Annotated in this window: 36 protein-coding genes; 18 read left to right on the top strand and 18 right to left on the bottom strand. The window is 70.0% G+C overall.

Annotation, left to right across the window (positions count from 1 at the left end; genetic code table 11):
* The coding region (locus tag CS062_RS16920) for a pyridoxamine 5'-phosphate oxidase family protein (protein ID WP_099862766.1) at nt 1-919 on the bottom strand (919 nt) is incomplete at its 3' end.
* A gap of 18 nt (nt 920-937) precedes the next feature.
* Nucleotides 938-1633 carry a glutathione S-transferase family protein gene (locus CS062_RS16915; protein ID WP_099862765.1) on the bottom strand — a complete coding sequence of 232 codons (696 nt, stop codon included), beginning with the start codon at nt 1631-1633 and terminating at the stop codon, nt 938-940.
* A gap of 122 nt (nt 1634-1755) precedes the next feature.
* Here CS062_RS16915 and CS062_RS16910 point away from each other — a divergent pair, with 122 nt between their 5' ends.
* Nucleotides 1756-2664, top strand: coding sequence for a LysR substrate-binding domain-containing protein (locus CS062_RS16910; protein WP_099862764.1), 909 nt, complete (start codon nt 1756-1758; stop codon nt 2662-2664).
* A 3-nt stretch (nt 2665-2667) separates the two neighbouring features.
* Here the strand turns inward: CS062_RS16910 and CS062_RS16905 are convergent, their stop codons facing one another.
* Entirely contained in the window at nt 2668-5298 is a 2631-nt protein-coding gene (locus tag CS062_RS16905; protein WP_099862763.1) for a DNA topoisomerase III, read from the bottom strand.
* A gap of 256 nt (nt 5299-5554) precedes the next feature.
* On the opposite strand from CS062_RS16905, the gene CS062_RS16895 reads away from it, so the two are divergent.
* The 3 genes from CS062_RS16895 (at nt 5555) to CS062_RS16885 (ending at nt 7848) form a co-directional block, all read left to right on the top strand.
* Entirely contained in the window at nt 5555-6103 is a 549-nt protein-coding gene (locus CS062_RS16895; RefSeq protein ID WP_099862761.1) for an SET domain-containing protein, read from the top strand.
* 179 nt (nt 6104-6282) lie between these two features.
* Nucleotides 6283-7149, top strand: a complete 867-nt coding sequence (locus tag CS062_RS16890) for a biotin--[acetyl-CoA-carboxylase] ligase (RefSeq protein WP_099862760.1) — start codon at nt 6283-6285, stop codon at nt 7147-7149.
* 6 nt (nt 7150-7155) lie between these two features.
* On the top strand, nt 7156-7848 hold the full coding sequence (locus tag CS062_RS16885) for a hypothetical protein (RefSeq protein WP_099862759.1): 693 nt from the start codon (nt 7156-7158) through the stop codon (nt 7846-7848).
* Nucleotides 7849-8007: 159 nt separating this feature from the next.
* Here the strand turns inward: CS062_RS16885 and CS062_RS16880 are convergent, their stop codons facing one another.
* The 4 genes from CS062_RS16880 to tkt all read right to left on the bottom strand — a co-directional run bounded on the left by CS062_RS16880 (nt 8008) and on the right by tkt (nt 14608).
* Nucleotides 8008-9813, bottom strand: coding sequence for a S8 family peptidase (locus tag CS062_RS16880; RefSeq protein WP_099862758.1), 1806 nt, complete (start codon nt 9811-9813; stop codon nt 8008-8010).
* Nucleotides 9814-10043: 230 nt separating this feature from the next.
* Entirely contained in the window at nt 10044-11042 is a 999-nt protein-coding gene (gene gap, locus CS062_RS16875; protein WP_099862757.1) for a type I glyceraldehyde-3-phosphate dehydrogenase, read from the bottom strand.
* Nucleotides 11043-11272: 230 nt separating this feature from the next.
* Nucleotides 11273-12331 carry an energy transducer TonB gene (locus tag CS062_RS16870; RefSeq protein WP_099862756.1) on the bottom strand — a complete coding sequence of 353 codons (1059 nt, stop codon included), beginning with the start codon at nt 12329-12331 and terminating at the stop codon, nt 11273-11275.
* Nucleotides 12332-12547: 216 nt separating this feature from the next.
* On the bottom strand, nt 12548-14608 hold the full coding sequence (gene tkt, locus CS062_RS16865; protein WP_099862755.1) for a transketolase: 2061 nt from the start codon (nt 14606-14608) through the stop codon (nt 12548-12550).
* 190 nt (nt 14609-14798) lie between these two features.
* Between tkt and murU the strand changes: the two genes are divergently transcribed.
* On the top strand, nt 14799-15491 hold the full coding sequence (gene murU / locus CS062_RS16860) for an N-acetylmuramate alpha-1-phosphate uridylyltransferase MurU (protein ID WP_099862754.1): 693 nt from the start codon (nt 14799-14801) through the stop codon (nt 15489-15491).
* Between the two features lie 21 nt (nt 15492-15512).
* Here murU and CS062_RS16855 read toward each other — a convergent pair whose 3' ends face one another.
* The 4 genes from CS062_RS16855 to CS062_RS16840 all read right to left on the bottom strand — a co-directional run bounded on the left by CS062_RS16855 (nt 15513) and on the right by CS062_RS16840 (nt 22655).
* Nucleotides 15513-16649 (bottom strand): YbdK family carboxylate-amine ligase, encoded by a 1137-nt coding sequence (locus CS062_RS16855; RefSeq protein WP_099862753.1) that lies wholly within the window; start codon nt 16647-16649, stop codon nt 15513-15515.
* Nucleotides 16646-17887, bottom strand: coding sequence for a cation:proton antiporter (locus CS062_RS16850; protein ID WP_233218104.1), 1242 nt, complete (start codon nt 17885-17887; stop codon nt 16646-16648). Before CS062_RS16850 ends, CS062_RS16855 begins: the two co-directional genes overlap by 4 nt.
* Nucleotides 17888-18139: 252 nt before the next feature.
* On the bottom strand, nt 18140-21538 hold the full coding sequence (locus CS062_RS16845) for a ligand-binding sensor domain-containing diguanylate cyclase (RefSeq protein ID WP_099862752.1): 3399 nt from the start codon (nt 21536-21538) through the stop codon (nt 18140-18142).
* A 136-nt stretch (nt 21539-21674) separates the two neighbouring features.
* Nucleotides 21675-22655 carry a potassium channel beta subunit family protein gene (locus tag CS062_RS16840; protein WP_099862751.1) on the bottom strand — a complete coding sequence of 327 codons (981 nt, stop codon included), beginning with the start codon at nt 22653-22655 and terminating at the stop codon, nt 21675-21677.
* Nucleotides 22656-22769: 114 nt separating this feature from the next.
* On the opposite strand from CS062_RS16840, the gene CS062_RS16835 reads away from it, so the two are divergent.
* From CS062_RS16835 to CS062_RS16800, 8 genes are all read left to right on the top strand, one after another.
* On the top strand, nt 22770-24551 hold the full coding sequence (locus tag CS062_RS16835; protein ID WP_099862768.1) for an alkaline phosphatase D family protein: 1782 nt from the start codon (nt 22770-22772) through the stop codon (nt 24549-24551).
* Between the two features lie 93 nt (nt 24552-24644).
* Nucleotides 24645-25925 carry an FAD-dependent monooxygenase gene (locus tag CS062_RS16830; RefSeq protein ID WP_099862750.1) on the top strand — a complete coding sequence of 427 codons (1281 nt, stop codon included), beginning with the start codon at nt 24645-24647 and terminating at the stop codon, nt 25923-25925.
* A 22-nt stretch (nt 25926-25947) separates the two neighbouring features.
* Nucleotides 25948-27186 carry an MFS transporter gene (locus CS062_RS16825; protein ID WP_099862749.1) on the top strand — a complete coding sequence of 413 codons (1239 nt, stop codon included), beginning with the start codon at nt 25948-25950 and terminating at the stop codon, nt 27184-27186.
* A gap of 241 nt (nt 27187-27427) precedes the next feature.
* Nucleotides 27428-28660, top strand: a complete 1233-nt coding sequence (locus CS062_RS16820) for an ABC transporter substrate-binding protein (protein WP_099862748.1) — start codon at nt 27428-27430, stop codon at nt 28658-28660.
* A gap of 130 nt (nt 28661-28790) precedes the next feature.
* Complete coding sequence (locus CS062_RS16815) at nt 28791-29666, top strand: branched-chain amino acid ABC transporter permease (protein WP_099862747.1); 876 nt, start codon at nt 28791-28793, stop codon at nt 29664-29666.
* 16 nt (nt 29667-29682) lie between these two features.
* The gene (locus tag CS062_RS16810; RefSeq protein WP_199174270.1) at nt 29683-31611 is read left to right on the top strand and encodes a branched-chain amino acid ABC transporter ATP-binding protein/permease; all 1929 of its coding nucleotides are present in this window, start codon (nt 29683-29685) and stop codon (nt 31609-31611) included.
* An 18-nt stretch (nt 31612-31629) separates the two neighbouring features.
* Nucleotides 31630-32352 (top strand): ABC transporter ATP-binding protein, encoded by a 723-nt coding sequence (locus tag CS062_RS16805; protein ID WP_099862745.1) that lies wholly within the window; start codon nt 31630-31632, stop codon nt 32350-32352.
* A gap of 179 nt (nt 32353-32531) precedes the next feature.
* On the top strand, nt 32532-33596 hold the full coding sequence (locus CS062_RS16800; RefSeq protein WP_099862744.1) for a histidine kinase: 1065 nt from the start codon (nt 32532-32534) through the stop codon (nt 33594-33596).
* Nucleotides 33597-33631: 35 nt separating this feature from the next.
* Here the strand turns inward: CS062_RS16800 and CS062_RS16795 are convergent, their stop codons facing one another.
* Nucleotides 33632-34417, bottom strand: a complete 786-nt coding sequence (locus CS062_RS16795; protein ID WP_099862743.1) for an SDR family NAD(P)-dependent oxidoreductase — start codon at nt 34415-34417, stop codon at nt 33632-33634.
* 107 nt (nt 34418-34524) lie between these two features.
* Between CS062_RS16795 and CS062_RS16790 the strand changes: the two genes are divergently transcribed.
* Both CS062_RS16790 and CS062_RS16785 read left to right on the top strand, forming a co-directional pair.
* Nucleotides 34525-35496 carry a LysR family transcriptional regulator gene (locus tag CS062_RS16790; protein WP_099862742.1) on the top strand — a complete coding sequence of 324 codons (972 nt, stop codon included), beginning with the start codon at nt 34525-34527 and terminating at the stop codon, nt 35494-35496.
* A 6-nt stretch (nt 35497-35502) separates the two neighbouring features.
* On the top strand, nt 35503-37125 hold the full coding sequence (locus tag CS062_RS16785) for a diguanylate cyclase (RefSeq protein ID WP_099862741.1): 1623 nt from the start codon (nt 35503-35505) through the stop codon (nt 37123-37125).
* Between the two features lie 244 nt (nt 37126-37369).
* On the opposite strand, the gene CS062_RS16780 is transcribed toward CS062_RS16785, so the two are convergent.
* The 3 genes from CS062_RS16780 to CS062_RS16770 form a co-directional block, all read right to left on the bottom strand.
* A complete protein-coding gene (locus tag CS062_RS16780) occupies nt 37370-38662 on the bottom strand; it encodes an RNA polymerase sigma factor (RefSeq protein WP_099862740.1) in 1293 nt (430 codons plus the stop codon).
* Nucleotides 38663-38740: 78 nt separating this feature from the next.
* Complete coding sequence (locus CS062_RS16775) at nt 38741-39151, bottom strand: VOC family protein (RefSeq protein WP_099862739.1); 411 nt, start codon at nt 39149-39151, stop codon at nt 38741-38743.
* Between the two features lie 208 nt (nt 39152-39359).
* Nucleotides 39360-39725: a YciI family protein gene (locus CS062_RS16770; protein ID WP_099862738.1), complete on the bottom strand. Its 366-nt coding sequence runs from the start codon at nt 39723-39725 to the stop codon at nt 39360-39362.
* 179 nt (nt 39726-39904) lie between these two features.
* Here CS062_RS16770 and CS062_RS16765 point away from each other — a divergent pair, with 179 nt between their 5' ends.
* The 3 genes from CS062_RS16765 (at nt 39905) to CS062_RS16755 (ending at nt 43163) form a co-directional block, all read left to right on the top strand.
* A complete protein-coding gene (locus tag CS062_RS16765; RefSeq protein WP_233218103.1) occupies nt 39905-41044 on the top strand; it encodes a sensor histidine kinase in 1140 nt (379 codons plus the stop codon).
* A 121-nt stretch (nt 41045-41165) separates the two neighbouring features.
* Nucleotides 41166-41951: a LytR/AlgR family response regulator transcription factor gene (locus CS062_RS16760; RefSeq protein WP_099862736.1), complete on the top strand. Its 786-nt coding sequence runs from the start codon at nt 41166-41168 to the stop codon at nt 41949-41951.
* 78 nt (nt 41952-42029) lie between these two features.
* Nucleotides 42030-43163 (top strand): GGDEF domain-containing protein, encoded by a 1134-nt coding sequence (locus CS062_RS16755; protein ID WP_099862767.1) that lies wholly within the window; start codon nt 42030-42032, stop codon nt 43161-43163.
* A gap of 46 nt (nt 43164-43209) precedes the next feature.
* Here the strand turns inward: CS062_RS16755 and CS062_RS16750 are convergent, their stop codons facing one another.
* The 3 genes from CS062_RS16750 to CS062_RS16740 all read right to left on the bottom strand — a co-directional run.
* Entirely contained in the window at nt 43210-44457 is a 1248-nt protein-coding gene (locus CS062_RS16750; protein ID WP_099862735.1) for a nucleoside recognition domain-containing protein, read from the bottom strand.
* 137 nt (nt 44458-44594) lie between these two features.
* Nucleotides 44595-45587 (bottom strand): HD-GYP domain-containing protein, encoded by a 993-nt coding sequence (locus CS062_RS16745; protein WP_099862734.1) that lies wholly within the window; start codon nt 45585-45587, stop codon nt 44595-44597.
* Nucleotides 45584-46283 (bottom strand): Hpt domain-containing protein (locus tag CS062_RS16740; RefSeq protein WP_143742382.1); only part of this gene is annotated, 700 nt, incomplete at its 5' end. The genes CS062_RS16740 and CS062_RS16745, both read right to left, overlap by 4 nt.

The raw sequence follows: 46283 nt of genomic DNA, 5'->3' as shown, positions 1-46283 counted from the left end.
CGTCCGGATGCACGCCGATGCCCAGCATCATCGCGTGGCGGCGGCGTGCCTGCGGACCGACCGGATGCAGGCCGGCGGATCCCACGAGGCGGTCTCCGTCGAAGGCCAGCAGCACCAGCTCGCCGCTCGCGTAGTCCGGCACCAGCAGTCCGGCGCGCGGATGCCGCAGCAGGTTGCCCAGCGTCATGAAGAAGCGGTTGCCGGGGAAGTCGGGGATCAGCAGCTCGACACCGCCGTCCAGCCGCCGCTGCACCGCCACGAAACCCGGCGGACCGCCGCGGTGCGACACGTCCACGCCCTCGGCGCGACCGTCGCCAGGCACCGGCGCCGAGGCGCTCGCGATGAACACCGTGTCGGCCGCCTCGATCGAGGCCAGCGCGCGGGCATCGAGGGCCGCGTCCAGCGGCTGTGCCAGGGCCGGCGGCGCGCCGTCCCAGCGCAGCGGTTCGCGCGCCTGGATGTACTTCGGGCAGTTGCCGAAGCTCTGCACGACGGTCACCTCGAGCCCGCCCTCCGACATCGCCGCGAGCCGCCCGTTCATCCGGTTGCGCCGGCGGGTGTGCGGCTCCAGGCCCAGCAAGCCGACCGGCGCGCCCGGTCCCTGCGCGCGCAGCGCGGCCAGCGCCGGATCCTGCCCGTCCAGCGTCGTCGAGATCGTCATCGTCCGCGGGTCCGGCGTGGCGACGAAACCGGGCGGGCCGGCCAGCATCGTCGCCCAGGCCTGCCCCGCGGCGTCGAGCGCGCCCAGCAGCATCGTCGGCAGCTTGCCGAACAGCTCGCGGTGCTGGTCCGGCATGTGGTCGCGGATGACCTGCGGGCCGATCTCGGCCATGCGCTCGCGCATGCCGCTGCGCGCCTGCAGCGCCTGCTCGCCGGGGTGCCAGGTCGTGTCCCCGGAACGGTCGAGGGTCAAGTCCATGGTGAAGCTCGGCGGGGCTCAGAGTTGATCGGTGAGCGGGACGAAGCCGGGCAGCGCCTCGATCCGCGCCAGCCAGCCGCGCAGCCGCGGATAGTCCGCCAGCGAGACGCCGCCGATCGGCGCCTGCGAGGTGTAGCCGTAGAAGGCGAGGTCGGCCAGCATCGGCCGGTCGCTCACGAGGAAGGCGCTGCGGGCGAGCCGGTCCTCGATCAGCGCGAACAGCCGATGTCCCAGCGCCAGCGAGGCCGGATCCACCGGCTGGCCGGTCAGCGCGCGGTAGCGCGGCGAGGCCGCGCCCGGGCCGAGCAGGCTGACCGACAGGCTGAACCAGCGCTGCTGCCAGGCGGCCTCGACCGCGTCCCGGGGGAGCCAGCCGGCCTCGGGGGCGTAGCGGGTTGTGAGGTAGACCAGGATCGCGTTGCTCTCCGGCAGCACGAGATCGCCGTCCTCCAGCACCGGCACCTGCGCCAGCGCGTTCAGCGCGAGGAAGGCTGGCTGATGCTGGTCGCCGCGGCGCAGGTCGAGGTCGACGACCTCATAGGGCAGACCCAGCAGCGACAACAACAGCTCGACGCGGTGGCAATGGCCCGACGCGGCCAGGCGGTGCAGGCGCAGCGGCGCGGCCGGGAAGGCCACAGGGGCCGCCGAAGGGACGGTCGCGGGGGCTGCGGCGGTGGATGGACCGGTGGCGGCGGGGAGGACGGGGGCGTTCATCGGGGGCGGCTCCAATCGGATGTCGTCAGCAAGGCCTCTACCGTAGCCATTGCAGCGGCTGGCCGGAATGGGCGCCGTGCATCATTCAGAATTGCAGCCACCGAAACAATGAGGGGGCCGCGATGGATCATCTCGAGCGTCTGCGCTGCTTCGTCGCGGTGGCGGACACGCAAAGCTTCGCGGGTGCCGCGCGACGGCTGGGCTGCTCGGCGCCGGCCGCCACCCGCGCGATCGCGACGCTGGAGCAGCGCCTGGGCGCGCAGCTGTTCCAGCGCAGCACGCGCTCGGTGCGGCTGACCGAGGCCGGCGAGCGCTTCCTGCTCGACTGCCGCCGCATCCTGGGTGACCTCGACGCGTCGGAAGCGGCCGTCGCCGGCGCGCAGGCGGAGCCGGCCGGGCTGCTGTCGCTGACCGCGCCGTCGATGTTCGGGCGCATGCATGTCGCGCCACTGGCGGCCGAGTTCCTGCAGCAGTACCCGCGGCTTCGGATGAAGCTGCTGCTGGTCGACCGCGTCGTGTCCTTGCTGGACGAGGCCCTGGACCTGGCCGTGCGGATCGCCCACCTGCCCGATTCAGGGCTGACGGCTGTGCCGGTGGGCGCCATGCGGCGGGTGATCGTGGCCTCGCCGGACTACCTCGCACGGGCCGGCGAGCCGCGGTCGCCGCGCGAGCTGGCAGGGCATCGCATCGTCGCCGGCTACTTCGACGGCCAGGGGATGACGCCCTGGCGCTTTCGCGATGGGTCGCAGGCCCTGACGCCGACGCTGATGGTCAACGACAGCGCGGCCGGCATCGCCGCGGCCGAGGCCGGCGTGGGGCTGGCCCGCTGCCAGATCTACCAGGCGGCCCAGGCGCTGCAGGCGGGGCGCCTGCGCATCGTGCTGGCCGACCATGAAATCCCCGCCGCGCCGGTGCACCTGGTGCATGCCGCCGGCCGGCGCGTGCCGGTGCCGCTGCGGCTGCTGATCGACCACATGGCCGCGCGGCTGCGCGACCAGCCGGTGCTGGCGGGGGAGGCCTTCCTGCGCTGAGGGTCAGCCCTTGGCGGTCGCCTTCTTGGCCGCGACCTTCTTGGCGGCCGGCTTGGCGCCGGTCTTGGCGGCGCGCGGCTCGAACTCGAAGACCACCTTGCCTTCCTTGCGGTCGTAGGTCAGGAAGGCCTTGAACTTGCGGCGCGTCTTGTTGGAGACGAAGTTCTCCAGCAGGTCGGTCTTGCCGGTGGCCAGCAGCTTGGTGACCTGCTCCGGCTCGATCGGCTGCTGCAGGATGATCTTGCCGCTCTTGAAGTCGCAGGTGACCTTGTCGCCGACCGCGTGCTCGCAGACGTAGTTGCTGCCGAAGTCGAAGACGCGACCGTTGCACTTGGGGCAATGGCCCAGCGAAGTCTGGCCGCTGAAGTCGACCGGCTCGCCGTTCTCCTCGGCCTTCTTCGCGTCCTCGCCGAAGTCGAACTCCAGCTTCCAGTTGTCGATCTCGGCATCGAACACCAGCGCCAGCTCGGCGGTGAACGGCCAGCCGGCCTTGGAACGGAAGCCCTCCAGCGGGCCGACCTTCTTGTCGCGCAGGAACGCCTCGACCTCATGCAGCTCGAAGCTGCGGCCGCCCGGGATCTTGGGGATCGAGAAACCGCAGCCCTCGCCGTCGCCGCCCCTGCCGGTGCAGGTGAAGCGGCGGTAGTTCTCCTTGACCACGCCGCCGCACTTCGGGCACGGCGTCTTGAGCGTCGCGTAGTCGCCGGGGATGGTGTCGCGGTCGTATTCCTTGGCCTTGCGCACGACCTTCTCGGTCATCGCGGCGATCTCGGCCATGAAGGCCTCGCGCTTGAGGCGGCCCTTCTCCATCTCGGACAGCTGGAACTCCCAGTTGCCGGTGAGTTCAGGCTTGGTCAGCTCCTCCACGCCCAGGCCACGCAGCAGCGTCATCAGCTGGAAGGCCTTCGCGGTCGGGATCAGCTCGCGGCCCTCGCGCAGCATGTACTTCTCGGCCAGCAGGCCTTCGATGATGGCGGCGCGCGTGGCCGGCGTGCCCAGGCCCTTCTCGGCCATGGCCTCGCGCAGTTCGTCGTCGTCGACCAGCTTGCCCGCGCCTTCCATCGCCGACAGCAGCGTCGCTTCGGTGTAGCGCGCCGGCGGCTTGGTCTGCAGCGCCTTGACGTCGGTGCCCTCGGTGCGGACTAGCTCGCCGACCTTGACCGGCACCAGCATCGCGCCGCTGGTGCCCGGCTCGGCGTTCTCGTCGGTGGCTTCCTTGCCGTAGACGGCCTGCCAGCCCGGCTTGACCAGCACCTTGCCGTTGGTCTGGAAGGCATAGGACTTGTCCGCGGTCTTGACCGTCGAGATGCGGGTCGTGACCTGGAACTCCGCCGGCGGGAAGAACACCGCCAGGAAGCGCTTGACCACCATGTCGTAGAGCTTGGCCTCGGCCTCGGTCAGGCTGCGCGGGGGCTGCAGCGTCGGGATGATCGCGAAGTGGTCCGACACCTTGCTGTTGTCGAAGACCTTCTTCGTCGGCTTGATGTAGCCGTTGTCCAGGGCAGTGCGCGCATGCGGCGCGAGCGCCTGCAGCGGGCCGGGCAGGTCCTCGCTGGCGATCATCCGCGCGGTGTCCTTGGCCACGTTGAGGTAGTCCTCGGGCAGGTAGCGCGAGTCCGTCCGCGGATAGGTCAGCACCTTGTGCTTCTCGTACAGCGCCTGCGCCAGGCCCAGCGTCGTCTTGGCCGAGAAGCCGAAGCGCGAGTTGGCCTCGCGCTGCAGCGTGGTCAGGTCGTACAGCCCCGGGCTGGCCTGGGTGCTGGGCTTGGATTCCTCGGTGACGGTGGCGGGCTGGCCCTTGGCCGCGGCGGCGATGGCCTCGGCCTCGGCCTGGGTCCAGACGCGGTCGGCGCGCTGCTCCGGATCCTCCGAGTTCTTCTTGAACCCGGGATCGAACCACTTGCCGTCGTACTGGCCGGCCTCGGCGTCGAAGGTGCCGCGGATCTCCCAGTAATCGCGGTAGACGTGCTTGCGGATCTTCTCCTCGCGCTCGACGACGATCGACAGTGTCGGCGTCTGCACCCGGCCGACGGTGGTCAGGAAGAAGCCGCCATCGCGCGAGTTGAATGCGGTCATCGCCCGCGTGCCGTTGATGCCCACCAGCCAGTCGGCCTCCGACCGGCAGCGCGCGGCGTCGGCCAGCGGCAGCATCTGCGCGTCGCTGCGCAGGCCCTCGAAGCCGTCGCGGATCGCCTGCGGCGTCATCGACTGCAGCCACAGCCGGCTCACCGGCTTGTTGATCGGCGTCTTGGCGCTGCCGGCGTACTGGACGATCAGGCGGAAGATCAGTTCCCCTTCGCGCCCCGCGTCACAGGCGTTGATCAGCGAGGTCACATCCTTGCGCTTGATCAGCTTGACCAGCGCATTGAGCCGGCCCTTGCTCTTGTCGATCGGGTTCAGGTCGAAGTGGGGCGGGATCACCGGCAGGTGGGCGAAGCTCCACTTGCCGCGCTTGACGTCGAATTCCTCCGGCGCCTTGATCTCCACCAGGTGGCCGACGGCCGAGCTCACGACGTACGCGTCGTTCTCGAAATACTCGTCGTGCTTCTCGAACTTGCCCGACAGCGGGGTCAGCGCCTTGACGATGTCCTGCGCCACCGACGGCTTCTCCGCGATCACCAATGCCTTGCTCATGCGCTTGTTTCTTTCGTCTTCGTTCAGGCGTCCGAAATCCTCGTGAACGCCTGCCTACAATCCGGCCTCGCGCGCGCCCACGCACCTACGTACGTGTGTGCACGCGCGCGCACCCATGAATTCAATGTACCGGACTCGCTCCATGCCGCAACAGCGTCCCGATTCGCAGCTCCCGCCCACCGCTCCGGAGACCGGCGCGGCCGTCCAGCCCGACGGGCCGGAGGCAAGACCCGGCAAGGGCGCCGGGTCGAAGCAGATGAAGAAGTCGGACGCGGCCGGCAAGGCCAAGAAAGCCAGGAAGGCCAAGAAGGCCGCGAAGGCGGACAAGGCCGGGAAAGCGGACAAGCCGGGCAAGCGCAGCGCCCGGATCGAGGTCCGGGCCTCCGGCGTGCATGGCCGCGGCGTCTACGCGGTCGAGCCGCTGAAGGCCGGCGAGAAGCTCATCGAGTACAAGGGCGAGCGCATCGACTGGGACGAGGCCCTGCGCCGCCATCCCCACGATCCGTCGCAGCCGGACCATACCTTCTACTTCCACCTCGAGACCGGTGGGGTCATCGATGCCGCCGTCGACGGCAACCGCGCGCGCTGGATCAACCACGCCTGCAGCCCCAACTGCGAGGCCCGGGAGAAGGACGGCCGGGTGTTCATCCACGCGCTGACCGACATTTCGCCGGGCGAGGAGCTGTTCTACGACTACGGCCTGGTGATCGAGGAACGCTATACGCCCAAGCTGAAGAAGCGTTTCGAGTGCCGCTGCGGCACGCCGGGCTGCCGCGGCACGATGCTCGCGCCCAAGCGGCGCTGAGCGTCCGGCCGGGAGGGCGCCAGGCCGGCGGGGGACCCTGTCAGGTCCTACAGCCACCGATTCGTGGTGCCGCTCCCCCGGACGGGGGGCATCTCCCTCTAGACTCCGGCCATTCACGACCACCGGACCGGCCGGCCCGGGAAGACCAAGACGGGAATCGCAGGATCACATTCGCGGTGATGCAAGAACATCAGAACTGGGGCGCAGAAGCCCTCTGGCAAGACCTGGAGCCGCTGCTGCCGGGGCTCAGCATCGAGGTGCTGGCGCGGGTCGAATCGACCAACGCCACCCTGGTCGAGCGCGTGCGGCGCGATGAAGGCGCCGCATCCGGCGGCGGCGGCGGTGGCCGGGCGGGCGATCGTCCCTACGGACGCCGCCAGCACGACCTGCATCCCTGCCTGCTGATCGCCGAGCACCAGACCCACGGCCGTGGCCGCCAGGGCCGCAGCTGGCACAGCACGGCCGGCGCGTCGCTGACCTTCTCGCTGTCGCTGCCGCTGGAGATCACCGACTGGTCCGGCCTGTCCCTGGTGGTCGGTGCGGCCATCGCCGAGGCGCTCGATCCGGACGGCCGCCGGCTCGGCCTGAAATGGCCCAATGACCTGTGGCTGGACGAGCGCAAGCTCGGCGGCATCCTGATCGAGACCGTGCCCGCCGGGTCGTCGCGCATGGCGGTGATCGGCGTGGGGCTGAATGTGTCGGACCGGGCGAAGGTGGCCGAGTCGCAGCTCAACACCGGCTTCGCCTGCCTGCAGGAGCTGCTGCCGGACATCACCCCGCCGCAGGCCCTGGCACGGCTGGCGCCGGTGCTGGTGAAGGCGCTGGCCGCCTTCCCGCGCGAGGGCTTCGGCGCCTGGCGCGAGCGCTTCGCCCGGCGCGACCTGCTGCAGGGCAAGGCGATCACCGCCGGCGTGCTGGAAGGCACCGGGGCCGGCGTCAATGAACGCGGCGAACTGCTGATCGACACCGCCCAGGGCCGCCAGACGGTCAGCGGCGGCGAGGTGAGCGTGCGGCTCGGCGGCGCGTCCGCCGGCGCCCAGGGGTAAGCCGCGATGCTGCGCGCCGCGGTCATCCTGCTGTTCGTCGCCAATGTGCTGGTCTTCGCATGGAACAAGGGCTGGGTCGGCGGCGCGGCTGCCACCGCGCCACGGCTGGAGCAGCAGATCAATCCCCAGCGCCTGACGTTGCTCAACCAGCAGGCGGTGACGCAGCTGGCGACGCGCACCTGCGTCGAGCTGGGACCGCTGATCGGCGATGAGCTGCTCAAGCGCGCGAATGCGGCGCTGGCGTCGGCCGGCGTGCCCGGCTCCGCGATCGAGTCGCGCGCGGTCGACACCGGCGGCGTGTGGGCGCTGGCCACGATCAAGATGCCCAGCAAGGACTTCCGCGAGCGCAAGGAAGAGACCTACCGCAATGCCCGGATCGCCTTCGAGCCGCTGCAGGGCTTCCCCGATGAGCAGCCGACGCTGGTGCTGAGCAAGCACGACAGCGAGGCGGCGGCGCAGGCGGCGCTCGACGCGATGACCCGGCGCAACTACAAGGGCCTGCGCGTCCTGCGGCTGCAGGAACCGCTGCAGCAGACGACGCTGCGTCTGGCGCGCCTGGACGGCGTGCAGATCGGCAAGCTGAATGCGCTCTCGAACCCACCCTGGGGCGAGAAGCGCAAGGACTGCGCGGCGGATGCGCCGTCCGCAGCCTCCGAGGCCAGCGCCGCCAACGGCGCGGGATCTGGCGCGAGCCGCTGACCAAGCGAGCCCCCTCTTCCGAACTCGCTCTCCCACTTGCGGGAGGGCAGGGTGAGGGTCAGCAGATTCCCGCCGGCCTGGGCTTCCTGCGACGGCCTTCGGCTCTCACCCTCTCTCCCGCAAGCGGGAGAAGGAGCAAATCTCCTCGCCCTGCGTTGGCTACGTTCGAGGCTTCGTGCCGGCGCGCTTCGCGGCAGGGGCCTGAGGGCTCGCCTTCGGCCAGCGCAGTGCCACGATCGCCAGGACCAGCGCGGCCAGCCAGAAGCCGCTCATCGCGCCGCCGCCACCACCACCGCCCGACGACGGTTCGGTCGGCGTGGTCGGCGTCGTGGGGGTGTTGGTCGTCGGCGCGACCGCCGCGACCGCGGCATTGGCGTCCAGCATGCCGGCGCCGCAGGTGCTGGTCGTGCAGTTGCACTCGAGCTGCGGCTGCGCGCTGTTGCCGGCCACGCATTGCGCGACGCCGGCCACCGTCGGGAAGGCACGGGCCGAGCTCTGCAGCGCCGCCTTGATCTGCGCCGGCGTCAGGGCCGGATTGCTCGACAGCATCAGCGCGATGGTGGCGCTGACCAGCGGTGTCGAGAAGCTGGTGCCGGTGCCGTTGTAGTTGAACGCGCTGCTGCCCACCACCGGCGTCGTCGTGCCGGCATTGCTGGTCGACAGGATCGGGTACAGGCAGCTGCCGCTGGTGTTGACGCAGTTGCCACCCGGCGCGCTGACCGTCACCTGCGGGCCGAGGTTGGAGAAGCCGACCTTGGTGCCCGCGTGCCGCAGGCCGGCGACCGCGATGACGTTGTTGCAGTTGGCCGGCGTGCCGACGGCGATGCCGCCTTCCTTGGTCGGGTCGTCGTTCTCGACCCCGTTGCCCGCCGCCACCACGACCGTCGCGCCCGCGTTGTAGGCGGCGTTGATCGCATCCTGGTAGGTCGAGACGCAGGTGCCGTCACCGCCCAGGCTCAGGTTGATCACCTTGGCCTTGTTGGGATTCGTCGGCAGGCCCGGCACGTCCACGCCGGCCGCCCACCGCATCCCCGCGGCGATGTCGGAAGCCCAGCCGCCGCACTTGCCCAGCACCCGCACCGGCAGGATCTTCGCGTTGTAGGCCAGGCCGGCCATGCCCTGGCCGTTGTTGGCGATCGCCGCGACCAGGCCGGACACGCGCGTGCCGTGCCAGGAACTGCTGCCGATGTCGTCGGACGTGCAGGTGTTGCCCAATGCGCCCGAATCGATGTCCGCCTGGCTGACCCAGTCGCCAGGGTCGCTCGCGTCGCTGTCGGCGCCGTTGCCGTCGTTGGCGGCGGCGATCTGGCTGGACGTCGCCGTGCCGCCCTGGTTGTAGCCGACCAGGTCGTAGCCGCTGACGAACTGGCCGCTCAGGTCCGGATGGTCGAAGCGCACGCCGGTGTCCAGCACCGCGACGACGACGCCGGTGCCGGTCGCCCGGTCCCAGGCCGCCGGCGCGTTGATCGACGAGACCACCGTCGCGTCGGGCGCCTTCAGGTACCACTGGCCGGCGGTGACGCCCGCCGAGGCGGCGGTGGCGTACAGCGGATCGTTGGGGACCGAGAAATGCCGCCACCAGCGGTCGACCTCGACCGACTCGACCTCGCTGTCCTGGGCCAGCCGGCGTGCCAGCTCGGCCGAGCTCATGCCGGTGGCGGTGTAGACATGGGTGCGACTGTCCAGGCTGATGCGGGCATGCAGCGACGCGGCATGGCGCAGGCCCAGCGTCGAGCCGCGGACCTGGGCGATGTCCCGGGCCTCGGTGGCCGTTGCCCGCGTCGCCAGCGGGCGGGCCTTCACCGCGTCCGCCTGGACCTTGAAGCGCACGATCACCCGGGCGAAGTCGGGTTGCTGGTCGGGGCGGATGGCGGTCCCGGCGATCGCGCCGGCCCCGCCGGCTCCGAACAGACCGAACACGACCACGGCGGCGGCCAGGCGCTTCGGCAAAGACAGCACGGACATGCGATGGCTCCACAAAACTGGGCTAACCAGTTTAGGGTGGGCACCATCAAGAAATCACTAATGCCCTGACACATTCGCAGCAGAGCATTACCGATGGGGGATTTCTCACACCGGATCGAATCCGCGGCCGGGCGTTGTTGTGACGACTCGTATCGGGCAGCCCCGCCGGAGCGGCCGGAAATGAAAAAGCCCCGCCGGGGGCGGGGCTTCGGGCACGGGTCGAGGGCCGCTTACTTGGCGACGACCTTGACCATCTCCAGCACCTTGTTCGAGTAGCCCCACTCGTTGTCGTACCAGGACACCAGCTTGACGAAGGTGCCGTCCAGGGCGATGCCGGCCTCGGCGTCGAAGATCGAAGTGCGGGGATCGCCGCGGAAGTCGGTGGCGACGACCTTGTCCTCGGTGTAGCCCAGCACGCCCTTCAGGGCGCCTTCGCTCTGGGCCTTCATCTCGGCGCAGATCTCCTTGTAGGAGGCCTCGTTGTTGAGCTCGACGGTCAGGTCGACGACCGAGACGTCGGAGGTCGGCACGCGGAAGGACATGCCGGTCAGCTTCTTGTTGAGCTCGGGGATCACCACGCCCACGGCCTTGGCGGCGCCGGTGGAGCTGGGGATGATGTTCTCGAGGATGCCGCGACCGCCGCGCCAGTCCTTGTTGGACGGGCCGTCGACGGTCTTCTGCGTGGCGGTGGTGGCGTGCACCGTGGTCATCAGGCCGCGCTTGATGCCCCACTTGTCGTTCAGCACCTTGGCCAGCGGCGCCAGGCAGTTGGTGGTGCAGCTGGCGTTGGAGATGATGGCCTGGCCGGCGTAGGTGGCGTGGTTGACGCCGTAGACGAACATCGGCGTGTCGTCCTTGGACGGGGCCGACATGATGACCTTCTTGGCGCCGGCGGCCAGGTGCTTCTCGCCGGTTTCCTTGGTCAGGAACAGGCCGGTGGCCTCGACGACGATGTCGGCGCCGACCTCGTTCCACTTCAGCTCGGCGGGGTCCTTGACCTGGGTCAGGCGGATGCGCTGGCCGTTGACGATCAGCGTGTTGCCGTCGACCGCCACGTCACCGTCGAAGCGGCCATGCACGCTGTCGTACTTCAGCATGTAGGCCAGGTAATCCGGCTCCAGCAGATCGTTGATGCCGACGATCTGGATGTCCTTGAAGTTCGCCACGGCGGCGCGGAACACCATGCGGCCGATGCGACCGAAGCCGTTGATACCGATCTTGATGGTCATGAGGAAAGTCTCCTGCGAGTGAAATGAATCGATGACGTCATGGGCGCGTCGCCCAGCCAGTGGACGTCGTGCCGCGGAGGTGTTCGGTCCGGCATGTCCGCGAGGCCCGGACGGAGGGCCGGGCGCAGGCGCCGGAAACGCACGATTTGAACAGATCGGCGCGCCCGCACGTTTCGAGCGGGTTACCGGGTTTCACCGCGCGGAACCGCGCGGTTACATCACGGCGGCGTTCAAGGCGCGGCGGCAGCGGTCGTGGCCGGCTGCAGGCGCAAGGTGCCGCAGGCGACCTTGATCTTGACCATGCGACCGAGCAGCCGCTCGAAGCGCTCCGGCGTCAGGTCCATTTCCAGACCGGCCAGCCAGGCCAGGAACTCGGCGCGGTTGCGGTCGCGCTCGCTGCCGACCTCGCCGACGCGGTTCGCCAATGCCGGCTTGCCCAGGGTCCAGGCGACGGTGAACGGGCAGTTCATCGTGTTGAAGTCGAACTCCACCTGCTGCTGGCGGATGTCCTTGATGTTGGACAGGAATTCGCCCAGCGTGACCTCGTCCTTGAAGTTCGCCCGGCCAGCGCCGCCGGCGTGGAAGATGAAGTGCTGGACGAAGCTCACCGGTCGCTCGCCGGCGGCCAGACAGGGCAGGCGATAGCTGCGGGTCCAATCGAGGATCGCCTCCTGGGTGCTGCCGCTGGTGGAGGCATACAAGGCCTGGACCTGCGGCGGCTCGTCCGGTGCGGTGAAGGTCATGCGGACCATGATGTTGCCGACGGTCTTCCGGTCGAAGCGGGACGCATGCACCAGGAGTTCCTCCGGCGGGGTGCGCAGGCAGGCGCTCATGGCGCGGGCGCGAGCCGGGTCGTCGATCTCGACCGGGGTGGTCCAACGCACCGGCACCGGCTCGCGCAGACGGAATACGAAGGTCTGCACCGCGCGCACCGTGCCCTGCCCCGCGGCCAGGCAGGGCAGTCGATAGGCGGCAATGCGCTCGCGCACCGCATTGACGAAACGATCGTCGGCGAAACGGGCCAACAGCTCGACCTCCGGCGGCCGGTCGGGCGCCGTGAAGGACAGGCCGACACGCACCATGCCGTCGATCTGCAGCCGCCGTGCCTCGGCCGGGTACTCGAGCGGGATGTCCGGCTGCTGGAGGCAGCGCAGCGGGCTGGTGGCCGGATCGGCGGGCGCGACGCTGATGGCGTCCTGCTGGGCGTGGGCGGGCTGGGCGCCGAGCAGGCCAGTGACCAGACCGAAGGCGAGCGCGAGCAGCGCGGCGGTGAAGGGATGCCGTTTCACGAGGTTCCTTGTGCTTGTCCTGTCCCTGCGTCCGGTCGACGGCGCGAAGCCGATCGCGGACGCTGCGCAGTCTATGCGCCGGAGCGTGAAGCGCAGGCGAGGAACGCAGCGATTTCCAGGGACGGCGCGCCGCTGCGCCGCGGGCAGCGATGGACCGTCCAGACGTGAAAAGAGGTGCGCGAGGCACCTCTTCCTTCGTTCCGCCGGGGAGGGCGATCAGCCCTTCAGGCGGGCCTTGCCGAGCACCACCTTGACGGTATCGGCCACGTTCTCCGGCGTGAAGCCGAAGTGCTTGAACAGCACGTTGGCCGGCGCCGATTCGCCGTAGGTGTCCAGGCCGACGACGGCCGAGACGCCGTACTTCCACCACAGGTCGGTCACGCCGGCCTCGATGGCCACGCGCGGCAGGCCTTCCGGCAGCACGCTCTTCTTGTACTTGGCGTCCTGGCGATCGAAGAGGCTGGTGCAGGGCATCGAGACCACGCGCACCGGGATGCCGGCCACGGCCAGCTGCTGCTGCGCCGCGATGGCCAGCTGCACTTCCGAGCCGGTGGCGATCAGCACCGCCTGGGCCTTCTTCTTCAGGCCGACATCGGCCGGCTCGCTCAGCACGTAGCCGCCGCTGGTGATCGCGTCGACGGCCTCACCCGACTTCTTCAGGTAGGCCAGGTTCTGGCGGCTCAGCGCCAGCACGCTCGGGCGCTGCGCGTTGGCCAGCGCCATCGTCCAGGCGACCGCGGTCTCGGCGGTGTCGGCCGGACGCCAGACATCCAGGCCGGGGATCAGGCGCAGGCTGGAGACATGCTCGACCGACTGGTGCGTCGGGCCGTCCTCGCCCAGGCCGATGGAGTCATGGGTGAACACATGGATCACGCGCTGCTTCATCAGCGCGGCCATGCGGATCGCATTGCGGCTGTAGTCGCTGAAGGTCAGGAAGGTGCCGCCGTACGGAATGAAGCCGCCGTGCAGCGCGACGCCGTTCATGATCGCGGCCATGCCGAACTCGCGCACGCCATAGTTGATGTGGCGGCCGCCGTTGCTGCTGCCGTCTTCCTCCAGGCGGAAGGCGGGCGTGCTCTTGGTGTTGGTCAGGTTGGAGCCGGTCAGGTCGGCCGAGCCGCCCAGCAGCTCGGGCAGCGCGGCGGTGAAGGCTTCCAGCGCGAGCTGGCTGGCCTTGCGGGAGGCGACGGTCTCGGCCTTGTCGTGCGCGCCGATGACGGCCTGCGCCGCGACGTCGGCGAAGTTGGGCGGCAGCACGCCGGCGATGCGGCGCGAGAACTCGGCGGCCAGCTCGGGGAAGGCGGTGGCATAGGCCTCGAACTTGTCGTCCCAGGCGGTCTCGACGGCGGTGCCGGCGGCCTTGGCGTCCCAGTCGGCGTAGACCTCGGCGGGCAGCACGAAGGGTTCGTGCGACCAGCCCAGCGCTTCACGGGTCAGCTTGATTTCCTCGGCGCCCAGCGGCTCGCCATGGGCCTTGGAGGTGTTGGCGCGGTTGGGGCTGCCCTTGCCGATGTGCGTCTTGGCAATGATCAGCGAGGGCTTGTCCTTGCTGGTCTTGGCCAGCGCGATGGCGGCGTCGACCGCGTCGACGTCATGGCCGTCGACCGGGCCGATCACGTTCCAGCCATAGGCTTCGAAGCGCTTGGCGGTGTCGTCGCCGAACCAGGGGCCGACCTGGCCGTCGATCGAGATGCCGTTGTCGTCGTAGATCGCGATCAGCTTGTTCAGCTTCCACGAGCCGGCCAGCGAGCAGGCCTCATGGCTGATGCCTTCCATCAGGCAGCCGTCGCCCATGAACACGTAGGTGTGGTGGTCGACGATGGCATGGCCGTCGCGGTTGAACTCCTTGGCCAGCTGCTTCTCCGCCAGCGCCAGGCCGACGGCATTGGTGATGCCCTGGCCGAGCGGGCCGGTGGTGGTCTCCACCCCCGGGGTGATGCCGACTTCCGGGTGGCCCGGCGTCTTGGAGTGCATCTGGCGGAAGGCCTTGAGTTCCGCGATCGGCAGGTCGTAGCCGGTCAGGTGCAGCAGCGCGTAGATCAGCATCGAGCCGTGGCCGTTGGACAGCACGAAGCGGTCACGGTCGGGCCACAGCGGGTTGGTCGGGTTGTGGCGCAGGTGGCGCTTCCACAGCGCGACGGCGATCTCGGCCATGCCCATGGGCGCGCCCGGGTGGCCGGAGTTGGCCTGCTGGACAGCGTCCATCGCCAGGGCGCGGATGGCGTTGGCCATCTGGGTGGTGTTCGGGGAGACGGCGGCAGCGGCGGAGTCGGCCATGGTGATCTGGGGCGGGAGTGGGGCAAACCGCGCATTCTAGTGATGCCGCGCGACAGCGGTTTTCCGGCGGGGTACGGAGGAGGCGGCGAGCCGGCGCGCCCGAGGCCCCGGCCGGGACGCCTACACTCCCGCTCCGCCGCCGGCGCCGCGGAGCGCGGGCGGCGGTCTTCAGACGTTTCAGGATTGATCGATGCGAGCCATGATCCTCGCGGCCGGGCGCGGCGAGCGCATGCGGCCGCTGACCGACCACACGCCCAAACCGCTGCTGAAGGTGCGCGGCAAACCGCTGATCGAGTGGCACATCGAGGCGTTCGCCCGCGCCGGCATCCGGGACATCGTCGTCAACACCGCCTGGCTGCATGAGCAGTTCGAGGCCACGCTGGGCGACGGCGCGCGCTGGGGCGTGCAGCTGCATTACAGCCACGAAGGCGCGCGCTACGGCCGCGCGCTGGAGACCGGGGGCGGCATCGCGACCGCGCTGGACCTGCTGTGCGCCGATGGCGACGAGGCCTTCTGGGCCGTGTCGGCGGACATCTTCATCCCCGACTTCGTCTTCGATCCGGCGCAGGCCGCCGCCTTCGCCGCGAGCCCGCTGCTGGCGCACCTGTGGTTCGTGCCCAAGCAGGCGCGGCATCCGACCGGCGACTTCGGCATCGACCCGCAAGGCTTCGCGACGATCACCGGCGACCTCGAGGTCTACAGCAACATCGGCCTCTACAAGCGCGCCTTCTTCGACGGCGTGAAGCCGGGCGAGCACCAACGCATCCGCGTCAGCCTGGACCGTGCGATCCAGGCCCGCGCGGTGACCGCGGAGCTCTACACCGGGCCGTGGGCCAACGTGGGATCGCCGGATCAGCTGGCGGAACTCAACGCCACCCGCTGAGCGGCGCGTCGGCGGGCGGACTCAGCGCGTGTTCGCCACCGGCCGACCGGCCCAGCGCTCGCATTGCTGGCGCACCAGCTCGTTCAGCAGCTGTTCCTTCTCGACCACGCCGCGCGCCCAGGTGGCGTCGTTGCCCTGCCAGCGCATCTCCTCACGCACATAGCGCAGCGCCGGCTCCGCCTTCAGCGCCACCGCATGCGGCTCCAGCGCATGCAGGGTGACATTCAGGTCCTCGCGCAGGCTGCGGTGCTCGCCGGTCTTCGGATCGACGAAGGTCCCGTCCAGCCCGAACCGGCACGCCTGGAAGCGGTTGAAGGTGTAGGGCAGGTAGTCGTCCTCGTGCAGCTCGAACGGGTGGTCATGCGAGATCCACCGCGCCAGGCACTGGATCAGCGCCGCCAGCGCCGAGGCCTTCTCGATCGTCAGCGGCGTGTCGAGCACCCGCACCTCGATCGTCCCGTACTCGGGCTTGGGACGGATGTCCCAGTAGAAGTCCTTCATGCTCTTCACGACGCCGGTGTGCGTCATCTTCTCGAAGAACACCAGGAAGTCGTCCCAGGTCAGCACGAAGGGCGCGCGCCCCGACAAGGGGAAGGCGAACACCGAGTTCAGCCGCGCCGAGTGGAAGCCGGTGTCGTTGCCCTGCACATAGGGCGAGGACGCGGAGAGCGCGATCAGGTGGGGGATGAAGCGGGAGAGCCCATGCAGCAGCCGCAGCGCGTGGTCCGGTCCTTCGCAGCCGATGTGCACATGCTGGCCGAAGACGGTGAACTGCTTGCTCAGGTAGCCGTACAGCGACGAGATCTCCTGGAAGCGCGGCTTGTCGAAGATGCGCTGCTTGCTCCAGTGCTGGTAGGGATGCGTGCCGCCGCCCGACAGGCCGAGGTTGAGCTTGTCGGCGCTGCGCACCAGCGCGTCGCGGGTGATCGTCAGCTGCTCCAGCACCTGCTCGTAGTTCGTGCAGACGTTGGTGCAGAGCTCGATCATCGAGTCGGTGATCTCCGGCGTGACGTCGCCGGGCAGCGTCTCGCCCTTCATCACCCGCAGCAGGTCCTTGGACCCCGGCATCAGGTCGTAGTCGTGACGGTTGACGATCTGGAGCTCCAGCTCCACGCCCATCGTCAAGGGCTTGGATGTGGCGAATGGTTCGAGGCTCATCGCTTCGCAGCCTCCTTCACAGGGGTTTCAGGGTGATGCTCGCCGGCCAGGCGCAGGCCCCACTGCACGGCGATCGGTCCGACCAGCTCCATGAGCGCGATCGTGGACAGGATGACCGGCGCGAGCAGCGCGGCGGTCTGCGGATGGTGCAACTGCACCTCGCTGAACAGCACCAGCATCGTTCCCGACACCGGGCTCAGGCACACCGCCAGCGCCACGCCCTGGCGGGTGTCGATGCCGCTCAGCCGCGCCATGCCGGTCAGGGCGATCGCCTTGGCCACCAGGCGCAGCAGCAGCAGCGCCAGCGCCAGCACCGCGCCCGCGGCCAGCGCCTGCAGCGTCCAGGCGGAGCCGACGGCCACGAAGAGCATCAGCACCAGCACGCCGCCGGCCGTGCCGAAGTGGCGCGGCCAGACCCAGGGGCGCTCGGTCGTGTTGCGCAGGATCATGCCGGCCAGCAGCGGCACCAGCAGCGTCGACAGGTTCAGCACCCGCGCCACGCTCAGCGCCACCAGCACCAGGCCCAGCAGCATCAGCACCGAGTTCTCGTTGCGCAGGTCCAGCCGCCGCATCAGGCCGGCCGTCAGCCGCGCCAGCAGCGCCGCGACGATCACCGAACCGACGAAGGCATACAGCGGCTGCGCCACGGCCTCCAGCCAGTCGCCCTTCTGGTCCAGCGCCAGCCAGCCCAGCAACAGCTTGTGCGCGAGCACGCCATAGATCGTGTTCAGCGAGGTCAGCGCCAGCATGCGTTCGCTGACCTGGCCGGCCGCGCGCAGCTCCGCGCCGACGCGGCCGACGACCGCGGCGCTCGAGGCCATCGTCAGCACCGCGCAGCTGATGGACACCAGCGGGCTCACGCCCAGCAGCGTCAGCCCGTAGCCGACGACGACGAAGCTGACGACGGCCTCGGCCGCGCTGGCGCCGAGCAGCGCCTTGTTGTTGCGCAGCCAGCGCAGGTTCACGCGGGAGCCCATCTCGAACAGCAGCAACGCCAGCGCCAGATCGACGACGAGCCGCAAGCGCGCGTCCAGCGCGCCGTTGGCGAAGATGCCGTGGCCCAGTGCCGCGAGGATCATGCCGACGACGCTGTAGCCGACGACGCGGGGCAGGCCCAGGCGGCGGTTCACGAATTCGCCGAGCACGCCGGCGGCCACCATGGTGAGCGAGGCCCAGAACAGCCAATCCGGGCGCGGCGGCCAGGCGCTGAACTGCAGGAAGTTCGCAAGGTCGTTCATCAAAACGAAGGTTCTCCTCGATTCGTGGACGGCGGCCAATCCGGCCGGGGGAAGCCCCCGATCATCGGGCCATTCCGGTCGCCGCGGAGCGGCGCCGGGGCAGGCGCTGGCAGCCTTTACTTGTCGGCTTTACCGATTGCCGGTCATCGGCACTCGGCGGGAGCGCCATTTGCCGCGCTCGTGCCGTTCTTGTCAAAGCCTCGGCAATCGGCGGGTCCGCCCTTGGCGGGAAACGCGACCGGGCAGCCGGGGTCAGGACTTGCCGGCGTCGATCGGCCGCGAAGCGGCGGCTCCGGCATCGGCCGGCGGCGACGAGCGAACGATCCGCAGGACGCCGCTCGCCAGCCAGTCTGCCATCGATCCGCGCGAGCGCTGGCGCAATGCGCCCTCGGCATCCTCGGCGGCCTCGACGTATTCAGCGCCTTCAGCGCCAGGCGCCGGCCGCGCCTCGTGAGCGTCGTGCGACGCCCCAGTGACGGCGGCGACACCGGTCACGCCTTCCCAGCCGTTGCGTCCGGCGCGCTTGACCGCGTACAGCGCCTCGTCGGCCAGGGCCACCGTCGCGGCCCAGTCCAGCGCGCGCGGCAGCGCCGGCGACAGCGGGAAGACCGCGAAGCCCACCGAGCAGGTGACGTCCACCTGCCGACCCTCGCCGAGGTCGAAGGGGGCGCTGCAGACCTGCAGACGCGCGCGCTCGGCGAGCTCGGCCGCATGTCGGCGGGAGGTGCCGCGCGCCACGATCAGGAATTCCTCGCCGCCCCAGCGGACCAGGTAGTCGGCCTCGCGGAACACGGCGGTCAGCCGGCTGCGCATCTGCTGCAGCACCGCGTCGCCCGCCGCATGGCCGAGGCGGTCGTTCAGCGCCTTGAACAGGTCGAGGTCGAGCAGGAAGAAGATCAGGTCGCCATCGTCGGGCGGCGCGTAGCCATCGTCGCGCGCCTGCTCGTGGCGACGCACCGCGAGGGCCACGTCGCCCTCGATGTGCTGCGTCAGGAAGCGCCGGTTGCGCAGGCCGGTGAGCGGGTCCGACAGGCTGGATTCCTCCAGCGCCACGCTCTTCGCCTGCAGGTCGGCGGAGAGCCGCTCCAACTCGGCGGTGCGCGCCTTCACCTTGATCTCCAGCGCCAGTTGCGAGCGCCGCAGGTAGGAGGTGCGCAGCGCCACCAGCGTATAGACCAGCGCGATCAGCGTCGCACCGCCGAGGGTGCGGGCCCACCAGGTCTGCCACCAGTCCGGCAGCACCCGCACCGGGATGCTGAGTTCCAGCGGGCTCCACACGCCGTTGCGGTTGGTGCCGCGCACCCGCAGGCGGTAGCGGCCCGGATCGAGGTTGGTGTAGACCGCCACGCGCAGATCGGCGCCGGTGCTGATCCATTCCGGATCGAAGCCCTCGAGCTGGTAGGCGTAGCGGTTGCGTTCGGGCTCGCTGAAGTCCAGCGCGGCGAACTCCACGCTGAAGCTGCGGTTGCTCGCGTTCAGCGTCAGCCCTTCCTGCGGCAGGCGACCGGCGCCCAGGCGCTGGCCGTCCACGCGCAGCTCGGTCGCGACCAGCGCCGGCTGGTAGGTCCAGGCCTCGAAACGCTCCGGCGTCACCACCAGCACGCCCTTGCTGCCCCCATAGAGCAGCCGCCCGTCGCGGGTCTTCAGGTAGGCGCGGAACCAGCCGGTGCCGATGTCGACGCCGTCCGCGTTGGTCAGCTCGTAGTAGCTGTCCCTGGCCGGGTCGTAGACGAAGCTCTGCGTCCAGATGCGACCCTCGCCGTCCTCGAGCAGGTTGGCGCCGAAGGCCCGGCCGATCACGCCGTGCTTCTCGCTGATGCGCTCGAACTCGGCCTCGCGGCCTTCCCAGCGCGCCAGCAGGTGCAGGCCCGAGGCGGTGTCCACCCACAAGCGCTGCCGCGAATCGACCAGCAGGCCGACGATCGAGTGATGGCTCAGGTCGCGGCCCGGCCGGGCACGCACCGCGACCAGTTCCTTGCCGCCGGGCTCGAAGCGGTACAGGCCCTTCTCGGTGCCGACCCACAGGCCGCCGTCGGCGGTCTCGGACAGGGCATTGACGTCGCCGGTCAGCGGCTGGCCGCCGTCCTGCCGCAGGCGCTCCGGCGCGGCCTGCGGGCCGGCGTCCGGCGGCAGCCGATAAAGCCCGTCCTGCGTCCCGATCCAGAGCGTGCCGTCGCGGCCCGCCAGCAGGCGTCGCGCGCGACCGGTGCCGGCCTGGATCACCCGCAGCAGCTGTCGGTCGCGGGTGTACTGGTGCAGGCCGCCATCGCTGCCCAGCCAGATGCTGCCGTCCTTCATCTGGACCAGGCTGGAGATGCGCCCGCCCGCCAACCCGCCGCGCTGGCCGGGCGCGGGCCGCAGCGTCGCGATCGAGCGCAGCTGCTCGTCGAGCACCGTCACGCCGCTTTCGTTGCTGCCCAGCCAGATCTCGCCGGTGTCGAGCTGCACCATCGCGCGGGTGCTCGGGTCGATCAGCTGCGGCAGCTTGCCGGGATCGCGGCCGCGCACCCAGGTGCTGGTGTTGGCCGGGTTGTGGCGCTGCAGGCCGCCGCCGTAGCCGCCGGTCCAGATCCAGCCGGCGCGGTCGCGCATCAACGCGCGGACCTCGTTGCCGCCGAGGCTGCCGCGGTTGAGCGGATCGTGCTTCATCACCCGCAGCAGCGCGCCGCCCGCGACCGCGCGCAGCTCCAGCCCGCCGTTGCGGCCCAGCCAGACATGCCGCTCGTCCACCGCGACGAAGCTGTTGACCGAGCCGTTGCCGGCGTCCTCGGCGCGCTCGAGCATCCGGCCCTCGCCAGTCTTCGGATCGATCAGGGCGAGGTCGCCCTGCTGGGTGCCGGCCCAGAGCCGGCCGTCGGGCGCCTCGAACAGGCTGAGCACGATCTTGCCGGCCAGGCCGGGGCGTCCCGGCATGGAGAACACCGGCTCGAAGACGTCGGCGCCGGCGCGCTTGCGCGCCAGGCCCTGCCAGGTGCCGACCCAGAGCGAGCCCTCGCGGTCGATCGCGAGCGCCTGGACCCGGTCGTCGGGCAGGCTGCCAGCCTGCCGGGCTTGATGGCGGAAGTGCTGGAAGCGGCCCTCGGCCGGGTCGTAGCGGTCCAGGCCGTGGCCGATCGTGCCGATCCACAGCCGCCCGTCCCGGTCTTCGGCCAGCGCCCGGATCGTGCCGGCCGAGACGGCGCCGCGCGGCTGCGGCCTGGCCTCGGAGCGGAACAGCGACAGCTTCTCGGTCTGCGGGTCATAGGCGGCCAGGCCGTCGGCCTCGGTGCCGATCCACAGGCGGCCATCGCGTGCCACCAGCAGGCAGCGGATGAATCCCAGGCTGCGGGCCGACCGGACACCGTTCTCCAGGGGCGCGCCCGGCTGGCGGAAGTTGTAGCCGTCGAAGCGCACCAGCCCGGCGCCGGTGCCGATCCACAGGAAGCCGGCGCGGTCCTGCGCCAGCGCGGAGATCACGTTCAGCGGCACCGGGGCGTCGATGCCCACGGTCTCGAAGCGAGGCTCGGCGAGCAGCGGCACCGCGGCCGGCGCGGCGCGTTCCGGCCGGGCCTCGTCCCGCGGCGTCACGGCGTTGCCCGTCGCGACGGCCAGGACCAGCGCGACGGCGGCGCACAGGCTCGGCAGCAGGGGAAAGGCACGTCGTCGCAGCATCGCCGGGGATGCTAGCGGCGCCTCCCGTCGCGGCTGCGGCAGCGGCGCGACAGCCGAGCCCCGTCAATGAGGGGCTTGGCGGGCGGTGTGCGGATAAACCCCGACGCGGCGTTGATGTCGACCGCCGCGGGCCGGCTTACTTGGCCAGCGGCAGCGTGATCGCGTCGATGCGGGCCAGGACCTCTGGCGTCAGCCGGGGCGTGACGGCCAGCGCGCCCAGGTTGTCCTGCAGCTGCGAGCGCTTGCTCGCGCCCAGGATCACCGTGGAGACCCGCGGGTTGCGATTGATCCAGGCGATGGCCAGCTGCGCCAGCGTGCAGCCCAGCTCCTGCGCGATCGTGGCCAGCTCGCCGACGGCGGCGTTGCGCTGCGGCTCCTGCAGCTGCTCGCGCAGCCAGGACATGCTTTCCAGCGCGCCCCGGCTGCCCGCCGGGATGCCGTCGCGGTACTTGCCGGTCAGCAGGCCGGACGCCAGCGGGCTCCAGGTCGTGAGGCCCAGGCCGATGTCCTCGTACAGGCGGGCGTATTCCTTCTCGACGCGCTGGCGGTGGAACAGGTGGTACTGCGGTTGCTCCATCACCGGCTTGTGCAGGTGGTGGCGCTCGGCGATCTCCCAGGCGGCGCGGATCTCGTCGGCGCTCCATTCGCTGGTGCCCCAGTACAGCGCCTTGCCTTGCGTGATCATGTCGCTCATCGCGCGCACCGTTTCCTCGATCGGCGTGTGCGGGTCGGGGCGGTGGCAGTAGACGAGGTCGATCTCGTCCAGGCCGAAGCGCTTGAGCGAGCCATCGATGGCCTGCATCAGGTACTTGCGGTTCAGCGTGTCCTTGTAGTTGACGGTCGTGCCCGACTTGTCGATGCCCCAGTAGAACTTGGTGGAGACGACGTAGGTGTGGCGGCCCCAGCCGAGCTGCTTGATGGCCTGGCCCATGATCTCCTCGCTCTTGCCCAGTGCGTAGGCCTCGGCGTTGTCGAAGAAGTTGATGCCGGCGTCGCGGGCGGCGGCCAGCATCTCGACGGCCGCGCCGGTATCGACCTGGTTGTGGTACGTCACCCAGGAGCCCAGGGACAGTTCGGACACCTGCAGGCCGCTGCGGCCGAGTCGACGGTATTGCATGCGCTTTTCCTCGTGCGTGAGTCGGTGGGGGCGCCCGTGACGCCTTCGCGGGGCGCAAGGGTAGCGGAGGCGGCGCGCGGCGTCAGCGCGGCATGCCGAATGCCCCTGTCCGCCATGACCCAGACCCCGCTGCTGAACCTGATCAAGAAGGACGCGGACGCTTCGCCGGCCGAGTCCGTCGACCACACCCGCCGCCACCTGGTGCGCGGCGCACTGGCCGCCGGCGCGCTGGCGGGATTGCCGCTGGCCGGCTGCGGCGGTGGCGGCGGAGACGATGGCGCGCCGGGCGTCGCGGTCGTCTTCAGCCATGGCGTGGCCAGCGGCGACCCGCTGAGCGACCGCGTCATCCTCTGGACCCGCGTGCTGGCGCAGAACACCACCGACGGGCGCGACCTGCCGGTGACCTGGGAGGTGGCGAGCGACGCCGCGTTCGCCACCCTTGTCGCCAGCGGGGGCGCGACCGCGCGCGCGTCGAGCGACTTCTGCGTCAAGGTGGATGCCGCCGGGCTGCAGCCAGGCACCCGGTACTGGTACCGGTTCAAGGCCTACGGGGCGGTGTCGCCGCCGGGCCGCACGAAGACGCTGCCCGTTGGCGATGTCGCGCGGGTGAAGCTCGCGGTGTTCTCCTGCGCCAACTATCCGACCGGCTACTTCAACGTCTATGCCGAGGCGGTGAAACGCGCGGGCGCCGAGGAGTACGACGTGGCCCTGCACCTGGGCGACTACCTCTACGAATACGGCCCCGGCCAGTACGCCAGCGGCAACGCCCAGGCGTTGGGCCGGGTGGTCGAACCGCAGCAGGAGCTGGTGGCCCTGGCGGACTATCGTCGCCGCCATGCGCAATACCGCGCGGATGCCGACCTGCAACTGCTGCACGCGCGGCTGCCGATGATCGCCGTGTGGGACGACCACGAGATCGCGAACGATGCCTGGCAGGGCGGAGCCCAGAACCACCAGCCCGCCACCGAGGGCGACTTCGCCGCGCGCCGCGCCGCGGCGGCGCAGGCCTGGCATGAGTGGCTGCCGGTGCGCGATGGCGCCGATCCGCTGACGATCTATCGCGGCTTCGACTTCGGCTCGCTGATGGCGCTGCACATGCTGGACACGCGAGTGATCGCGCGCGACGAGCAGCTCGACTATGCGGACTACCTCACCGCCTCGGGCCTGGACAGTGGCCGGTTCCAGGCCGACATGGCCCGCGCCGACCGCACCCTGCTGGGCACGACGCAGGGCCAGTGGCTGCAGGCGCGGATGCAGGCGTCGACCGCGACCTGGCAGGTGCTCGGGCAGCAGGTGCTGATGGGTCGGATGGACATCCCGTCGCCGATCCTGTTCGAGGCCAATGCGCCCGGCACCGGCGTGACGGTGTCGCAGTACGCGGCGATCGTCGCCAAGGCGCAGAACGATCCGGCCAGCCTGACGCCGCAGGAGCAGGCGGTGCTGAATGCGCCGAGCCTGCCGTACAACCTCGACGCGTGGGACGGTTATCCGGTCGCCCGCGAGACGCTGCTGGCCACGGCGCGCCAGCTCGACAAGAACCTGGTCGTGCTGGCGGGCGACACCCACAACGCCTGGGCCAACGACCTGCTGGACGGGGCCGGCCGGCAGGTGGGGGTGGAGTTCGCCACCTCATCGGTGACTTCGCCGGGCTTCGAGGACTATCTCCCGAACGAGAACCCGCAGCAGCTCGCGGCCGCGCTGACGCAGCTGATCGGGCCGCTGGTCTATGCCGACACCTCGCGCCGCGGCTACATGGTCGTCACCGCCACGGCGACCGAGTGCCGCTGCGACTGGATCTTCGTCAGCACCATCCTGAGCCGCGAGTACACGGCGACGGTGGCGCAATCGCTGCGCACTTTGCCGGGCGCGGCGCAGCGCCGGCTGGTCGCAGTGTGATCGGTGCGGGGCGGGTCCGGAAAGCGCCGGCGCTATAGTCGTTCGCAGCCGGCCGCCTGACGCGGCCGGCACCAGTTTTCCCGGGTCGACGTCATGTCCCAAGCTCCAGACTCCGCCGCTCATGCCGCCGCCGCGACCGCGACCGACGCCTTCGACGCCGCCTTCGACGGCCAGGCGCCGCCGCTGCGGCTGGCGGTGATCGGCGCGGGGCCGGCCGGGCTCGCGCTGGCGCTGCTGGCGGCGCGCTACCTGCCGCAGGCGCAGGTCAGCCTCTTCGATGCACGCCCGCTGGAGCGCGATGTCTCCGGCGATCCGCGCACGCTGGCGCTGTCGCTGGGCAGCGTGCAGCTGCTGCAGCGCCTGCGCGTGTGGCCGGCGGCCCAGGCGCAGCCGATCCGCGAGGTCCATGTGAGCCAGGCGCCGCCGACGCTTTCCAGCCCCTGGTTCGGTCCGTCCGGCGAGCCCGAGGTCCGCATCAGCGCCGCCGAGCAGGCGGTGCCGCAACTGGGCGCGGTGCTGGCCTACGGTCAGCTGGTCGCGCCGCTGCAGGCCGCCTGGCAGCAGGCCAGCGCGCTGGAACCGCGGCGACTGATCAGCCGCTTCGGCCAGGCGGTGGACGGCCTCAAGCAGGACCGGCCGGACGAGATCGAGATCGATGCCGGCATCGCCGAGCGTTTCGACCTGGCGGTGGTGGCCGAGGGCGGCGTGTTCTCCGAGCAGGCGCGCAAATCGCTGACGCACGACTACCGGCAGAACGCCTGGGTCGGCACGGTGACGCTGGCGCCGGACAGCCCGGTGGGCGTGGCCTATGAGCGCTTCACCCGGCGTGGGCCGCTGGCGCTGCTGCCGCTGCCCGACCGGGACGGCCAGCGCCGTGCCGCGCTGGTCTGGTGCCAGCCGCGGGACGAGGACGAGGTCGAGGGCCTGAGCGATGCGCAGCGGCTGGCGGTGATCCAGCAGCAGTTGCCGGATCGCGTCGGCCGCCTGCTGGGCATCAGCCCGCTGAAGTGTTTCCCGCTCGGCCTGAATGCCGAGCGCACGCTGGTGGAGGGCCGCCGCATCCGCATCGGCAACGCGGCGCAGACGCTGCATCCGGTGGCGGGGCAGGGCCTGAACCTCGGCCTGCGCGACGCCTTCGCGCTGGTCGAGGCGCTGCGGCGCGATCCGCGGGTGGACCAGGCGCTGCGGCGCGTCGAATGGCAGCGCGCGCCGGACCGCTGGGCGACGATCCTGACCACCGATTTCCTCGCCCGCACCTTCGCCTGGCGCTGGCCGGGACTGCCGGCCGCGCGCGGGCTCGGCCTGGCGGCGCTGCAGGCGCTGCCGCCGCTCAAGCGGGCGCTGGCCGGGCAGATGATGTTCGGCCGCCGCTGAGCCGCCGGCCGCTGTCCTCCCGATGAGCAGTTCCCCAAGCCCGGCGCCCACCGGTGCCGAGCACGCCGACCACGCCGAGCCCGGCACGCGCGCCTACCGTCGCATCGCCTTCGCGCTGTTCCTGGCCGGCTTCACGACCTTCTCGCTGCTGTACAGCGTGCAGCCGCTGCTGCCGCTGTTCGCGGCGGAGTTCCAGGTCGGCGCGGCGACGAGCGCGCTGGCCCTGTCGCTGGCGACCGGTGCGCTTGCCTTCGCGATCCTCTGTGCCGGGGCGCTGTCGGAGAGCATGGACCGCAAGCGGCTGATGTTCGGGTCGATGGCGATGGCCGCGCTGCTGAACCTGATCGCCTCGGTGGTGCCGAGTTGGCGCGGGATGCTGGTCGCACGTGCCCTCGAAGGCCTGGTGCTGGGCGGCGTGCCGGCGGTGGCGATGGCCTACCTGGCCGAGGAGATCCATCCGAAGGGCCTGGGCCGGGCGATGGGCCAGTACGTCGGTGGCACGGCTTTCGGCGGGATGATGGGGCGGGTCGGGGTGAGCATGCTGAGCGACGCCTTCGGCTGGCGGCCGGCGCTGTTCATCGTCAGCGTGCTGGGCCTGCTGGCGGCGATCGGCTTCTGGCTGCTGCTGCCGCCGTCGCGGCATTTCGTGCGCCGCACTGACGTGAAGCTTGCGGAGCACGTCGCCGCGTGGCGCTCGCACCTCACGCATCCGATGCTGCCGCTGCTGTTCGCGATGGGCTTCCTGATGATGGGCATGTTCGTCGCGGTCTACAACTACGCCGGCTTCCGGCTGATGAAGCCGCCGTTCTCGCTGAGCCAGAGCGCGATCGGCCTGATCTTCTGCGCCTACCTCTTCGGCATCGCGGCGTCGGCGACGGCGGGCAGCCTGTCCGACCGCTTCGGCCGCGCGCCGGCGCTGCTGTCGGGCATCGCGCTGGCGGGCGGCGGCGTCGTGCTGACGGCGGCGGGCTGGCTGCCCGCCGTCATCCTGGGCATCGTGCTGCTGACGATCGGCTTCTTCGTCGCGCACTCGGTGAGCAGCGCCTGGGTCGGCGCGCTCGGTGGCCGCAGCAAGGGACATGCGGCCTCGCTGTACCTGCTCGCGTACTACCTCGGCTCGAGCACCCTCGGCGCGATGGGCGGCTGGTTCTGGGACCACGGCGGCTGGGCGGCGCTGAGCGGCTATGCGCTGGCGATGCTGGCGGTGGCGGCGATCACCGCGTGGGTGCTGCGCACGCGCTCGCGCGCCGAGGCTGCTTGAGGCGAGCGCGTCGTTGACGCATGCACCACGTTGGCGAATCGCCACGACACGTCCCACTTGCTGACACGACGCTGAACTTGCCGCTCCGGGTTTGCGAGTACGTAGTCGCATGCGTGCAATCCGACACGCTTCATGCACCATGTTCCGAGAAGGCTGACGCCGTGCGTCCGGCTGTTTGTTGTACCGGCGCTCGAGGGTTGGCGTTCCGACCCCTCATGGACCAGACCATTCGGAGACAAACATGATGTTCAGCGCGCGTTGGATCACCGCTACCGCACTGGCAGCCGCCAGCTTCGCCGCCCTCGCGGCCGACCCGATCAAGATCGGCGTCTCCGGCCCCTTCACCGGCGGCTCGTCGTCGATGGGCGTCAGCATGCGCGACGGTGTGCGATTGGCGGCTCAGGAAATCAACAAGAACGGCGGGGTCTTGGGCCGCCAGATCCAGCTCGTCGAGCGTGACGACGAGGCCAAGAACGAACGCGGCGTCCAGATCGCCCAGGAACTCATCAACCGCGAGAAGGTCGCCGCCACCGTCGGCTTCATCAACACCGGCGTCGCGCTCGCCGCGCAGCGCTTCTATCAGGACGCCAAGATCCCGGTGATGAACAACGTGGCCACCGGCTCGGTGATCACCCAGCAGTTCAAGGACCAGCCCGAGAACTACGTCTTCCGCAACGCCGCCCATGACTCGATCCAGGCGCCGATGATCGTCGAGGAGGCCGTCACCCGCCGCGGCTTCAAGAAGGTCGCCATCCTCGCGGACTCCACCAACTACGGCCAGCTCGGCCGCGCCGACCTGGAGAAGGCGCTCGAACTCAAGGGCATCAAGCCGGTCGCGGTCGAGAAGTTCAACATCAAGGACGTCGACATGACGGCCCAGCTGCTCAAGGCCAAGGAGGCCGGCGCCGAAGTCATCCTGACCTACGGCATCGGCCCCGAGCTCGCGCAGATCGCCAACGGCATGACCAAGCTCGGCTGGAAGGTGCCGATGGTGGGCAGCTGGACACTGTCGATGGCCAACTACATCGACAACGCCGGCCCCGGCGGCGAAGGCGCGCGCATGCCGCAGACCTTCATCCAGGAACCGACCACGCCCAAGCGCCAGTCCTTCATCGTCAACTACCTCAAGACGTTCAACCCGAAGAACAGCCGCATCGACTCGCCGGTGTCGGCCGCGCAGGGCTACGACTCGATCTACCTGCTGGCGGCCGCGATCAAGCAGGCCGGCAGCACCGAGGGCCCGAAGGTCAAGGCCGCGCTCGAAGACCTGCGCGCGCCGGTCGAGGGCGTCGTGACGACCTACAACAAGCCGTTCACCAAGACCGACCACGAGGCCATCACCGCCAACATCCCGGTGTTCGGCGAGGTCAAGGGCCAGCGCGTGGTCTATGCCTACGAGGCCGACTTCAAGGCGGCCTCCGAGGTCAAGGTCAAGGACGTCAACGCCAAGGGCGCGCTGACCCAGAAGAAGTGACCCCCTGAAACGGCCGCCCAGCGCGGCCGTTTTCATGGGCCCTGCGGTCGCGCGTGAACAGCGTGGCCGCGCGGACCGGGCGCCGTCGGACCGACGGCTCCTCGGTCTTCACCGCAGTCCCGGACTCCGTATGCAGATCCTGACCCAACTGGTGTTCAGCGGCATCGCGCTCGGCATGATCTACGCGGTCATCGCCTTCGGTTACCAGCTGACCTTCTCCACCTCCGACACCCTCAACTTCGGCCAGGGCGACGCCCTGATGCTGGGCGCGCTGGTGGGCCTGACGCTGGTCGGGCATGGCGTGAACTACTGGCTGATGATCCCGCTGGTGTGCCTGTTCGGCGCGCTGCAGGGCGCTTTCGTCGAGCGCATCGGCGTGCGGCCGGCCATCAAGATCAAATCGGAGTTCGGCTGGATCATGTCCACGATCGCGCTGGGCATCATCTTCAAGAACGTCGCCGAGAACGTCTGGGGCCGCGACGACCTCAAGTTCCCGTCGCCGCTGCCGGAGGCGCCGATCAAGATCCTCGGCGCCAACGTGCTGCCGATGGAGATCCTGGTCGTCGTCGGCGCGCTGCTGATGATGCTGGCGGTCGAGCTGTTCAACCGCCGCTCCATCTATGGCCGGGCGGTGGTCGCGACCTTCAACGACCGCGACGCCGCCAAGCTGATGGGCATCAACACCGGGCTGGTGATCACCTTCTCGTATGCCCTGTCGTCGCTGACGGCGGCATTCGCGGGCGTGCTGATCGCGCCGCTGACGCTGACCGGCGCCACCATGGGCGCGGTGCTCGGCCTGAAGGCCTTCGCCGTGGCGATCATCGGCGGGCTGACCTCGGGCATGGGCATCATCGTCGGCGGGATCATCCTGGGCATCGCCGAGACGACCACCGGCTTCTATCTCTCCACCGGCTACAAGGACGTGCCGGGCCTGGTGCTGCTGCTGATCGTGCTGGCGCTCAAGCCGGCGGGTCTGTTCGGCAAGACCGCGATCAAGAAGGTCTGAGCCCATGATTGCCAAGATCGATCCGAAGAAGTTCATCGCGGGCGCGGTCGGGATCGTCGCGCTGTTCGCGTTCCCGCTGGTGTCGGGCAATCCGTACTACATCCACCTGGTCGAGACGATCCTGATCTACGCGATCGTGCTGTTCGGGCTGGACATCGTGGTCGGCTACACCGGGCAGGTGTCGCTGGGCCATGCGGGCCTGTTCGGCGTCGGCGCGTACACCGCTGGCGTGCTCGTCATGAAGCTGGGCATGCCGGTGTATGTGACGCTGCCGGCCGCAGTGGCGCTGACGGCGGCTTTCGGCGCGCTGCTGGCGCTGCCGGCGCTGCGCGTGACAGGCCCCTACCTGGCGATGGTGACGCTGGCCTTCGGCACCATCATCCAGATCCTGATCAACGAGATGGACTTCCTGACCAATGGGCCGATGGGCATCACGCTGACCAAGCCCAAGCTGATGGGGCACGTGATGACGGAGGACGAGTACTACTGGCTGGTCGCCACGCTGCTGCTGGCGTCGCTGGTGTTCGTGCACCGCGTGCTGCGCTCGCACCTCGGACGCGCCTTCGAGGCGCTGCGCGGCAGCCCGGTCGCGTCGGACTGCATGGGCGTCTCGGTGTATCGCTACAAGGTCTACGCGTTCGTGATCAGCGCGGGGCTCGCAGGCCTGGCCGGCGGGCTGTATGCGTATTCCGAGCAGTACATCTCGCCCAATACCTACAACTTCGAGCTGACGGTGCTCTTCCTGCTGGCCATCATCATGGGCGGCCGCAAGACCCGCACCGGCGCCTTGCTGGGCGCGGCGATCATCGTGCTGCTGCCCAAGCTGCTCGACGACCTGCAGCTGTTCCGCTACGTGTCGGTGATCTTCGCGATCCTCGTGGTGGCGGTGACGGTGGTGGCGTTCCGGCGCGGCAAGGTGACGGCGGCGCAGGCGGCGATCCCGGTCGTCGGCAGCATCGCGCTGGCGGGCCTGTCCTTCGTGCTGGAGACGATGACGGACTGGCGGCTGTCGGTCTTCGGGCTGATCACCTTGTTCGTCGTCTATTACCTGCAGGACGGCATCGTCGGCTTCGTCCGCAACGCGCTGCACATCAAGGCCAAGCCGGTGGGCGAGGGCGGTCCGGTCGGCGCGAAGCCCGCGGACGCGATCGCCGCGGCCGGCGCGGCGGGCGGCAGCGACGAGGTGCTGATCGACGCGCGCGGCGTGCTGATGCAGTTCGGCGGCCTGAAGGCGCTGAACAACGTCGACCTGCAGGTGCGCCGCGGCACGATCCACGGCCTGATCGGCCCGAACGGCTCGGGCAAGAGCACGATGATGAATGTGCTGACCGGCATCTACGTGCCGACGGCGGGCGAGCTGAAATTCGTCGATCGCTCGCTCGTGGGCCGGACCTCGGCGGACATCGCGTTGTCGGGCATCGCACGGACCTTCCAGAACGTGCAGCTGTTCGGCGAGATGAGCGCGCTGCACAACGTGATGGTGGCGCTGCATCACAGCTTCGGCAGCAACCTGGTGCAGGTCGCGCTGCACTCGCCGCGCTACAACGCGGAGGATGCCCAAGCCCGCGCGCGGGCCCTGGGCCTGCTGGAGTTCGTCGGGCTGGGCGAGCTGGCGTTCGAGGAGGCGCGCAACCTGCCCTACGGCAAGCAGCGGTTGCTGGAGATCGCGCGGGCGCTGGCGCTCGATCCGCGCCTGCTGCTGCTGGACGAGCCGGCGGCCGGGCTGACGGCGCCGGACATCAAGGAGCTGATGCGCATCATCGGCAAGATCCGCGACCATGGCATCACGGTGATCCTGATCGAGCACCACATGGACGTGGTGATGGGCATCTGCGACGTGGTGTCGGTGCTGGACTTCGGCCAGAAGATCGCCGAGGGCAAGCCCGCGCAGGTGCAGGCCGATCCGAAGGTGATCGAGGCCTACCTCGGCGGCCAGCCGGCCTGAGCGCGGAGTGGAACCAACATGCTCAAGATCGATCAACTGCATGCCGGCTACGGCAAGGTCGAAGTGCTGCACGGCATCTCGGTGGAGGTGCCCCAAGGCAAGGTGGTCACGCTGATCGGCTCCAACGGGGCCGGCAAGACGACGACGATGCGCGCGGTGTCGGGGATGATCGCGCCCAGCTCCGGGCAGATCACCCTCAACGGCAAGCGCATCGACGGCCTGGAGTCGTACCACATCGCTCGGTTGGGGCTGGCGCATTCGCCGGAGGGACGGCGCGTGTTCGCCACGATGAGCGTCACCGACAACCTGCGCCTGGGCGCCTTCCCGCGCTATACCGGCGCGCGGCCGAAGGGCGATGTCGACGCGGACCTCGAGAAGGCGATGGAACTCTTCCCGCGCCTGAAGGAGCGGCGCCAGCAGCTCGCGGGCACGCTCTCCGGCGGCGAGCAGCAGATGCTGGCGATGGCGCGCGCGACCATGCTCAACCCGGAGGTCGTGCTGCTGGATGAGCCCTCGATGGGATTGGCGCCGATCCTGGTGGACGAGGTGTTCCGCATCATCGAGCGGCTGAAGGCGCAGGGCGTGACGATGCTGCTGGTGGAGCAGTTCGCCGCGGCCGCGCTGGCGGTGGCGGACTACGGCTATGTGCTGGAGAACGGCCGCATCTCGCTGCACGGTCCGGCCGAGAAGCTGCGCACCGACCCGGCGGTGAAGGCGGCCTACCTGGGCGGCGGGCATTGACGCCGGCCCCGAGGCGCCCGCCCGACCCGCACGACCACTTCGATCGGGCATCGAGCGCCTCCAAGCAGCTGGAATCGCTGCGATGTCCATTGCGAATGCAGGAGTGCGGCGCGCTGACGCGATGCCTAGAGTGACGGCCTCGCCCCGCTCCGGGGCTTCTCCTCCAGCGAGGTGCAGTCATGACGAACGCTTCCCATCGCGAGCCTGATCGACCGCCGGTCGAGGCTTGGCAGGCGCAGGGCCTCTATCCGTTCTCCCGCGACCCGGAGACCGCGGTCGAGGTCCTGGAGCGCCAGCTCTTCGACCAGGCGGCGTGGCACCTGTCCCGCTTCCATCCGGTGTTTCGCACGCTGGCGCCGGAAGCGGTCGCCCTGCAATTCCGGTTGCTGAGGCAGGCGGTCGAATGCGGCCCGGAGGAACTCCAGAAGCTGTTGACCGAGGTGCTCAACCTGCCGGCGGAGGATCGCCAGATGATGGCGGAACTGCTGAAGGACGTGTCGCTGTCGTCGGTGATCCGGGAGTCGCATGTCGTGACGCAGCGACTCCAGCTGCTCGATGGGCTGGAGACGATCCTGTTCGACAAGCAGCTCCAACCGCATGTGAAGGAACGCGGCGAGCTGCACCGGATCGTTGCGCGTAACCCATGGATCTTTGGCGACGAGTTCGCGCTTTCGGTCGACAACCGATCGCTCACGGAAGTCCTGCGCAAGCATCTGAAGATGCTGGGTTCGGATATCCAGATCGCCGAGTCGATCGAAGGTCCGGATCAAAGGCGATCCATCATCGACCTGATGTTCTCGCGCGCCACGCGTCGTTATCAGCCTTCCACGCTCGAACATCTCGTGGTCGAGCTCAAGGCGCCGCGCGTCAAGATCTCGGAGGAGCAGATCAACCAGATCAATCGCTATGCCTTGCGCGTGGCCCGGGATGAACGCTTCCGCTCGGTCAACGTGGAGTGGTCCTTCTGGTTGGTCGGGCGGGAAATCGAGAAGGACGCACGAGAAATTGCGGAGATCGAGCGCGAACTGCACCTCCCGTTCAATTTCTCAGTTCGAGTCAGGACCTGGTCGCAGTTGATCGACGAGAACCGATCGCGCCTCCAATTTCTCCAGGAAAACCTCGACTACAAGGCGAGTCGGCAGACGGGGCTGAAGCATCTTCAACGTCGCTATCCCGATTGCCTGGGAGAGGTCGTCCAAAGCGCACATGAACCGCAGGGGACCTATGCGCGTGGCGGATCTTGAGTGGCGGGGCGGTGAGGCCACCCCGCCACTGTTGATCAGACGAACATCCCGCCCGACGCCTCGACCCGCTGCGCGTTGACCCAGCGGTTGTCGTCCGACAGCAGCGAGGCGACGACCGGCCCGATGTCGTCCGGCAGGCCGACGCGGCCCAGCGCGGTGACCGAGGCGACGAAGGCGTTGACCTCCGCGTTGTCGCGCACCGTGCCGCCACCAAAGTCGGTCTCGATCGCGCCAGGCGCCAGCGTGTTCACGCGGATGCCGCGCGCGCCGAATTCCTTGGCCATGTAGCGCGTCATCACCTCGATCCCGCCCTTCATCGTCGCGTACGCCCCATAGCCGGGCAGGGCGAAGCGCGCCAGGCCGCTGGACACGTTCAGCACGCTGCCGCCGTCGTTGATCAGAGGCAGCAGCGTCTGCGTCAGGAAGAACGGGCCCTTCAGATGCACGCGCATCAGTTCGTCGAACTGGGCCTCGGAGGTGTCGGCCAGCGGCGCATGCACGCCCATGCCGGCGTTGTTGACCAGGTGGTCGAAGCGCTCGCGCTGCCACTGCTGCTGGAGCGTCTGCTTCAGCGCCTGGGCGAAGGCCGGGAAGCTGCCGCTGTTCCCCACGTCGAGCGGCAATGCCGCTGCGCGGCCGCCCAGTTGGCGGATCTCGTCGACGACCGCCTGCGCCTCGGCCTGCTGGCTGCGGTAGGTCACGATGCTGTCGATGCCGCGGCGGGCCAGGTGCACGGCGGCGTTGCGGCCCAGTCCGCGGCTGCCGCCGGTGATCAGGGCGATCCGGGAAGCGGTGGAAGTGGAAGAGGTGGGGGTCGTCATGGTGAGCTCCTGTTGGCGTCGGTGAATCGGATGTAGGAACTCTATTGATCGATTGCTGTCGTATAAATCGTCCTAGACTGATTTGACCGTTCACGTGAGGCGAACAAATGAGCGATGCCGTTCTCCGCTTGCCGACTTCTCCGCCGCCCTCGATCGAGACGCTCCAGGTCTTCGTCCGCGTCGCGGAACTGGCCAGCTTCACCCAGGCGGCGCAGAGCCTGGGCCTGCCCAAGGCCAGCGCTTCCACCGCCGTGCAGCGGCTCGAGGCCAGCCTGGGCACGCGGCTCTTCCATCGCACGACGCGGCGGGTGCAGCTGACGCAGGACGGGCAGGCTTGCTATGAGCGCTGCAAGGACCTGCTGGCCGACCTCGACGACATGCAGACCATGTTCCAGCCGGCCGCGAGCGGCCTGCGCGGGCGGCTCCGCGTGGACATGCCGATGCGGATCGCGCAGGACCTCGTCGTGCCGCGATTGCCGGAGTTCCTCGCGGCGCACCCCGGGCTGGAGATCGAGCTCAGCAGCACCGACCGCCGTGTCGATCTCGTGCGCGAGGGCTTCGACTGCGTGCTGCGGGTCGGACCGCTCAGCGACTCCACCCTCGTGGCCAGGCCGCTGGGCGCGCTGGCGATGGCCAATCTCGCCAGTGCGGGATACATCGCCGAGTTCGGCATGCCGGAGTCCCTCGAGGACCTGGCCCGCCACCGGCTCGTCCAGTACGTGACGACGCTGGGCCAGCGCTGCCCCGGCTTCGAATGGTGCGACGACGCCGGCGCGACGCACTTCGTGCCGATGACCGGCGCGTTGACGGTGAGCGATTCGGGCTCCTATGCGGCCGCCTGCCTGGCGGGACTGGGCCTCACGCAAGTGCCGCGGCACGGCATCGAGGCGGAGGTGCTGGACGGCCGGCTGGTGGAGGTGCTGCCGCGCTTCCGGCCCGCGCCGATGCCGGTGCACCTGCTCTACGCGCACCGGCGCCAGTTGCCGCGGCGGGTGCAGGCCTTCATGCAGTGGCTGGCCGACCTGCTGGCGCCGCGGCTGTTGCCGCTATCCTCTGCCTCCTCGGCACCCACCTCCTGAACCGCCTTGCGTTCCGATTCCGCCCTGGACCCGCAGTCCGCGCTCTCCCAGCAAGCCCGCGCCCTGCTCGCCGCCGGCGATGCCGCCGCGGCGCAGCCGCTCGGCGAGGAGTGGCTGCTGCTGGCGCTCGAGCAGGCGGACGAGGCGCAGCAGGCCCAGGCGCTGCTGCACCTGGCGCGCTGCGATCGCGCGCTGCATCGACCGGGCGACGCGCGCGGCCGCAGTGAACTGGCGGCCCGGCTGTTCCGTCAGCAAGGCGATGCGTCCGGCGAGGCCGGGGCGCTGTCGGTGCTGGCGCACAGCGCATCGCTGGCGGGGCATCACGAGGAGGCGATCGAGGCGGCGCTGCTGGGATTGCGGCTCGCGCAGCTGCGGGGTGACGGCGCGGCGCTGGTGCTGGCGCTGGAGGATCTGGGCGCCTGCCATGTGTGGGCGCGCAACTTCGACAAGGCGGCCGAGGTGCTGCGCCAGGCCGCCGACGCGGCCAATGCCTGCAAGCCGAGGCTCAGCCCGCTGACGGCCTGCCTGTGGCTGGCGATGGGCTCGCTGCTGGCCTATGCCGGCGAGCGGGAACAGCGCGGGCAGCTGCCGCCGCTGGGGCCGCTCGAGGGGCACCTCATCAACGCGCGGCATCTGCTGGCCGAAGGCGATGCGGAAGCGCAGTGCTGGTGGACGCTGATGCAGACGATGGCGCAGATCTGGAAAGGCGCTTCGGCATTCGCGCAGCCGGAACTGCAGCAGGCCTTGGCCCAGTTGCCGGCGCAGGAGCGGCATTGGCTCGCCTCGCTGGCGGGCTGGGTGCAGGCCGAACTGGCCTGGGCGCGGCGGCTGTGGCCGCAGGCGCGGCGGGCCGCGGCGCAGCTGGTGACCGAGGCCGACCTGGTCCAGCACGAGCCCCTGGCCCAGCTGGGCGAGCTGATCGCCAGCCAGATCGAGGAACAGCAAGGGCAGCCGCAACGCGCGCTGCAGCGCCTGCGCGCGCTGCGGGAGCGCGAGGCGCGGGTCCGGATCGCCAGCCTCGCGAGCCGCGAGGCCACGGTGCAATGGCAGCTCGATGCGCGTCGCAGCGAGCGCGACCGGGTGCAACTCGCCAGCGAGGCGCAGCGGCTGGAGAAGCTGTCGATGGAGGATCCGCTGACGGAGCTGGCCAATCGCCGCAGCTTCGAGGATCACGCGCGCGCGCAGCTTGCAGCCGGCGGCGTGGTGAGTCTGGCGTTGATCGACGTCGACCACTTCAAGCAGGTGAACGACCGGCACTCGCACCTGGTCGGGGACCAGGTGCTGAGCCAGATCGCGCGGTTGATGCGACAGCATGTGCGGGAGCACGACGTGGCGGCGCGCCTGGCGGGCGACGAGTTCGTGCTGCTGCTGCGCGGCGCGACCGAGGAAGTCGCGCAGCAGGCTTGCCGTCGCCTGGACGAGGCGGTGCGCCGGCACGACTGGAATGCGGTGTCCGACGGCCTGCGTGTGAGCATCAGCATCGGCGCCGCGCAGCGGCAGGAAGGCGACACGCTGGAGACCTTGATGGCGCGCAGCGACGCGGCGATGTATGCCGCCAAGCGGGAGCGCCAGGGCGCTGCGGTTCGGCTCACCGACGAGAGCGAGGGCGAAGGCGACTCGCCCGACTGAACCTGCGGAGACGCGCGTGTTCATCGGGGTCGTGAGCCGACTGCCTCGATACATAAGAACGTGCGTGATTGTTTCGCCGAAATCGCGCCGTGAGTGAAGGTCGACCCGTTCGACCCGAGCCTGACTGCCGCTCCCGAAAATGGATCGTTACGTCGGACGAGGGCGCCCCACCATTGGACTTGCCAGCACGCCTGATCGCCGCGGCGGAGCGCGTCGGCGTGCGGCTGTTCTGACCTGCGGGTCTTCAGTGCCCCTGCTCCCGCGCCCGCCTGAGCAGCAGCTCCCGCTCCCGCGCATTGGCGGTCATCGCGGCGGCGCGCTCGAATTCCTCTTTCGCTTCGGCATTGCGTCCCAGCTTGGCGAGCAGATCCGCACGCACGCTCGGCAGCCACGGGTACTGCTTCAGCGCCGGCTCCTCCATCAGCCGGTCGACGATCTCCAGGCCGACCGCCGGCCCGAAGGCCATCGACAGCGCCACCGCCCGGTTCAGTTCCACCACGGGCGACGGCTGCCGGATCGCTAGCACCTCGTAGAGCGCGGCGATGCGCGGCCAGTCGGTGTCCTCGGCGCGCCGGGCCCGCGCATGGCAGGCCGCTATCGCCGCCTGCAGCGCATAGGGGCCCGGACCCTCGCCGTCATCCGCCTCGGCGGCCAAGCGCTCGGCGGTCGCCAGCGCCGCCAGGCCGCGCTCGATCGATCCCTGGTCCCAGGTCGACCGGTCCTGCTCCAGCAGCAGCACCGGCTGCCCCTGCGCATCGACCCGCGCCGAAGCCCGCGAGGCCTGCAGTTCCATCAAGGCCAGCAGCCCATGGACCTCGCCCTCGCGCGGCGCCAGCCGCACCAGCATCCGCGCCAGCCGCAGCGCCTCGTCGCAGAGGTCCTGCCGGATCCAGCGCTCGCCGCTGGTGGCCGCATAGCCCTCGTTGAAGATCAGGTAGAGCACCTCCAGCACCGCCGTCAATCGGCCGGTCAAGGCCTCGCCGCGCGGCAGCTCGAAGGGCACGTTCGCCTCGCCCAGGGTGCGCTTGGCGCGGACCAGCCGCTGTGCCACCGTGGGCTCCGACTGCAGGTAGGCGCGAGCGATCTCGCCGGTCGTCAGGCCGGCCACCATCTTCAGCGTCAGCGCCACCCGCGCCTCCAGCCCCAGCACCGGGTGGCAGGCGCAGAACATCAGCCGCAGCACGTCGTCGCCGATCTCGCGCGCGGCGCGCTCGTCATCCAGGTCGTCGACGAAGTCGGGCACGATCATCGCCTCGCGCGCATCGAGCTCATGCCCCAGCTGCTCCAGCTTGTCGCCGCTCAGCTTCACATGGCGAAGCCGGTCCAGCGCCCGGTGCTTGGCGGTGGTCATCAACCAGGCCGCCGGCTTGTCGGGCAGGCCTTGCCGCGGCCAGGTCTCCAGCGCGGCGACCAGCGCGTCCTGCGCCAGCTCCTCGGCCAGCGGCACGTCGCGGGTCAGCCGTGACAGGGCACCGATGATCTTGGCGGACTCCTGCCGCCAGACGGTGGTGATCGCGCGATGGGTCTCGTCGGTCATGCGCGCGATCGTACGGCCTGGGCGGCGGGGATGCCGCTCCGCATGCCGCGTGTGGGGTCGGGCAGTGCCCGCCGGGACTCAGGCGCCCGGGAACTGGGTGATGTCCATGTACATCAGCTCCCAGATGTGTCCATCCGGGTCGGCATAGGCCTGGGAGTACATGAAGCCCATGTCCTGCGGCTCGCGCGGCACGGTGCCGCCAGCGGCCCTGGCCTTGGCGATCAGCTCGTCCACCTGCGCCTTGCTGTCGCAGGACAGGCAGGTCAGGACCTCGGTCGTGGTGTGCGCGTCCGAGATCTTGCGCGGCGTGAAGGTCTGGAAGAACTCCTCGACCAGCAGCATCGCGTAGATGTCGTCCGAGATGACCATCGACAGCGCCTGCTCGTTGGAGAACTGCGGGTTGAATTCGTAGCCCATCGCGCTGTAGAAGCGCTTGCTGCGCTCGACGTCCTTGACGGGCAGGTTCACGAAGATTTGCTTGTGGCGCATGGCGGCACTCCTGAAGGGAGGTGAAGGGGGCGAGCCCGAGCGGATGAGGAAGCGGTCGCATCGTGCCCTCCGGATGGCGGCGCTCCGGTCCCTCCGGAGCGTCCACACTGGCACGACGGCCCAGGCCCGTCGGTTTCGACAGGCCCGGACGCGATCAGCGAAAAAAAGCGGGGGCGACCGGTCCGGAAGCGGACGGGCCGACGAGGCCTCAGGCCTTCGATTCCTCGTAGCAGGGCACCAGCGAGCGCACTTCCACCGTGCACCATTCGGCCGCCGGGCACTCGCGAGCGATGGCGAGCGCCTCCTCGCGGGTCTTCACGTTCAGCCAGAAGAAGCCACCGACCATCTCCTTGGCCTCGGCGAAGGGGCCGTCGACCGTCGTCATGCGGCCATCGCGCCTGGCGACGCGGGTGGCGCCGTTGACCGATTGCAGCGACTGCGCCGCCTGCAGCAGGCCCTGCGCCTGCAGCTGGCCGGCGAAGGCGGTCATGCGGGCATAGGCCTCGCGGCCCTCTTCCGGCGTGCGCGCCTCGCGTTGGCCGACAGGTTCGTTGATCAGCAGGATGTAGCTCATGCGGGTCTCCGTTGGGATGCGGGCGAAATGCCGGGGAGGCGAATCAGCGGGCTATTGGACACCATGGACCGGATGTCCAGCCGAAGGTCAGGGGCATCGGCCGTCGATCCGTCCGGCCGGCTGTCGATCCGTCGTTTCCCCGGGCGGCTGGCCGTCGACCGCTTCCTACACTGCGCCCCATGACTTCCGCCCCGTCCCGACCGCTCTGGCGCGATGCCCGTCGCCTGCGTGCCTCCTGGCACGCCTGGATCAGCAACGAGGTCCAGCCCAGCGGTCCCGCATGGATGCAATGGATCTGGACCCTGGTCTTCTGCGCCGCGCTGGCGGCCGGCTTCACGTTGCTGGGGTTCGTCATGAACTACCGGTATCTCAACTGGTTCGACCTGCGCCAGTGGGGATGGTGGTACGGCAAGAACCTGACGGTCTGCCTCACGATCGGCGTGGTCATCCAGATCCTGTTCGCGATCCTGACGCCGCGCCTGGGCGGCCGCGCCCGCATCCGCCAGTGGAGCGACTGGCGCCGGACGCTGTTCTTCTCCGGCATCCCCATCCTCGGCACCGTGATCGGCTGGCTGCCCGGCATGTGGCTCGCGGGGCTGACCTCGTGGGTCCGGCTGGACTGGTCGCAGGGCGGCAAGGTCCTGGGCATCACCTCGGCGCTGTCGCTGGGCATCACCTTCGTGCTGCATCACTGGTTCGCGTCGAAGAACCGGCAGCTCAAGGCCGAGCGCCGCGCCACCGAGGCCCAGCTGCGCCTGCTGCAGGGACAGATCGAGCCGCACTTCCTGTTCAACACGCTGGCCAACGTCCACTCGCTGATCGATTACGACGCGGCCAAGGCCAAGGACATGCTGGGCGCCTTCACCGCCTACCTGCGCGCCTCGCTTGGCGGCCTGCGGCGCGAGACCGGTCCGCTGGACGACGAGCTCGCGCTGGCCGAGGCCTACCTGACGGTGCTGCGCACCCGCATGGAGGACCGGCTGCGCTTCGAGATCCAGGCCACGCCCGAGGCCCGCGCGGTGATGCTGCCGCCGATGCTGCTGCAGCCGCTGGTCGAGAACGCGGTGCACCACGGCCTGGAGCCCAAGATCGACGGCGGCACGGTGCGCGTCGATGCGGCGCTGCATGCCGCCTTCCTGGTCATCGAGGTGCGGGACGACGGCGTCGGACCGGGCGCTTCGCGCCGCGCGGGCAACGGCATCGCCTTGTCCAACCTGCGCGAGCGGCTGATGACCCATTACGGCGATCGCGCTTCGCTGAGCCTGGTCGCCGCCGATCCCGGTTGCCTGGTGACGCTGCGCGTGCCGCTGGACGTCTGAACGCCAGCACGGCGCCGCCTCTGCACCCAATACCGTCCGGCAATCTCCGAGCTGCCTTTCTCGCCTGCTTGCCTGCCTCTGCTTTCGCCCTTCCTTCGCTCTGCCAATTGCCTTTCCGACCATGACCGCACCCACCGCGCTGATCGCCGACGACGAACCCCACCTGGCCCGCGCGCTCGCCGCGCAGCTGGCCGCCGTCTGGCCCGAGCTGAACATCGTCCACGTTGCCCGCAACGGCTCGGAAGCGGCCGAGCGGATCGCCGCATTGCGGCCGGACCTGGCCTTCCTCGACATCCAGATGCCGGGCCTGACCGGCCTGGAGGTGGCCGAGGGCATCGAGGGCACGACGCGCGTGGTCTTCGTCACCGCCTATGACCAGTACGCGGTGCAGGCCTTCGAGCAGGAAGCGATCGACTACGTGCTCAAGCCGGTGGAGCCGGAGCGGCTGGGTCGCACGGTCGAGCGCATCCGGCGCGCGTTGGCGAAGCCGGAGGGCGGCAGCGGCGCGGAGCTCGATGCGCGACTGCTGGCGGCGCTTCGGACGCTGCAGGCGCCGGCGGGCGGCGCGGCCCGGCCCGCCGGGCCCTTGCGCTGGGTCCGCGCGACGCAGGGCGAGTTGATGCACCAGGTCTGCGTCGACGAGGTGCTGTTCTTCCGCGCCGACGACAAGTACACCTGCGTCCAGACCGCCGAGGCCGAGTACCTGATCCGCACGCCGATCCACGAGCTGGTCGCGCAGCTGGACGGCGAGCGCTTCTGGCAGGTGCATCGCTCGACCATCGTCAACCTGGATCACGTCGCCGGCACCCGGCGCGACGAACTCAGCCGCTTGTTCGTCCGCCTGCGCGGCCATGCGAGCGAGCTGCCGGTCAGCCGGGCCTACGTCCACCTGTTCCGATCGATGTGAGCCGCGGGGCGCTCATCGCGCCCGTGATTGAGCGACGGCCGCTTGCCCGTCATCGGCGCCGCCTACACTGCCGGCCTCATGCAGCTCGATCCCCGCTCGATCACCGTCATGACCGCGCTGATGGCGGCGGTCCTGGGGGCGGTGCTGCTCGGCGTGCGGCGCAACTGCCCGCCGACGATCCAGGGCCTGCTGCCCTGGTCGCTGGCGCCGATGACCTGCGCCGGGGCCGCCGGCGTCTATGCGCTGCAGGGGTGGTGGCCCGAGTTCGCCGTCGCGCAGACCGGCAACGCGCTGCTGCTGGCCGGCTGCGGGCTGTTCTATTTCGGCTCGCAGCGCTTCTTCGGCCGGCGGGTGACCTGGCGGCTGTGGGGCGGAATCGCGCTGCTCAGCCTGGCGGTGCTGACCTGGTTCCTGGTCCGGCCGGACTACCGCGTGCGCATGGTCGTGTTCACCGGGACGATGACGGCCTGCGTGCTGGCGCATGCGCGGCTGGTCCTGCGTGACGGCCGTGGCTTCGCGGCGCGCCTGATCGCGGGCACGCTGCTGCTGCAGGCCATCGTGCTGGTCGGCCGCGGCCTGGCGAGCTTCTGGGTGGACGGGGCGCAGTCCTCGCGCTTCGCGACGACGACGGTGCAGACCAGCTACATCGCCAGCTACTGCTTCAGCGTGCTGCTGCTGAGCGTGGGCGTGCTGCTGATGGCCAGCGAGCGGGTGCGGGAGGAGTTCGAGCTGCTCGCCACCCGCGACGCGCTGACCGGTGCGCTGACCCGCCGCGCGGTGCTGCAGGCTGGCGGCGAGGAATTCGACCGCTGGCGCCGCTATGGCCAGCCGGTGTCGCTGGTGCTGCTGGACATCGACCACTTCAAGCAGGTCAATGACCGGTACGGCCACCAGGCCGGCGACCGCGTGCTGGCCGGCGCGGTGGCGGCGATGCGCGGGGAACTGCGGGTGAACGACCGCCTCGGTCGTTATGGCGGCGAGGAGTTCGTGATCCTGCTGCCGTCCACCGATGCCGAGGCGGCGCGGGCCTCGGCCGAACGCGTGCGCGTCGCACTGGCCGCGCATGCGCCGGAGCCGGGCATCCCGCCCTGCACGGCCAGCCTGGGCCTGGCATGGGCGCAGCCCGGGGACACCAGCCTGGACGCGCTGCTCGCGCGCGCCGACGAGGCGCTCTATCGCGCCAAGGCCAACGGGCGCAACCGGGTGGCGTGAGGCGCGGCGGTCGCGCGGCGCCCGTCGCGGTCCGCGCTGACGGCGCTCACTTGAAGAACCAGTAGCCCACCAGGATCGCGCCGACCAGGCCCACCGCGTCCGCGAGCAGGCCGCAGCTCAGCGCGTAGCGCGTCTTCTTGATGTTGACGCTGCCGAAGTAGACGGCCAGCACGTAGAAGGTGGTTTCGGTCGAGCCCTGGATGATCGCGGCGAGCTTGCCTTCGAAGCTGTCCACGCCGTAGGTCTTGAGCACGTCCACCATCAGGCCGCGCGCGCCGCTGCCCGACAGCGTCTTCATCAGCCCGACCGGCAGCGCCGGCACGAAATCGGTCGGCAGGCCCAGCGCGGCCACGCCCGCGGCGATGCCCTGGACGACGAAGTCCATGCAGCCCGTCGTGCGGAACACGGAGATCGCCACCAGGATCGCGATCAGGTAGGGAATGATCTGGACCGCGACGCCGAAGCCTTCCTTGGCGCCTTCGACGAAAGCCTCGTAGACGTTGATGCGGCGCCAGGCGCCGACCGCGATGAACATCACGATGATGCTCAGGATCACGCCGCTGCCCAGCAGCCCGATGTACCTGGACATCAGCTCCGGCGGATAGCTGTGCAGCCAGCCGAAGACGGCGGCCATGATCGCGATGAAGCCGCCGACGAACACCAGCACCGGTGCGCTGAACAGGTTGATGCGCTGCACCCAGGCCACCGCGACCAGGCCGGACATGAAGGAGATGAAGGTCGCGATCAGCGTGGGCAGGAAGATGTCGGCCGCGTTGAAGCCGACCAGGCCCTGGTCCACCGCCATCGCCTGGCGGATCGCGATCACCGAGGTCGGGATCAGCGTGATGCCGGCGGTGTTCAGCACCAGGAACATGATCATCGCGTTGCTGGCGGTGTCCTTGTGCGGATTGAGCTCCTGCAACTCCTTCATCGCCTTCAGGCCCAGCGGCGTGGCGGCGTTGTCCAGCCCCAGCATGTTGGCCGAGAAGTTCATCACCATCGAGCCGCCGGCCGGATGGCCGCGCGGCACCTCGGGAAAGATCCTCGCGAAGAACGGTCCCATCGCGCGGGCGAAGAGCTGGATCACGCCGGCGGTCTCGCCGACCTTCATCAGGCCCAGCCACAGGCTCATGACGCCGACCAGGCCGAGCGAGATGTCGAAGCCGGTCTTGGCGGTGTCGAAGATGCCGGTGAGCACCTGGGTGAAGATGGTCAGGTCGCCCTGGAACAGCCGCGCCAGCGCGACCGCGAAGCCGATCAGGAAGAACCCGATCCAGATGAAGTTCAGCACCATGGGCGCGGATTATTCCGGTCCGCGACGCGGCCGCGCGCGTAGGACGCCAGGTGTTGCGGGAATGCGAGCATCACGATCTGGCGGGCGGTCATAACCCGACCGCCGATCCGTGGATGGCCGGAAGCGCTGGCGGCCGCCTAGCCTTCCTCCAGGAAGCGGTCCCGCACCTCCAGCACCTGCGGCAGCACCCCGATGAACAGCTCCACCAGCGCGGGGTCGAAGTGCCGGCCGGCCTGCGCGCGCAGGTGCGCGACCGCCTGCTCGACCGGCCAGGCCGGCTTGTAGGGCCGGATGCTGGTCAGCGCGTCGAAGACATCGGCGATCGCGACGATGCGGGCGTCCTGGGGAATCGATTCGCCGGCCAGTCCCTCGGGATAGCCGCTGCCGTCCCATTTCTCGTGGTGGGCCAGCGCGATGCGCCGCGCCATGCCGAGCAGGCCGGTCGTCTGGTCGCCCAGGATCTCGGCGCCGATGGCGGGATGGCGGCGCATCACCATCCATTCCGCCTCGGTCAGCGGGCCGGGCTTCTGCAGGATCGCGTCCGGGATGCCGAGCTTGCCGACGTCATGCATCGGCGCCGCATGCAGCAGGTCGTCGGCGTCCTGATCGGTCCAGCCGGCCGCCAGCGCCAGCAGCTGGGCATAGTGGCTCATCCGCACGACGTGCCAGCCGGTCTCGTTGTCCTTGTATTCGGCCGCGCGGCCCAGGCGCTGCACGATCTGCAGCCGGGTCTCGCGCAGTTCGTCCGCGCGCACCAGCGACAGGTGGGTGCGCACCCGCGCCCGCACCACCGGCGGGCTGACCGGCTTGGCGATGTAGTCGACGGCACCCGCCTCGAAGCCCTCGGTCTCGTCGCTGGTGTCGGCCAGCGCGGTGACGAAGATCACCGGCGTGCGCCGGGTCGCCGGCTGCGACTTGAGCACGCGGCAGACATCCAGCCCGGAGAGCCCCGGCATCATGATGTCCAGCAGGATCAGCTGCGGCGCCTCGCTCCTCGCGAGCTCCAGGGCCTTCTGGCCGTCGCGGGCGAACAGCAGCCGGTAGTCGTCCTGCAGCACATGCCGCAGCACCTGCAGGTTGGCCGGCTCGTCGTCGACCAGCAGCAGCTTGGGCCGGTGATCGGCGTTCACGACAGCTCCTCCGGGACGTTCGGCATGCTCAGCCGGGTGCGCAGCGACTGCAGCAGCAGCAAGGCGGCGTCGAAGTCGAAGTCATCGAGCGCGCGCGTCAGCGGCCCCAGCGCCTCCGCGCCGAAGGCCAGGCGCAGCGCGGCCAGCGACTCGTCGTCGAGCTCGCTGCGCTTGAGCGCGGCCGCGAGGCGGTCCACCAGCAGCTTCTTTCCCCGGAGGTCGCGCGCGGCCGCTTCGGCCGGCGGATCGGCGGGCATCGGCATTGGCGCGCTCGCGGCGAAGCCCGAGGGCCGGCCGTCCAGTTCCGCCACCGCGTCGAGCGTGTCCTGGAGCGTCAGCGCCAGGGTGTCGACCAGCGCCATCAGGTCATCTTCCCGCCCCAGCCGCAGCGCCGTCTCGACCGGCTGCGCGGCGGCGAGCAGCCGTGGCATCGCCAGGCTGCCGGCGACGCCGCGCCAGCGGTGCACCAGCCCGCGCAATTCGATCCACTGCCGCGCCTGCGTCAGCTGATGCAGCCGCGCGACGCCTTCCCGCTGTTCCTCGGCGAAGCGGCGCAGGCCGCGTTGCCACGCGGTGACGCTGCCCCACAGTCGCAATCCTTGCTGCCAGTCGAGCGGCTCGACCTCGCCGCCCGCCAGGCGCGCGTCGGCCGCATGGCGTGTCGACGGCGCCGGACCGGCCGAGGCGCCGCGGACC

Origin of the sequence: Roseateles chitinivorans (genome assembly GCF_002761755.1) — a bacterium.
Taxonomy (GTDB): domain Bacteria; phylum Pseudomonadota; class Gammaproteobacteria; order Burkholderiales; family Burkholderiaceae_C; genus Roseateles; species Roseateles chitinivorans.
This window is presented reverse-complemented; position numbering and strand designations above follow the sequence as displayed.

Coding starts and splice junctions, on each gene's coding strand:
- CS062_RS16825 (WP_099862749.1), top strand. CDS start 25,948: ATGAGCAGTTCCCCAAGCCCGGCGCCCACCGGTGCCGAGCACGCCGAC.
- CS062_RS16845 (WP_099862752.1), bottom strand. CDS start 21,538: ATGCTGCGACGACGTGCCTTTCCCCTGCTGCCGAGCCTGTGCGCCGCC.
- CS062_RS16770 (WP_099862738.1), bottom strand. CDS start 39,725: ATGAGCTACATCCTGCTGATCAACGAACCTGTCGGCCAACGCGAGGCG.
- CS062_RS16910 (WP_099862764.1), top strand. CDS start 1,756: ATGGATCATCTCGAGCGTCTGCGCTGCTTCGTCGCGGTGGCGGACACG.
- CS062_RS16780 (WP_099862740.1), bottom strand. CDS start 38,662: ATGACCGACGAGACCCATCGCGCGATCACCACCGTCTGGCGGCAGGAG.
- CS062_RS16905 (WP_099862763.1), bottom strand. CDS start 5,298: ATGAGCAAGGCATTGGTGATCGCGGAGAAGCCGTCGGTGGCGCAGGAC.
- CS062_RS16805 (WP_099862745.1), top strand. CDS start 31,630: ATGCTCAAGATCGATCAACTGCATGCCGGCTACGGCAAGGTCGAAGTG.
- gap (WP_099862757.1), bottom strand. CDS start 11,042: ATGACCATCAAGATCGGTATCAACGGCTTCGGTCGCATCGGCCGCATG.
- CS062_RS16855 (WP_099862753.1), bottom strand. CDS start 16,649: ATGAGCCTCGAACCATTCGCCACATCCAAGCCCTTGACGATGGGCGTG.
- CS062_RS16755 (WP_099862767.1), top strand. CDS start 42,030: ATGCAGCTCGATCCCCGCTCGATCACCGTCATGACCGCGCTGATGGCG.
- CS062_RS16895 (WP_099862761.1), top strand. CDS start 5,555: ATGAAGAAGTCGGACGCGGCCGGCAAGGCCAAGAAAGCCAGGAAGGCC.
- tkt (WP_099862755.1), bottom strand. CDS start 14,608: ATGGCCGACTCCGCCGCTGCCGCCGTCTCCCCGAACACCACCCAGATG.
- CS062_RS16915 (WP_099862765.1), bottom strand. CDS start 1,633: ATGAACGCCCCCGTCCTCCCCGCCGCCACCGGTCCATCCACCGCCGCA.
- CS062_RS16850 (WP_233218104.1), bottom strand. CDS start 17,887: ATGAACGACCTTGCGAACTTCCTGCAGTTCAGCGCCTGGCCGCCGCGC.
- CS062_RS16790 (WP_099862742.1), top strand. CDS start 34,525: ATGAGCGATGCCGTTCTCCGCTTGCCGACTTCTCCGCCGCCCTCGATC.
- CS062_RS16760 (WP_099862736.1), top strand. CDS start 41,166: ATGACCGCACCCACCGCGCTGATCGCCGACGACGAACCCCACCTGGCC.
- CS062_RS16795 (WP_099862743.1), bottom strand. CDS start 34,417: ATGACGACCCCCACCTCTTCCACTTCCACCGCTTCCCGGATCGCCCTG.
- CS062_RS16830 (WP_099862750.1), top strand. CDS start 24,645: ATGTCCCAAGCTCCAGACTCCGCCGCTCATGCCGCCGCCGCGACCGCG.
- CS062_RS16885 (WP_099862759.1), top strand. CDS start 7,156: ATGCTGCGCGCCGCGGTCATCCTGCTGTTCGTCGCCAATGTGCTGGTC.
- CS062_RS16750 (WP_099862735.1), bottom strand. CDS start 44,457: ATGGTGCTGAACTTCATCTGGATCGGGTTCTTCCTGATCGGCTTCGCG.
- CS062_RS16815 (WP_099862747.1), top strand. CDS start 28,791: ATGCAGATCCTGACCCAACTGGTGTTCAGCGGCATCGCGCTCGGCATG.
- CS062_RS16820 (WP_099862748.1), top strand. CDS start 27,428: ATGATGTTCAGCGCGCGTTGGATCACCGCTACCGCACTGGCAGCCGCC.
- CS062_RS16765 (WP_233218103.1), top strand. CDS start 39,905: ATGACTTCCGCCCCGTCCCGACCGCTCTGGCGCGATGCCCGTCGCCTG.
- CS062_RS16775 (WP_099862739.1), bottom strand. CDS start 39,151: ATGCGCCACAAGCAAATCTTCGTGAACCTGCCCGTCAAGGACGTCGAG.
- CS062_RS16840 (WP_099862751.1), bottom strand. CDS start 22,655: ATGCAATACCGTCGACTCGGCCGCAGCGGCCTGCAGGTGTCCGAACTG.
- murU (WP_099862754.1), top strand. CDS start 14,799: ATGCGAGCCATGATCCTCGCGGCCGGGCGCGGCGAGCGCATGCGGCCG.
- CS062_RS16835 (WP_099862768.1), top strand. CDS start 22,770: ATGACCCAGACCCCGCTGCTGAACCTGATCAAGAAGGACGCGGACGCT.
- CS062_RS16890 (WP_099862760.1), top strand. CDS start 6,283: ATGCAAGAACATCAGAACTGGGGCGCAGAAGCCCTCTGGCAAGACCTG.
- CS062_RS16800 (WP_099862744.1), top strand. CDS start 32,532: ATGACGAACGCTTCCCATCGCGAGCCTGATCGACCGCCGGTCGAGGCT.
- CS062_RS16880 (WP_099862758.1), bottom strand. CDS start 9,813: ATGTCCGTGCTGTCTTTGCCGAAGCGCCTGGCCGCCGCCGTGGTCGTG.